Source organism: Variovorax sp. OK212 (genome assembly GCF_900112425.1).
GTDB lineage: Bacteria > Pseudomonadota > Gammaproteobacteria > Burkholderiales > Burkholderiaceae_C > Variovorax.
Genome location: NZ_FOLP01000003.1, coordinates 446,324 through 503,994, shown reverse-complemented (window position 1 = coordinate 503,994; position 57,671 = coordinate 446,324). Strand labels below are relative to the sequence as shown.

The following is a 57,671-nucleotide window of genomic DNA, read 5'->3' as shown; positions in this document are numbered from 1 at the left end:
GGCTGGGAATGAGCGTGAGCGCGCAGAGCAGGGCGCCCACCAGCGCGTAGCCGACCGTGAAGGCCATCGGCTTGAACAGCTTGCCCTCGGCGCGCTCGAAGGCGAAGAGCGGAAAGTACGCCGTGATGATGATCAGCGTGGCGAAGAAGATCGGCCCCGACACATGGCTCACGGTTTCGAGGATGTTGCCCTCGGTGAGCGTGGCCTCGGGCTCTTCCTCGCGCCGCCGCAGGATGGCCTCCATCACCACGATGGCGCCGTCCACGATGATGCCGAAGTCGATCGCGCCCAGCGAGAACAGGTTGGCCGGCATGCGGGTGAAGTGCATCACGATGAACACCGTGACCAGCGACATCGGGATGGCCACCGCCGCCACCACCGCGCTGCGCGGGCTGCCCAGGAAAAGAATGAGCACGAAGCACACCAGCGCCATGCCTTCGAGCACCGTGTGCGTCACCTTGTCGACCGTGAGCTTCACCAGGTCGTCGCGGTCGATGTAGGGCACGATCTTCACGCCCAGGGGCGCCAGCTCCGCCTGCAGCGCGTCGATCTTCTTGTGCACGCCTTCGAGCACGCGCGAGGGGTTCTCGTACTTGAGCATCAGCACGATGCCCTCGACGGTGTCGGGGTTGGTGTCCTTGCCCAGGATGCCGCCGCGTTCCTGGTGGCCGAACTGCAGCCGCCCCAGGTCGCGCACCAGCACCGGCGAGCCGCCGTTCTGCGCCACCACCACCGTGCCCAGGTCGTCCAGCGTGTGGATCTGCCCGATGCCGCGCACCACGTAGCTCTGGTCGCCGCGCGCGATGCGCCCGCCGCCCGCGTTGGCGCTGTTGGTGTTGATGGCCGTCACCACGTCGTTGAGCACCAGGCCGTACTTCTGCAGCCGCGCCGGGTCCAGCTCCAGCTGGAACTCCTTGGTGAAGCCGCCGAAGTTGTTGATGTCGACCACGCCCGCGACCTGCTTGAGCGCGGGAATCACCTTCCAGCGCTGAAGCTCCGACAGCGCCATCAGGTTCTTCGTGTCCGACTCCAGCGTGTAGCGGTAGATCTCGCCGGCCGGCCCCGCGACCGGGCCCAGGCCCGGCTGCGCGCCCGAAGGCAGGCTGACCTGCCCGATGCGCTCGGTCACGCGCTGGCGCGCGAAGTAGTCGTCGGTGCCGTCCTTGAAGCTCAGGTTGATCAGCGACAGCCCGAAGGTGCTGCTCGAGCGGATCGACGCCAGCCCCGGCGTGTTGCTCAGCGCGCGCTCCAGCGGCGTGGTGATCTGCTGCTCGATTTCCTCCGCGGCCAGGCCGTTGACCTGCGTGGTGACCTGCACCGTCACGTCGCCGAGGTCGGGGTAGGCCTCCACCGTCATCTGCGTCCACGACCAGGCGCCGAACAGCACCAGCGCGATCGACATCGCCCAGGCCAGGTGCCTGCGGCGAAAGAACTGGGTGATGATGAGATTAATCATTCAGCAGCACACCGCCACGCACCACCACGCGCTCGCCCGCGGCCAGGCCGCTGCGGATGCGCACGCTGTCGCCGTCCTCGCGGCCCAGCTCGACCCGGCGGCGCACGAAGGTCCAGGGTTCGGCCTCGACGAACACGCTCACGCTGTCGTTGTTCATCAGCAGCGCCGACGCCGGCACCTGTGCCTGCGCCGCCTGTGGCACGCCGAGCACGGCGGTGGCGTACATGTTGGGCTTGAACAGCCCGTCGGGGTTGGCGAACACGATGCGCGCGCGGGCGCGGCGCGTGTCGGCGTCGAGCACCGCGCTCACGAAGCCCACCTTGCCGCTGAAGCTGCGCCCCGGGTAGGCCGCCAGCGTGACCACCGCGTTCTGCCCCGGCGCCACCGCGCCCACCACGTTCTCGGGCACGTTCACCGTGACCCACACCGCGTCGAGGTTCGACACCGTCATCAGCGCCGCGTTGGCGTCGTTGAAGTTGGCGCCCGCGGCGGCGTTCAGGGCCGTCACGGTGCCGGTGACGGGCGCGACGATCTTCAGCACCTGCCCGGCCTGCCCGGCCTGCCCGCCGGTGCCGTCCGCCCCCAGGCTGCGCAGGCGCGCCTCGCTGCGGCGCAGTTCGGCGCTCTGCTGCGCCACGCTGCTCTGGGCCGCTTCCACGTCCTTGGCCGCATTGGAGCCGGCCTCGTTCACGCCGCGTGCGCGCACCAGCGCGCGCTGCGCCAGTTCGAGCGCGTCGCGCGCCTTCTGCGCGTCGGACACGGCCTGCGCGAGGTCGGGCGAGCTCATCGTGGCCAGCACCTGCCCGCGTTTCACGCTGTCGCCCAGGCGCACCTTCAGCTCCAGCAGCTTGCCGGTCAGCGGCGGCAGGATGTTGACGGTGTTTGCCGGGTTGGCTTCCACCGTGGCGGGCAGGCTCACCTCGTGCGGCGAGTTCTGCTCGCCGACCGTGGCCACCAGCAAGCGGTCGCGCAGCGGCGAGCCGGAGGGCACGCTCAGGCGGTTGCCCTGGCGCACGAGCATCGGCGCGGGGGCGGTGGCTGCTGCGTCGGCTGCGGGGGTGGCGGCATGGGCCGTGTTGTCGAACGAGTCGAAACACAGGGCCGCGCAGGTCAGCACCCCGAAAAAGATGCGGGCATTGGTGACTTGGTACAGGGATTTCTTCTTCATCTCGGGCGTCCGGCTCGGGCCTCGTTCGAGCGGGCGCGCCGCGCACGGGGTGCCGCCCCATGCCCTCGATTCGCTCCCGCTTCCTGCGCAGGAGGGTAGGAAAAACCGGCTGAAGAAGCCCTCAAGAAAGCCTGAAGTTTTCTTCAGGATCCGTGCCCGACGGCCAGCGGTCAGGAAGGCGCGGCATGATCCGCCCCCATGAGAATCCTGTTGATCGAAGACGACCGCAAGGCGGCGCGCCTGCTCGCGCGCGGGCTGCAGGAGGAGGGCTTCGTCGTCGACACGGTGCACACCGCGGAAGAGGGCGACGAAGAAGCCTTCGTGATCGCCTACGACCTGATCGTGCTCGACTGGATGCTGCCCGGCAAGGACGGCCTGACCCTGTGCCGCGACCTGCGCCAGCGCGGCTGCAAGACGCCCGTGCTGATGCTCACCGCGCGCGACGCGCTGAGCGACCGCGTGGCCGGCCTGAACACCGGCGCCGACGACTACCTGACCAAGCCCTTCGCCTTCGACGAACTGCTGGCGCGCGTGCGCGCCTTGCTGCGGCGCTCGGAGATCATGCGGCCCGTGGTGCTGTCGCTGGCCGACCTGAGCCTGGACCCGATGAGCCAGCGCGTGTTGCGCGGCGGCATGGTGCTGGAGCTGACGCACAAGGAGTTCGCCATCCTGCAGATCCTGCTGCGCCACGTGGGCGAGGTGGTGAGCCGCTCGCGCCTGGCCGAGCAGGTGTGGAAGGACGACCTGATCGCCATCGACAACCTGATCGACGTGCACATCAGCAACCTGCGCCGCAAGGTCGACGCGCCGCCGGCCGCGCCGTTGATCCACACGGTGCGCGGGCGCGGCTTCCGGCTGGCGCTGGCCGGCGACACCTCGAGCGCGCATGCTTAGTTTTCGCAAGCGGCTGGCGCTGGCCCACGTCGGCGTGATCGTGGTGGTGATGGCCATCGCGGCCTTCGGCGCGTACCTGGTGTTCTCGGGCAGCGTGCACCGCGAACTCGACGCCGCGCTGCTGGCGCTGGCCGAAACCGAGATGGGCATGCTGCTGTCCGCCGGAGACGGCGACACCGTGATCGTGCACGAGGCCCCGCCCGGCCCCGGCGCGCCGTCGTTCGTGCGGCTCGACCGGCTGGTGCAGATCGTCGATGCCGACGGCCGCGTGCTGGCGCGCAGTGCCAACCTCGGCGAGGCGCAGCTGCCCATTCCGCCGGTGCTGCGAGAGCAGCTTGCCGCGGGCGAGACCGTGTTCGAGACGCTCAACGGCTTCGGCGAGGAGCCGACGCGCATGGTGTCGGTGCCCGTGCCGGGCCGCCACGCGCTGCTGGCGGTGCAGGTGGCGGGCTCGCTCGACGACGTGAACCGCACCGTGGCCATGGCCAGCGTGCTGTTCCTCATTCTTGGCGGGGCGCTGCTGCTGGCGCTGGGCGCGGCGGGCGCGCTGATCACGCGGCGGGCGTTCGGCGCCATCGACGACGTGGTGCAGCAGGCGCACCGCATCGGCGACGCCAACCTGGGCGAACGGCTGCCGCACCCGGGAACGAACGACGAGATCGGGCGGCTCGTGGACACGCTCAACGCGATGCTGGCGCGCATCGAGCACGGCATGGAGGCGCAGCGGCGGTTCACGTCCGATGCCTCGCACGAGCTGCGTTCGCCGTTGTCGCGGCTGCGCACCGAACTCGAGCTGGCGTTGCGCAGGCCGCGCGAGCCCGCGGCCTATGTGGAGACGCTGCATTCGTCGCTCGAAGAAGTCGAGTCGCTCACGCTGCTGGTCGAGGAACTGCTGGTGCTCGCGCGGCTCGATGCAGGGCAGGAACGCGATGCGGTGGAGACCGTGTCCTTGAACCTGCTCGCGGAAGAAGCGGTGCGGCGCGTGGAGCCGATGGCTCGCGAGCGGCGGCTGCAGCTGCTGCTGGAACCCGCGCCACCCGTGGCCGCGCGCGTGGCCCGTGGCGCGGCGAGCCTGGCGCTGGCCAACCTGCTGGACAACGCGCTGAAGTTCTCGCCGGCCGGCACCACGGTGCACGTTCGCCTGCGCGCGGACGCCCAGGCGAACGAAGCCGTCATCAGCGTGTCGGACCGCGGGCCCGGCATTCGCGGCGACGAGCTGCCGCACCTGTTCGAGCGCTTCTACCGCGGCGCGACGGCACGCTCGAACGAGAAGACACCAGGCCTCGGGTTGGGCCTGGCGCTGTCGCAGGCCATCGTGCATGCGCATGGCGGACGCATCGAGGCGGCGAACGAAAGCGGTGGCGGTGCGCGCTTCGACATGCGCTTTCCATTGGCGCGTTGAGTCTGCTCAGCCGAGCCCGATGTCCGGGGCGAATGCACAGGCCGCTGGTGCTCGCCGGTCAACCACGGCTCTGATAACGCTCACGCCGACGGGGTGCCTTGCGCAGCGAAATAAAGGAGGAGGGCGAAGCCCGGGGGACATTCGCGGAGCAAGGTACCCGTCGGCGTGAGCGCGCCCTGAAAAAAACACCCAAGACCCAGCGCCGGGCAAACCCTGACCATCCTTCGCATGCCCCACTTCGAGAATGCCCCAGTCCGTTCTGCAACAACAAAGAGGGGTTCTCGCCACATGTCTCACGCCACGCTGTCCCGCCGCAGGTTCACGCTCGCCACCGCCGCAGCCAGCCTTGCCTTGCCCTCCTTTGCGCAGACCGCATGGCCCAGCAAGCCGATTCGCATCGTCGTGCCCTACACGCCCGGGGGCTTCACCGACCAGATGGCGCGGCTGGTGCAGATCGGCTTGCAGACACGGCTGGGCCAGCCCGTGCTGATCGACAACAAGCCCGGTGCCAACAGCCTGATCGGCGTCGACGCCATCGCCAAGGCACCGCCGGACGGCAGCACCTTCGGCGTCGTCATCGCGGCCTACGCGGCCAACACCACGCTGTACCCCAAGCTGCCGTACGACCCGCGCAAGGACCTCACCGGCGTGTCGTTGATGGGCGTGTCGCCGCTGCTGGCGGCGGTGAATGTCGATGCGCCGTTCAAGACCGCGCGCGACCTGATCGACTTCGCGCGCGCCAACCCCGGCAAGGTGAGCTTCGGTTCGTCGGGCAACGGCTCGGCCGCGCACCTCACCACCGAGCTGTGGAAGTCGCTCACGCAGACCTACATGATCCACATTCCGTACCGCGGCGCGGTCCCGGCGCTGACCGATTTGATGGGCGGGCAGATCCAGCTGTTCTTCGATGCGCCCACCGGCCTCATCAACCAGGCCAAGGCCGGCAAGGTGCGGCTGATCGGCGTGGCAGGCGACAAGCGGCTGGCCGCGGCACCCGAGGTGCCCACGTTCATCGAACAGGGGTTCGCGGGCTTCACCGGCAGCACCTGGGCCGGCATGCTGGCGCCGGCGGGCACGCCGCGCGACATCGTCAAGCGCATGTCGGAAGAGGTGGCGCGCATCGTCAGGAGCGACGATACGCGCGCCAAGCTCGATGCCATGGGCACCATTCCGGCAGGCAGCACGCCGGAGGAGTTCGACGCCTTCATCACGGCGGAGACGGCCAAGTGGGGCAAGGTGATCCGCACGGCCGGGGTAAAGGCGGAATAGGCGGAATAGGCGGAATAGATCGCCTGCGGCCGGCCCGGCCGGCCAGGCTGGCACGGCCGGTGCTTGGCATGGGGCATGAAGCACTTCATCGTCGAAATCAACTACCTCGTGACGCTGGACCGGATCCAGCCCTGCGTGCCCGCCCACCGCGCCTACCTTCAACAGGGCTATGACGCCGGCCTGCTGCTGTGCTCCGGCCCGAAGGTGCCGGCGACCGGCGGCTTCATGCTGGCACGCGCCGCGTCGCTCGAGGCGCTGCAGGCCTTCTTTGCGGAAGACCCGTTCAGCACGGAAAAGCTCGCCAGCTTCAAGTTCAGCGAATTCAACCCGGTCAAGCGCCAGGGCTGGGCCGAGGCCTGGTTCAGCGAACCCTGACAGAAGAAGGGCCCCTTGGGCTCAAGATTCCGGCGGCGCTGCCGATAAGCCGGAAGTACCCAACTTCCTGCTGTCGACCGCCTTCCATGAAACTGCGAACCCGAATCCTTCTCCTGTGTGCCGCCGCCCTGATCGGCATGGTCGTGCTTGCCTCCGTCTCGCTGTCGACGCTGCGCCAATCGATGATGAAGGAGCGCACCGCGCAACTCTCCACGCTGGTGGTGCTGGCCAATGCCTCGCTCGAGCGCCTGTACGAGCAGGAGAAGGCGGGCGAGCTCACCCGCGAGCAGGCGCAGAAAGAGGCGAAGAAACTCATCGGCAGCCTGCGCAAGGACGAGCTCTACTTCTTCGTTCGCGGCTACACGAATGACGTGAACTACGTGCACCCGAACCCCAAGCGCGTGGGCATCGTGGACGCCAAGGGCGGCAAGGAAGCCGGCGAGCGCTACCGCGCCGCGCTGGCGGGCCACACCGTGGCCACGCTCACGGCCTACGGCACGCGCCCCGGCGCCAAGCAGGAAGTGCAGAAGCTCTATGCCATCGTCAAGTTCGAGCCATGGGACTGGATCGTCGGCTTCGGCGACTACATCGACGACATCGACACCGCCTTCTGGCGCAACACGGTGATCCTGCTGGCGATCGGCGGCGCGCTGATGGTGGTGGTGGGCGGCATGGCCTGGGCCATGGCGCGCAACCTGTACCGCCAGCTGGGCGGCGAGCCCGGCTATGCCGCCGAGGTGGTGCGCCGCATCGGCGCGGGCGACCTGGGCATGCAGGTGCAACTGCAGCCGGGCGACAGCGCCAGCCTGCTGCACGCCATGCAGCAGATGCAGCAAAGCCTGGCCGGCACGGTGAGCGAGATTCGCGGCTCCACCGACACCATCGCCACCGCCAGCGGCCAGATCGCCTCGGGCAACCTCGACCTGTCTTCACGCACCGAGGAACAGGCCAGCTCGCTGGAGCAGACCGCCGCGTCGATGGAAGAACTCACTTCCACCGTGAAGCAGAACGCCGACAACGCGCGCCAGGCCAACCAGCTGGCCGTGTCGGCCTCGGCAGTGGCGGTGCGCGGCGGCAACGTGGTCGGCCAGGTGGTGGACACCATGGGCTCGATCAATGCGTCGTCGAAGAAGATCGTCGACATCATCGGCGTGATCGATGGCATCGCCTTCCAGACCAACATCCTGGCGCTGAACGCGGCCGTGGAAGCCGCGCGTGCGGGCGAGCAGGGCCGGGGCTTTGCGGTGGTGGCCTCGGAAGTGCGCAACCTCGCGCAGCGCTCGGCGGGCGCGGCCAAGGAGATCAAGCTGCTGATCGACGACTCGGTGGACAAGGTCGGCGCCGGCAGCGACCAGGTGGCCGAGGCGGGCCGCACGATGAAAGAGATCGTCGCCAGCGTGCGCCGCGTGACGGACATCATGGGCGAGATCATGGCCGCGAGCCAGGAACAGACCTCGGGCATCGAGCAGATCAACCAGGCCATCTCGCAGATGGACCAGGCCACGCAGCAGAACGCCGCGCTGGTGGAGCAGGCCGCGGCGGCGGCCGGCTCGCTGCAGGAACAGGCGGGCAGTCTGGTTCAGGCGGTGAGCGTGTTCAAGGTCTGACAGAAGCAGAAGCGCCGGGACCAGGCCCCCGCGCGGTTCAAGCCGCCAGCACCAGCACCTTGAACTGGCTCGGCACGATCCGCATGCCGATGATGTTGCAGCGGTTCTGCACCGCCAGGCTGGTCATGCGCGTGCACGGCGTGCCTTTCAGCAGCACGGTGAAGGCGCCGGTGATGTGGCGCGACGGCCCCATCACGGTCTGCGACACCACGCCCATCAGCACGCCCGCGTTGTCGCCGTTGGTGATGGGCGTGACGGTGGCCATGTTGTGTGCCGGCGTGCCGCCGTACAGGATGTTCCAGGCATTGGGAATGGCCGTGGGGCCCAGCGCGAAGTTGGGGTAGGGAATGGGAATGGCGGGTGGCGTCTTGCAGACGTCGGGAAACGCGAGGTCCACGCCCATCATCTGGCTGTTGGCGAACATGCGGCTGGGTTCCTTCCTGGTTGCGTCGGGCCGGGTTCAGCCCATGTGGATCTGGTCGGCATCGACCTTGACCAGCGCCTTGCTGGTCACGAGCGTGTTCTTCGCGTGCAGGCGCAGCGTCTCGCGCGCCTGGTAGTCGATCTGGCCGGCGCGCACCTGATCGACCTCTTCGGTCAACCGGAAGCTGGAGCGCGTGAGCACGCTGAGGCGGTCGAGCACGGTTTCGCAGGTGCGCCCGATGAAGCGCGCGACCAGCGTGGTGACGCGCACTTCGCCGCCGCGGTAGGCCATGTCGTCGACCTCGAGCCTGGCCTTCTGCGCGTGCAAAGTCAGTTCCGGCGACGCCAGGGCGATCTGCGTCTGCGCCTGCAGCGCAATGCCGCCGTGGCGCGAGCGCAGCGTGACGTCGCCGTCCACCACCAGCTCCGACCGGCTGGCATCGGCCTGCGTGATGACGGCGATCAGGTAGACATGGTCGCGCTGCGGTCCGGCCACGAGCACCGTGTCGCCCACGCCCGGTGCGAGCAGGCAGCTCGCGGCGCGCGGGCTGTGCCAGCGGTCGCCGCCGGCCTGGGCCTCGACGAGGCAGCGGCCGTCGTCCAGCACCTGCACGACATGGCCCAGTGCGCTGCCGGTCCAGGGCGGGGAGGGCGTCGAGGAGGGCGGCAAGGGCTTGTGCAGCAAGGCCTGCATCTCGTCATGGCTCTCGCCGGCGCACGCCTGGGTGTGCACGGCGTGCGGTTGCTCGCGAATGGCGCGGTGGGTCATGAGCCTGGCTCCTCGGGCAGGGGGATAGACATGCGAGGTGTGCGCAGCGGGCGGCCGTAGGCGTCGCGCCCCGCGCGTTGCGGCCGGCTGGTGCGCGCGGCGGCCACGCGCTCGGCCTCGAACAGCGCGGGGTCGTTGTCGAGCACGCCGAGGCGGTCGCTCCAGCGCGTGCCGTCCTGCATGGCGCGGTGCAGCTGCGTGCGCTGGAAGGTGGCGCCGCGCATGTCGGCGTCGGCCAGGTCGGCATAGGAGAAATCGGCGTACACGAGGTCGCTGCGCGCGAACGAGGTGCGGTTGCAGCGCGCGCGATGAAAGATGCACTGCGTCAGCTGCGCGCCGGACAGGTCGGCATCGGCCAGGTGCGCATCGACCCACAGGCTCTGCGCGAAGTGCCCGCCGCGGCAGTCGGCCTGGCGCAGGTCGGCCTCCGGAAAAAGGCATTGCGGCGCGTGCACGCCGGTGAGCACCGCGCGCTCGAGCGTCGCGCCCTTGAAGTTGCACTGGCTCAGCCGTGCGCGGTCGAAGTTGCAGCCCGTGAGGTCCGCGTCGATGAACTGACACAGGTGAAAGGCCTGCGCCGAGAAGTCCTGCCCGGCCAGGTCGGCCTCGCTGAAGATCACGTTGTGAAAGCTCGCGCCCTGGAAGCCGGTGCCGCGCAGTGCGGCGCGGTAGAACACGGTGGTGTGCAGCGCCACGTCGTCGAAGCGCGCGTCCTCGAGCGCGCATTCGCCGAACACGGCCTTGGTGAGGTCCGCGCCGCCGAAATGCACCCGGCCCAGTTCGCTTTGATGAAAGGCCGCAAGGTCGAGTTGCGCGCCGTTCAGCTGCGCGTCCTGCAATTGCGATGCGCTGAAGACGGTGCGCGTCATCGCCGCCTGCCGCAGGCTGGCGCGCGGCAGGGCGCACTTGTGGAAGGCCGCGCGCTGCAGGTCGGCGCCGTCGAATGCCGCGTCGTCGAAGCGGCAGCTGTCGAGCATCGATTCGGTCAGCCGCGCGCCGCGCAGGCTCGCGCCCGAGAAGTCGCATTCGCCGAAGACACCGCCGCTCAGGTCGAGGCCGTCGAAGCGCATGCCCTTGAAGTCCTGGCCCTTGATGTGCTCGCCGCCGCGAATCTTCTGCGCCAGTTCGTCCGGCCTCATTGCACCGGGTCCGCCGCGCGGCGCGGGACGGTCTTGGCCTGCTCGAGGTAGGCGCCGCGCGTTTCGGTGACGGTGTCGATCAGCGCCTGCGACACGTCGGCGCGGAACAGGTTGGCCTCGCGCAGGTCGGTGCCGACCAGCGTGGCCTTCTGGAGGCTGGCGTGCATGAGGTTGGCGCCGCGCAGCGAGGCATGGGTGAAATCGGCGCGGATGAACAGGCTTTCAGGCGCGTCGATGGCGCTCAGGTTGGCGCCGACCAGGCTGCAGGCCGACAGGTCGCAGGTGTCCAGCGTGGCCCGGGCGAAGCGCGCGCCGTTCAGCGGCATGTCGCGCAGGCTGCACTGGACGAGCGTGGCGTCCTCGAAGCCGGCGGTGCGCAGGCTGCTGGTGCCCACGAAGCAGGTGGTGAGCAGCGTGGCGCCGCTGAACACGATGCCTTCGTCGCCCGGCGTGTGGACCCAGGCGCTGGCTTCGAGGCTGGCCTGCGAGAAGTCCAGCCGCGAGACCACGCACGAGATCAGGCCGAACTTGTGCAGCGTGGCCGCGTGGAAGCTGCAGTCGTGCAGCCGGCTTTGCTCGAGCAGCGTGACGTAGTCGAAACGCGCGCCGTCGAAGCAGCAGCGCTCGAAGTGCATGCCCATCAGGTTCAGGTGCTCGAGGCGGGCCTGCGTGAAGTCGCAGTCGTCGAAGCGCGTCTTCTCGATCACCGTTTCATGGAACCGCGCGCGGGCGAACGAGGTGCGCGCGCAGTGCGCCAGGCTCAGGTTGGCGCGGTGCAGCACGCAGCCCGCGAGCGAGGCGCCCTCGAGCTTCGCGCGCACCAGCACGGCCTCGGTGGCGTCGGCGTCGTCGAGCAGGGCGCCGGCGAGGTTGGCGCTTTCGAGCAGCGTGCGGTGCAGGCGGGCGCCGCGCAGGTCCATGCCCGAGAGGTCGGCGCCCGTCAGGTCCATGTCCGACAGGTCGCGGGTGCCGGCCATGGCCTGCTGCACGCGCTGGCGCGCCGCACCGGCCCGCTCGCTGCCCATGGCGTCGGCGGCGCACTGGTGCTGGGCCGCAAGGCGATACATGTCGATCAGGCCGCGGCGGCCTTTTTCGGCGGTGTGTTCGAGTTCCATCTGTTGTGCCGGCGGCATCGGTGCGGTGCGCGTGGCGCCGGCGATGCCGAGCAGGCCCCGCATCACGCCCTGCGCGTCGAAGGTGGGAGGGCCCTTGGCCTGGGTGCGTGTGGCGTCGTTCACGAGCTCGCCGGTGTCGAAGCCCACCTTGCGCGACTCGCCGGCGTTGGCTTGGGCCAGCTGCGCGAGCTCGCGGCGGCCGTCTTCGAGCTTGCGCTGCTGCTCGCGCTCGTAGACCTTGGTCTGCGCGATGAACTCGGGCAGCTCGGCCAGGGTCGGCATCCGGGTGAAGGGCGCGGGCACCGCGCGCTCCTTGAAATGGCGCGGCTTGTGGCCGATGTCCGAAGCCTGCCCGGCGAGCTCTTCGCGCAGCGTGCGGCCGCGCTCGCGCATGTTGCGCACGAGCGGGGATTCTTCGTCGTCCATCTGGTCCAGCCACGGGCCGATGGTGCCGTCCGGCAGCAGTTCGTCGTCGCGGAACATGTAGAGCGCGCCGGTCTCGGGGTCGCTGCGGCGCTGCAGGATCGCGAAGTAGTGTTCGAGCGGGCGCGGCGCGTCGGACGCAGCTTCGATGGCCGGCATCACGTGCGTGACGTCGGCGGCATCGTCTTGCGCGATGGCGGTCTCGCCGTGGAAGATCAGCGCGACCTGCGCCAGGTGCGGGAAGAACCATGCGGTGGTCAGCCGCAGGTCGACCTCCTCGAAGCGCTCGGGCTCGGCGCGGCCCGACGCCGTCTTGCGGGCGATGAAGCCGCGCGCGCGCCAGTCCGGCAGGCGGCCGCGCTGCACCGGCTGCGAGGGGTGCATGTTCCAGATCTCGTATGGCGTGCCGCCCGGGATGCGGTCGCTGTCAGCCCAGCGCTGCTCGGGCGCCGCGGCGTTGAACAGGCGCCAGTCCATGTCCTGCGCGAAGCCGGGGTACAGGTGCTCGCGCCAATGGCTGTCGTAGTGCCGGCCGATGAGCTGCATGCGCGCGGGCCAGCTCACGTCGATGGCGCCCAGGCAGGCCGGCGCCGCGTGCCGCGACGGATGGTCGATGCGGCGGTGCGGGTGCTCGACGTTGGGCAGCGGGTGCACCTGTGTGCCGTCGGCGGCGGGCACCGGCGCGTGGCCCATGCCCAGCGGGTTGTCCGCGAAGCCCGGGCCGCCGTAGGCGCGGCTCCAGTCGAGCCGCATCGCATCGAAGGGCTGCGGCGCGGTGGCGCGGCCGTCGAGCCAGTAGCGGTCGCCGAACACGATGAACTGCCGGGCCAGCGCGCCCACGCGCAGCTCGACAGCGCAGGCCGTCTTGTCCTGCTGGTGGCGGGTGTAGGCGTGGCCGGTGGCGAGAAACTCCGCGCAGGGCTTGGGCATGCCCAGGTCGAGCACGCCGGTGGGGCCGAGCTCTTCGGACACGGTCCTCCAGAACTCGGTCTCGGGCAGCAGCACGCCGCCTGGACTTTCACCTGCGCCGCCGGCGTCTTCCGTCGACAGCATGCCCATGACCGTCAGGCCCAGCCGCTGGTGGCCGGCGCGCAGGAACGGGCGCGTGATCACGCTCAGCCGCAAGGGTTTGACTGTTTTCACGAGGGCGGGGCGCTCAGGCGGTGGCGCGCGGAATCTCGAGCGGCGTGCGCGTGCGGTCGACCGCCAGCACCGCCGCGTTGCCCGGGTCGCGCAGCAGGTGCACGCGGGTGCCGGCCACCGCGAACTGCGGCACCAGGCCCTCGTCGATCAGCGTGCGCACCACGGCGGGCCGCGAGCCGCCTTCGCCGTCGAACACCTTCAGCGCGAGTTCGCAGGCGTACACCGTCTGCCCCTGGCTGCCGCCGCGCGACAGCTCGTGCTCGGAGCGCTTGAGCGACTCGACCTCGGCCTGGGTCGGGATGCCGCTCTGGGCCAGGCGCTGCCACGTCCTGGCTTCGGCCGAATAGACGCGGTTCTCGCGCGAAGCCACGATCACCACCGACAGCGCGACCACCAGGATCGACCCCATCAGCACCGCGAACACGATCCACATCAGGATTTCCATCGATCTCTTTTCCTGCTCAGGCCACCAGCGTCAGCACCTTGAACTTGGCCGCCAGCCCGCCGGTGGCGATGAGCATGCCCTTGTTCGCAATGGCCATCCCCTTGGTGCTGACTTCGAGCGGCTTGTTCTTCAGCGAGAACACGGCCGTGTCGATCTTCACCGTGGCAATCTGCGCATTGAGCGCGGCGTAGTACTGCAGCCGCGCGCCCCACACGTCCAGCGACGTGCCCACCAGGCTGATGCGAAAGCCCACCCCGCCCGCACGGAACAGCCGCCAGTCGCTGCTCTTGGCGTAGTTGTTGTTGTACGTGACGGAGTTGTTGGTGTAGTCGTTGGTGATGTTGTTGTAGGTGTTCGACGTCGTGTTGTAGACGTTGGTGTTGATGACGTGCTGCGTCGTGTTGTGGATGTGGTTGGTGGTGTTGAACGTGACGTCCGGCGAGGTGTGCACCGTGGGCCCGGTCACCGTGGTGGTCGAGGGGCCGTTGACCAGCACGTCGTTCGAGGTGTTGATGGTGTCGTTGCGCCCGTCGCTGACGAAGCGGATTTCCTGGCCGTCGATGGTGCCGTGGAAACCGCCCGTGATCGCCAGCTTCACGCCGCCGGTGATGGTGTCGTCGAGCCCGCCGCTGAGCATGCGCGTCTTGCCGCCCGAAATGGTCTGCTTCACGCCGCCGGTCACGGTCTCGGTGAAGCCGCCGGTCACGTCGCGGGTGTCGCCGCCGGTGATGCTTTCCTTGGCGCCGGCCGTGATGTCGCGCGTCTCGCCGTCCTGGTAGGTGGCCGACTCGTGGCCCTTGATGAGCGTGGTGCGGGTGCCGTCGGTGGTGTGCGTCTCGTCGGCCTCCACCTCCACGTCGAGGTTGCGCTCGGCGTGCAACAGGATCTGCTCGGCGCCCGCGCGGTCCTCGAAGCGCAGCATGTTGGCCTGGTTGGCCGCGCCGCCGGTGCTGGAGCGCGTGAGGATGCCGCTGGCGGTGGCGTTGGCCGGCAGTTCCCACGGCGGCATCTGGTCGCTGTTGTAGACGCGGCCGGTGATGATGGGGCGGTCGGGCTCGCCGCCGATGAAGTCGACGATCACCTCCTGGCCCACGCGCGGCATGTGCATGGTGCCGTAGTTGGCGCCGGCCCAGTTGCTCGACACGCGCACCCAGCACGAGCTGTTCTCGTCCGACTGGCCGTAGCGGTCCCAGCGGAACTGCAGCTTCACGCGGCCGAAGCGGTCGGTCCAGATCTCCTCGGGGCCGACCACCGTGGCGGTCTGCGGGCCGTTGGTGCGCGGGCGCGGCGTCTTGCGCGCGGGGCGAAAGGGCACGCTCGACGGCAGCACGGTGAAGTCGAATTCGCACACCGACTCGCTGCTGCCGCCGGTGGAGTACTCGGGCTCCTGCAGGTCGTAGCGCGTTTCGGTGACCAGGTACTCGCGGTTGTCCGATTCGCGCGGGCAGTGCGTCATCTGGAACAGGTAGCCGGGCGCCATGCCGACGACGTTGGTGTGGCCCGCGGCCAGCTCGTGCGCGCCCTGCAGCTCCTGCAGGCGGATGCGCGCGTAGCTGTCGCCCTGCTGGTGCTCGGTGTAGCCGCCGAGCCATTCGTAGACCTCGTAGGTCGAGTGCTCGTGCGGCTTGGGGTCCTGCTGCACGCTTTGCAGCGAGGCGCGCGACTTCTTGAAGTCGAAGTCGTCGAGCATCACGCGGCCCGAGGTGATCTGCTCGCTCACGCGCCACTGGTCGATGCAGGGCTCCAGCGCGTTCAGCACGCGGTCGCGCGGGCGGTAGGGAATGCTGGCGTGGCCGGGCAGGGGGGTGTAGCTGCCGCTGTCGTCGGCCAGCACCAGCAGGTGCGTGCCGTTGCCGTGCTCGAAGTGGTAGGCAATGCCTTCGTGCTCCATGAGCCGGCTCACGAAGGCGAAGTCGCTTTCCTGGTACTGCACGCAGTACTCCCAGGTCGGGTAGCTGCCGGTGAGGCGCTTTTCGAACTGGAAGCCGTACTTGCCCAGCACCTCGTCGAGGACTTCGGGCACGCTCTTGTTCTGGAAGATGCGGCAGTCGGTGGTGCGCGTGAGGTACCACAGCCACGGCTGCACCAGTGCGCGGTAGATGTAGTGGCGCCCGGTTTCGTTGGCGCGGCCCACCAGCTCGAAGCGCACCACGGTGCCGTTGAGGAAGCGCGCGCCGGCTTCGTCGGCCAGCTCCAGCGTGAGCGAGGTGCCGAGCAGCTGCTTCAGTTCGAGGCTGAAGCTGGTGCTGACCATGTCCACCTCGAACTCGAAGAGTTGCGAGAGCCCTTCGCGTCCCCGCATCGCGCGGAACTTGAGCTGCTCGGTGCTCAGGACGGTGTGGACTTGGACGGTACGTGGCATGCGGAACTTCCCTGACCTCTGGGACTTTCGCGGGTGCGAAGCCTTCTGGGGCCAGTCTAGAAATTCCTCATGTCATACCAATGACGCGAAGCCTGTAGAAAAAGCGCTTACACAGAAGGTGCAAGGCCTTCGCGCCGGTTCACATCGAGGCTTCGAGCATGACCTTGTAGTCGTCGCGCGTGGCCAGGCGCGGGTTGGTCTTGTGGCAGTGGTCGGCCATGGCGCCGTCGATGATCCTGTCGAACATGGCGGGCGTCACGCCCACCTCGGCCAGGCCCGTGGGCAGGCCCAGGCGCGCGTTCATGTCGCGGATGGCATCGCCCAGGTCGCCGGCCGAATCGAGGTGCATGGCCTGCGCCATGCGCTGCAGGCGCTGTTCCTTCTGCACCGATTCGGCACCCGCGTTGAAGTGGATCACCGCGGGCAGGAAGAGGGCGTTGAGCGTGCCGTGGTGCAGGCGCGGATCGACCCCGCCCAGGCTGTGGCTCAGCGAGTGCACGCAGCCCAGGCCCTTCTGGAAGGCCATGGCGCCCTGCATCGAGGCGCTCATGAGGTTCAGGCGCGCCTCGCGGTCGCTGCCGTCTTTGGTCGCGCGCTCGATGTGGCCCCAGGCACGCTCCAGGCCGTCGAGGCCGATGCCGTCGGCCGGCGGGTTGAACGCGGCCGACATGAAGGTTTCCATGCAGTGCGCAATGGCGTCCATGCCGGTGGCGGCCGTGAGTTTGGGCGGCAGGCCGAGCGTGAGTTCGGGGTCGCAGATGGCGGCCTTGGGCATCAGGAACCAGCTGTGGAAGCCCAGCTTGCGGTGGTCGTCCACGATGACGATGGCGCCGCGCGCCACCTCGCTGCCGGTGCCGCTGGTGGTGGGCACCGCAATCAGCGGCACCGCGCGTTCGGTGATCCTGGGCGAGCCGCCTTCGATGGTGGCGTAGGTCTTCAGCGGGCCTTCGTGCGTGGCCGCGATGGCCACGCCCTTGGCGCAGTCGATGGCCGAACCGCCGCCCACCGCGATGAGCCCGTCGCAGCGCCCGCTGCGGTACAGCTCGACGGCCGCGCGCACCGCGGCTTCGGTCGGGTTGGAGGGGGTCTGGTCGAACACCGACACCTCGAGATCCGCGATGGCGTCGAGCGCCTTCTGCAGCACGCCGGCCGCGCGCACGCCGGCGTCGGTCACGATCAGCGGGCGGTTGATGCCGATGCGCGCGCACTCGCTGGACAGCAGCTGGATGGCGCCGAATTCGAACTGGATCTGGGTGAGGTATTGGATGAGTGCCATGGGTGTGGGAGTGCTCGGGGCAGTACGATTGCCGACCAGCCAAATCTAACAAGAGCGATCAGTCTTGCACACGAAAGAAACCCTTGCCGGTGTCGCGCCCGGAACACCCCACGCCGCACGGCTGACCGCGAAGATGGCCAGCGTCGTCGAGCGCATGGCGCGCGCCGGCCACCCGCCGCTGGACCGCATGACACCCGAGGAGGCCAAGGCCTCCTACGAGAAGGGCGCCGGCGTGCTCGAGGTGCCCAAGCCCGAGCTTGCCCGCATCGAGGACTTCGACATTGCCGCGCGCGACGGCCACGCCCTGGCGGCGCGGCTGTATGCGCCGTCTGCCGCGGTGCTGCCGGTGCTGGTGTACTTTCACGGCGGCGGCTTCACGGTGGGCAACATCCGCACGCACGACACGCTGTGCCGCGTGCTGAGCAGCAGGAGCGGTTGCGCGGTGGTGTCGGTGGACTACCGGCTCGCGCCCGCGCACAAGTTTCCGACCGCGTCGAACGACGCGTGGGACGCTTTCGAATTCATCGCGAAAGAGGGCGCGAGCATGGGCCTCGACCCGTCCAGGCTGGCGGTGGGCGGCGACAGCGCGGGTGGCACGCTCGCGGCCGTGTGCGCCGTTCTGGCGCGCGACGCGGGCCTGCCGCTGGCGCTGCAGATGCTCATCTACCCCGGCACCACGGCGCACCAGGACACGGCCTCGCACCTGCGCCATGCCGACGGGCCGCTGCTGACGAAGTCGATGATCGATTTCTTCTTCGCGCAGTACGTTCGCACACCGGCCGACCGTGACGACTGGCGCTTTGCGCCGCTGCTGGCCGACGACGTCGACGGCGTGGCGCCCGCGTGGATCTGCCTGGCCGAATGCGACCCGGTGGTCGACGAAGGCATTGCCTATGCCGACAAGCTGCGCGCGGCGGGCGTGCCGGTCGACCTGGAGATCTACCGCGGCGTGATCCACGAGTTCATCAAGATGGGCCGCGCGATTCCCGAGGCGCTGCAGGCGCAGGCCGATGCGGCCAAGGCGCTGCGCGAGGCCTTGCAGCCTTGAGCGCGGTCGCCCACGCCTACCGCTACGCGCACGCCTCGGCCACGCTGGCCGAGGCCGCAGGGCCGCGGCTGAGCCTGGCCACGTCGAGCCCGCAGGCCGACGGCGGCGCGGCGCATCCGTACTTCTTCGAGGGGCGGCTGCTGCAGCCCCGGCTGTGCGCGGAGATGCTGAGTGCCGTGCATCTGGTGGTCGGCTCGCGCTTCTTCACGCCGGCCAACAGCGTGGCGCGCGCCATTGCGCTGGCCGACCCGGTGGTCACGGCCGGTGGCGAGCTGCTGCGCTTCGAGGGGTTCTCGGCGTGCTGCAGCTGCTATGTGCGCGTCGACCTGCTGCCTGCGTCGTACGACGGGCAGGTGGTCGGCAAGGGCACCACCAACGTCGACTTCAATGCGCCGATGCGCGCCGCGCTGGCACGGCTGCGCGACGCCGACGGGCTCTCGCTGTCGGTCGGGCGCGACGCGCTCGCGCTGCAATCGGGCGGCCACGAGGTGGTCGAGCGCAAGGTGGCGCTGCCGCTGCGCTGGCTGCGCGGCATGGTCGAGGTGCAGTCTTACCTGGCCGGCATGCGGCACCGCTTCGAGCTCAAGGGGCTGGAGGCGCTGCGCTTCTTCCGCACGCTGCCCAAGGCCTCGACCAGCCGCACGCCGCTGTGGGTGGTGCCGTCGCCCAAGGGGCCCTTCACCACCACGCGCCCGCACCCGCAAGGCGTGCGCGTGACCGACACCAGCCGGCTGCGCGTGCTCGAGGCGCTGCTGCCCAAGGCGCAGAGCCTCGCGGTGCATGCCGACGAGGCACAGCAGGCCAGCGCCTGGGTGCTCAACTTTCCGGGCGCGCGGCTCACGCTGGCGCTGAGCGCCGAACCGTGGCGCGGCTTTTCGGGCGAAGGGCAGGCGCTGCGTGCACTGATGCGCATGGACGACGAGCGCGCCGTGGCCCAGGTGCGCGCGCAGCTGAACTGGCAGGCCGTGATCGACACCGCCGAACTGGCGGCCAAGCTGGGCGTGGCCGCGTCGAGCGTGGAGGACAGCCTGCGCATCCTCGGCGCGTCGGGCTTGGTGGGATTCGATCTGGCCGCAAGGAGCGAAGGGGCCGAGGGACGCTACTTTCACCGCGTGCTGCCGTTCGACCTGTCGTCGGTCGAGGACATGCACCCGCGGCTGGCCGATGCGCGCGAGCTCATGGCGCGCGGCGCCGTGCACATCGCCAAGGCCAGTCCGATCGATGCGCAGGTGACCAGCGGCGGCACCGTGCACAGCGTGCGCGAGACCGACGGCGAACTGCGCTGCACCTGCCCCTGGTTCGCCAAATACCAGGGCGAGCGCGGGCCCTGCAAACACGTGCTGGCGGTGGAAGCCACGGCCGCATCCACCAACGCGACAGAAGGCGATCGATGAGCAATGAAGAGGAACTGCCGGCGTTCGTGCCGGCCGATGCGCTGGAGCGCGCGGTGCACCAGGGGGATTTCGATGCGACGCTGGCCCTGCTGACGGCCATGCCGGCCGCGCAGCGCAAGGCGTGCGGTGAGTCGCTGGAGCGGATGGGCCGGATGATGCGGTCCAGCCATTGGCAAGGCAGCCCGTATGCGCGGCAGTGGGGCGGCGAGGCGCGCACGGCACAGTACCGCGCCTTGCAGGCCGCCGCCGTGTGCATGGCGCCTAGCGACTTTCTCGACCATGCCCATCCGAAGTTGGCACTCGACCGCGACACGGTGGCGGCGCTGTGCAAGCAGTTCGGCGTCGACCCCGCAGCCTGGCGCAGCGCGCTGCAGCAGGCGGCCGAAGCGGCGGTCAAGGCCTTTCCGGGGCACATCCTCCCGCTGCAGGACCTGGTGGCCGCGGGACTGATCGACCGGCCGCAAGGAGACGACTACCTCATCGGCCTGATGGCCCTGCCGCGCGCCTTGCGCCGCACAGACACCATCGGCGAGAAGTTCGACAGCGACCCCGGCCTGTACCAGGCGGCGCTGCGGCTGTTCGACGTGGAGGGCACCGGCGAGCACAACCTGTCGGCGGTCGACAAGTACAACCATTCGCCGCAGAACGCGTGGTCGCACATCTTCATTGCCGGTATTGCGCGCGGCGAATTCACGCGGGCGCAGTTGCTCGACAAGACCCTCGGGACGCTGGAGCGCGACTGGCCGCAGTTCCGCGCGGGCTGGTTCTCGCGTTTCCATGAAACGCTGGCGCCCACGGCGGACGAGATGGCGCCCTTTGCGCCGCGCTACCTCGGCCTGTGCCAGAGCCGCATTCCGCCCACGGTGGCGCTGGCGCTCGGCGCGCTGAAAGCGCTTCACGCGGCGGGGAATGTCGACGGCGCATCGCTGCTGGGCGCATTGCAGCCCGCGTTCTATGCGAGCGCCAAGTCGCAGGTCGATGCGGCGCTGAAGCTGGCCGAAGCGGCCGTCAAGCGCGAGCCCGCACTGGCGCATGAGGCCTCGGCCGTGGCCTTGCACGGGCTGGTGCACGAGGCGGCCGACCTGCAGAAGAAGATCATCGAGCGGCTCAAGGCCTGGGGCATGGACGACGCGGCGCGCACGGAACTGGCGGCGCACGCGCAGGGCGTGGCGACCGTCAACCGGCCGGCGCTGCTGGCCTTGGTGGGCGAGGCGGCAGTGGACGCGCCCGCGGACGTCGCGAATGCGGCGGATGCCGCGGTGGTCGACCCCGCGTCGGTGGGCGCCGGGCCGCTCGATCCGCTCGATGCGAGCCGGGCGCTGTTGCCGATCAGCGATGCGGCCGACCTGATCGACCGCATCGCCTTCGTGCTGGAGAACCCCAAGGACATCGACGCGCTGGAGCGCGTGCTCGGGGCGCTGGTGCGCATGGCGCCGCTGCCGCAGCCCTTGCTCAAGCAGTTCGCACCGGTGATGAAGCGTGCGCGCAAGCTGGCGCAAGCCGAGGTGCAAGGCCGGCTCGCCCACCTGCTGGCCTTCGTCGTCGCGGGTGAGCGCACCGGCGAGGCGGAAGAAGAAAAAGAACAAAAAGAAAAAAGAGAAGAAAAGAAGCCGGAGGCCGGCGAATTCCTCGAGCTTCGGGTGAGGGACCTGATCGACCAGGCCGCACAGGGCTGGGGCCTGGCGCCGCTGGCGTCGGCCACGCACGGGCGCGGCTTCATCGACCCGGCGGTCTTCATCGAGCGCATCGCGGCGTACCAGGCGCGTGGCGTGCTGCCGCCTTTGGGCGAACAGGTGCGTGGCGTGCTGCGGCTGGCACCGCCGGGTGAACGCTCGGCGGCGTTGCTCGACAAGGCACGGCGACTGGCCGACGCGCCACTGGTGCGTGCGCTACGCCATGCGCTAGGGGAAGACGGCATCGCCATCGCCGCCAAGAACGGTGACGAGCAGGCGCTGTTCGCCGCGGCCGCCCGCATCCGCCACCCCGGCGGGGACGATGCGCATGTGCTGGCCGCACTGGGCGAGCTGGGGCCTGACGGTGCGATCGCCGCGCGCTACAGCTGGTCGGTGACGGCCCGCAGCTCGACCTACGACGGCAAGACCTGCGTGCACCACGACCTGGTGCTGGCCGCCGCGCAGGTGCCCCCGAGCACGCCCAAGACCTTGGTGGCCGTGCGGCGTGCCGGCGTGAAGAGCGCTTTCGACGAGGCGCTGCTGCGCCACATGGCCACGGTGCTGCCGTCGTCGCTCGAAGCCTTCTTTGCGGACGGCAGCCGCCAGGTCGGCAACAACCTCGACTGGTGGGAAGTCGAATGGCAAGACCGCGCCTACCTCGCGCTGCTGCTCGACCCGACCGTTTCCGTGACCGCCGCGCAGCCCATGGCCGTGCTGCTGCTGGCGTTGGCGCTGGCCGGCAAGGAGCCCGGCCAGACCGCGATGGCCGTGGACGCCCTGGTGCAGTCCTTCACCGAAGGGCGGCTCGACGTGCCGGCGCTGGGCGCGCAACTGCGCGCGCTGCTGGCCTCGCCGATCGTGATGGCCAAGCGTTATGCCAGGAGCCTGCAGGCGGCGGTGCGCGCCGACGCACGGCTGGCCGCGCCGGTGTTCGACCTGCTCTGCGACATGCTGGCCGCCGATGTCGACAATCCGCCGAAGGACCTGGCCGCGCTGATGGAACTGCTGCTCGAGATCGCCTTGAGTTCCCAGCGTGCGCTGCCCGCGCCGGCGCGGGAGCTGCTGTCGGCGCTCAAGCTCGGCGGCAAGGGCCGTGCGGCGCAAAAGAACCTGCTGGCCCTGGGCTGAACCTGTTTCGATTCCTGCGATTTCTCAATTTTCCGGAGACAAGAATGCAACGTAGCGATTTCCGTTTTTTCCATCGGCTGCGCGTGCGCTGGGCCGAAGTCGACATGCAGAAGATCGTGTTCAACGCGCACTACCTGATGTACTTCGACACCGCCATCTCGGACTACTGGCGCGCGCTGGCGCTGCCGTACGAAGAGGCAATGCATGCGCTGGGCGGCGACCTGTACGTGCGCAAGGCAACGATCGATTTCCGCGCCTCGGCGCGCATGGACGACATGCTCGACGTGGGCATGCGCTGCGCGCGCATCGGCAATTCGTCGATGGTGTTCGAGGGCGGGCTGTTCCGGCAGGACCAGTTCCTGGTCGGCTGCGAGCTGGTCTATGTGTTTGCCGATCCGGCCACGCAGACGTCGAAGGCGGTGCCCCAGGTGCTGCGCGACGTGCTGACCGGCTACGAAGCCGGCGAGCCGATGCGCACCGTGGAAACGGGCGACTGGGCCGCGCTGGGCGAGGGCGCCGGTGCCCTGCGGCGCGCGGTGTTCATCGAGGAGCAGAACATTCCCGAGTCGCTGGAGTGGGACGAGAACGACGCGGTGGTGCTGCACGCCGTGGCGCGCAACCGGCTGGGCCAGGTCATCGCGACCGGACGCCTGCTGCACGCCGAAGACGGCGTGTCCCACATCGGCCGCATGGCGGTGCACCGCAACCTGCGCAGCGGCGGGCACGGCGCGGCGGTGGTGCGCGTGCTCGAGGAGGCCGCGAAGGCGCGCGGCGACCGCGAAGTGGCGCTGAACGCGCAGCGCAGCGCCGAGCGCTTCTATGCGCGGCTGGGCTATGCGGTGCACGGCGAGGGCTTCGAGGAAGCCGGCATCCCGCACATCGAGATGCGCCGGCCGTTGCAGCCGTAACGCGAAGAACTCAGTAGCGCGGCGGCGGGTCGGGCACGTAGCCCGGCTCCGAGCCCGGGAACGGCGACGGGCCGGCCGGACGCGGCCAGCGCGGCGGCGGCGAAACCGGGATCACGCCCGCGGCCACGAGGTTCTCGCGGCTGTCGTAGCGGATGCGCACGACCTCGTCGGGCGAAGACTGCGCGCGGTCGAAGGTGGTCTTGCCGATGTACGAGGTCTCGCGGCGGCCATGCGCGGTGCCCAGGCTCGGGCTCGGTGCGGACTGGCGGGCCATGCTGCCCGAAGGGGACGCGGCGGATTCGGCCGCCATGCCGTTGTCGGCCGGGCTGGCCGGGGCCGCCTTGGCGCGCGCATCGCCCATCGACGACGACTCGCTGCGGCGTTCGCGCTCGCCGTATTCGTCGCGGCGCGGGTACGGCGTGATGGGCGGCGGTGGCGGCTCGGGCATGCGCTCGCGGAACATGGCGACGCCGATCACGCCCACGTCGTCGGGGCGGCCGGTGCGGCTCGCGTAGGAGTTGCCGGCGGCGGCGAACTCGAAGGCCGCAATCTGCGAATCGCTCTTGCGCCAGCCCGTGATGTCGCTGCGCTCGCGCGCGCCGAACACATAGCCGTTCTGGCCGACGCCGGCGGTTTCGCCGGTGACGACGTTCACGCCGTCCACCGACATCACGGCCATGATGCGTTCGCCCATCGCGTTGCGTGCGCGAATGGAATAGCGCGTGCCGGGGCGGCCCGCCACCCAGTATTCGCCGCGGTGGCGGTAGACCGGCAGCTCGGCGCCGGTGCTGCGGTCGACCACGCTGATCTGCATCAGCGAGCCGACGCGCCCGGACGGCTGGCTTTGCGCCCAGGCCGGCACGGCCAGCGAAGAGGCCATGGCGCCCAGGGCCAGGGCGGTTGAAAAGAATCTGCGCTTCATGGTGTCTTCCTTGCCGGGAGTTGATCGGTGAAGGCTTCTACGGCGCAGCAACGGCAGCAGGGTTAAACGACACGCAAAAAAATGGCGCTATCTGTTCGATAGCGCCAAACGCCCGATGAGCGGGCGTCTTGGGGGCAACGGTTTCAGCTCAGATGTCTTCGAGCAGCGCGTAGGGCAGCGGCTCGACGGTGAGGGCCGGCCCGTCGGCCGCGCCGGCATGCAGCCCGCCGGCCTCGAGCGCGGAAATCTGCATCGAGATGAGGGCGGCCCAGCCGCCACCGGGCGCGGAGGCGGCCTGCGCCACGGTGCCCACGGGTTGCTCGGCATCGTTGGCGGCAAAGACTTCCTGGCCGGCGCAGACGGGTGCGTCGGCCTGCACGAGGTAGGTGCGGCGCTTGAGCGTGCCGCGGAACTGGCTGCGCGCCACCACTTCCTGGCCGGGGTAGCAGCCCTTCTTGAAGTTCACGCCGCCGACCGACTCGAAGTTGATCATCTGCGGCACGAAGGCGTCGATGACGGGCGTGGTCAGCGTGACGATGCCGCTGCGCACCTCGCTCCATTGCCACAGGCCCGCGTCGAGCGCCGTGCCCACGGGGGCGGGCTGGTCGGCGGGGGCGATCCACAGCGCGCGGGGCACGCCGTCGGCCGGGTAGAGCGACACCACGCTCACGTCGCTGCCTGCGGCCGTGCGCTTGCCGGGCGCGGTGGCGGCGTCGAGGCCGTTGGCGGTGAGGGCGGTGCCGGCCAGGCCGTACAGCGCGAACTGCTCGGTGGCGTCGGTCAGCTTGACCTTGGCGCGCAGCACATACATCTGCAGCCGCTTGAGCGTCGCGGCCAGGATGTCGCGGCTGCAGACCAGAAGAATCAGCTCGGGTTGCGGCTTGATGCCGATGAAACTTGCGATCACACGGCCCTTGGCGGTGCACAGCGCGGCAAGCCGGGCGTCGGTGTCGCCCATCAGCGAGAAGTCCTGCGTGAGCTGCCCGTGCAGGAAGCTCGCGGCATCGGGGCCCTCGGCACGAATCACGCCGAGGTGGCCGGACGGGGCGGACAGGGAGGGCGCGGTGACGCCATTGAGAACGACAGTGGTCATCGCTGAATTATCATGGCCGGGCCTGTTCCTTCGGGGCGGCAGGGACTCCGTCCTTGCCGCCCCCGGGGCCACCGTTTTTTCACCGTCCGCGGCGTTTTCCCTTTCCGTTCTTCCCTCGTTTCCCTACATCGGACCCGTGCGCAGCTTCTTCCTCACGCTCTTCCTGCTCGCCGCCCTGGTTGCGCTCGCGCTCGGCGCCGGCGGTCTCTGGTGGGTGCACCAGCCGCTCAAGCTGCCCGCACCCAGCGTCGACCTGTCGGTCGAGCCCGGCACCACGCCGCGCGGCATCGCCCAGGCCGTGGCCGACACCGGTGTCGACGTTCAGCCGCAGCTGCTCTACCTGTGGTTCCGCGTCTCGGGGCAAGACCGCCAGATGCGCGCCGGCAGCTACGAGCTGGAACGCGGCGTCACGCCCAAGATGCTGCTCAACGTGCTGGTGCGTGGCGAGGAAGCCACGCGCAGCCTGGTGCTGGTCGAGGGCTGGAACATCCGCCAGGTGCGCGCCGCGCTCGCCAAGGCCGACCAGCTCAAGCCCGACAGCGTGGGCATGACCGACGACGCGCTGATGGCCAAGCTCGGCAAGCCCGGGCTGCACCCGGAAGGGCGCTTCTTCCCGGACACCTACACCTATTCGAAGGGCTCGACCGACGTGGCGCTGCTGCAGCGCGCGATGCGGGCCATGGACAAGAAGCTGGAGGCCGCCTGGGCCGCCCGCGCCTCCGACTTGCCGCTGAAATCGGCCGATGAGGCGCTTATCTTGGCCAGCATTGTCGAAAAGGAGACAGGCAAGGCCAACGATCGCGCGGAAATCGCGTCCGTGTTCACCAATCGCCTGCGCATCGGCATGCCGCTGCAGACCGACCCGACGGTGATCTACGGGATGGGCACGGCCTTCGACGGCAACCTGCGCAAGAAAGACCTGCAGGCCGACACGCCCTGGAACACCTACACGCGCGGCGGCCTGCCGCCCACGCCCATTTCCATGCCCGGCAAGGCCGCGCTGCTGGCGGCGGTGCAGCCGGCGCAAAGCAAATCGCTGTACTTTGTGTCGCGCGGCGACGGCACCAGCCAGTTCAGCAGCTCGCTCGACGACCACAACCGCGCGGTCAACCGTTTCCAGCGCGGCGGTGGAGACACCAAACCCAAGGCGACCCAATGAGTGACAACGGTTTGTTCCTGACGCTGGAAGGCATCGACGGCGCCGGCAAGTCGAGCCACCTCGACGCGCTGGAGGCGCTGTTCCAGGCCCAGGGCCGCACGGTGGTTCGCACGCGCGAACCCGGCGGCACGGCGTTGGCCGAGACGCTGCGCGGGCTGATTCTCGAGCAACCGATGGACCCGCTGACCGAATCGCTGCTGGTGTTCGCGGCGCGGCGCGACCATGTGGTGCAGGTCATCGAGCCGGCGCTGGCGCGTGGTGACGTGGTGCTGTGCGACCGCTTCACCGATGCGACCTTCGCCTACCAGGGCGCGGGGCGCGGTTTCGACGACGCCGTGCTGTCGACCCTGGAGCAATGGGTTCAGGCGGGGAGGGCGGGGCGCCCTGCTTCGCAACTGCTGCAGCCTGACGTCACGCTGTGGTTCGACCTGGCGCCCGAGATCGCGGCGCAACGGCTGGCCGGCGCGCGCGTGCCCGACAAGTTCGAGGCGCAGCCGGTCGAGTTCTTCCGGCGCGTTGCCCAGGGCTACGCGGACCGCGCGGCGGCCGATGCGCGGCGCTTCGTGCGCATCGATGCGAGCCAGGCACGCGACCAGGTCTGGCAGCAGGTCGAGGCGGCACTGGTGGCGCGCGGCGTCTTCGCAGGAGCTGCCCGATGAGCGCTTCGACCTTGTCGCCCTGGCTGCACCAGCCGCTCGCCGAACTGCTGCGCCAGCGCGGCCATGCGTGGCTGCTGCAGGGGCCGTCGGGCATCGGCCAGTACGAACTGGCACTGGCGCTGGCCTCCGCCTGGCTGTGCGAGCAGCCGACGGCCGAAGGCACGGCCTGCGGCCATTGCGCGAGCTGCCACGCCATCGAGGTTCGCACCCATGCCGACCTGTGCGTGCTGATGCCCGAGGTCGCCATGCAGGAACTCGGCTGGCCGCTCGACGAAAAGGCCCAGTCCGACATCGACGACAAGAAGCGCAAGGCCAGCCGCGAGATCCGCGTCGAGGCGATGCGCGACGCGGTCGGCTTCGCCCAGCGCACCAGCGCGCGCGGCCGCGGCAAGGTGGTGCTGGTGTACCCGGCCGAGCGCATGAACACGATCACCGCGAACGCGCTGCTGAAGACGCTCGAGGAGCCGGTCGGCGACGTGCGTTTCGTGCTGGCCAGCGAGGCCGCGTGGCAACTGCTGCCGACCATCCGCAGCCGTTGCCTGGGTTTCACGCTGCCGTGGCCCGAAACCGCCGAGGCCGAGGCCTGGCTGGCCGCGCAGGGCGTGCCCGCCGCCGATGCCGCGGCCTTGCTGCGCGCCGCGGGCGGCCGGCCGAGCGATGCCTTGCGGCTCGCGCACTCGGGCCAGTCGCCCAAGGCATGGGCCTTGCTGCCCAAGGCCATGACGCGCGGCGAGGTGGGCGCCCTGTCGGACCACGCGCCGGCCCAGGCGGTCAGCGCGCTGCAGAAGCTCTGCCATGACCTGATGGCGGTCGGCAACGGTGCCGAACCCCGGTTTTTCGAGGCCAACGACCTGCCGGCGGCCCCGTCGCGGCTGGCGCTGGCGCGCTGGTCGAAGTCGCTCGCGAGTGCCGCGAGAACCGCCGAACACCCGTTCAACGCGGGCCTGATGCTGGAAGCGCTTGTGAGCGAAGCGCGAACCACCCTAAACTCTGCCGCTCGTCGCCCATGAACCAACCCGCCGCCCCTTCACCTGCCGCCGCCACACCGGCCCGGCCCAGCGTCATCCAGCTCGCCATCAAGGAAAAGGGCGCGCTGTACGCGGCGTACATCCCGCTGTTCGCCGAAGGCGGCATCTTCATTCCGACCTCGCGCGAGTACCGGCTCGGCGACGACGTCTACGTGCTGCTCACGCTGCCCGAAGACCCGCAGCGCTACCCGGTGGCCGGCAAGGTCGCCTGGATCACCCCGGCGCGCGCGGCGGGCAACCGGGCGCCGGGCGTCGGCATCCGCTTTCCGTCGGATGAAAAATCGCGCCAGCTGAAGGCGCGCATCGAGGCCGCATTGGGCGGCTCGATGGCTTCCGACCGGCCCACGCAAACCATCTGAGTTTTCCGCCGTCCTGGTGACGCGGAACTCTGCGGACGGCGCCATCTCCCACAGGAGCGAGCGTCGCAGCTCGCCATTTCCGATGTTCACAGACTCCCACTGCCACCTCACGTTTCCCGAATTCGCGGACCAGATGCCGCAGATCCGCGCCGCCATGGCCGCCGCGCAGGTCGACCGGGCCCTTTGCATCTGCACCAAGCTCGAGGAGTTCGACGACGTGCAGGCGCTGGCCGCCAGCTACGACAACTTCTGGGCCAGCGTGGGCGTGCACCCCGACAACGAGGACATCGCCGAACCGAGCGTTGAAGAACTCGTACGGCTTGCCGCTCGGCCCCGCGTGGTGGCCATCGGTGAAACCGGCCTCGACTACTACCAGATGGAAGAACGCAAGGGCGGGCGCAGCATCTCCGACATGGAGTGGCAGCGCGACCGCTTCCGGGTGCACATTCGCGCGGCGCAGCAGACGCGCAAGCCGCTGATCATCCATACGCGCGAGGCGTCGGCGGACACGCTGGCGATCCTGAGGGAGGAGGGCGAAGACGCCTCCCCTGGCGCGGCCGGCGGCGTTTTCCATTGCTTCACCGAGACCGCCGAGGTGGCGCGCGCGGCGCTCGACCTGGGTTTCTACATCTCGTTTTCGGGCATCCTGACCTTCAAGAAGGCCCAGGACCTGCGCGACGTGGCCGCTTTCGTGCCGCTGGACCGCATGCTGATCGAGACCGACAGCCCGTACCTGGCGCCCGTGCCGTACCGCGGCAAGACCAACAACCCGTCCTATGTGCCGTTCGTGGCACAGCAGATCGCCGAACTCAGGAAGATGCCCGTGGAAGCCATTGCCAAGGCCACGAGCGACAACTTCGAAACGCTGTTCAGGGAAGTCAAATCATGAAAAATTACTTTAAGAAATCGATATATCTTGTTGTCATGGCTGCATCTTTTGCAGCGCATGCGGGCTCGTTCGAAGACTTTTTCCGTGCCGTGCGCGGCGACAACGCGAGCGGCGTGCGCACGTTGCTGCAGCGTGGTTTCGATCCGAACACGCGCGACGAACACGGCCAGACCGGCCTGCTGATCGCGCTGCGCGAGCCGTCGCCGAAGGTCATCCAGGTGCTGATGGAGTCGCCGCAGACCAACGTCGACATCGCCAACGCCAAGGACGAAACACCACTGATGCTGGCGGCGATCAAGGGCCAGCAGGAGCTGGTCAACCAGTTGCTGAAGCGCGATGCGGCCGTCAACAAGACCGGCTGGACGCCGCTGCATTACGCGGCGACCAGCGGGCAACTGACCATCATGAAGGTGCTGCTCGACAACTACGCCTTTATCGACGCGCAATCGCCCAACGGCTCGACGCCGCTGATGATGGCCGCGATGTATGGATCGGGCGAAGCCGTGAAGCTGCTGCTGGCCGAAGGTGCGGACACGACGATGAAGAACCAGCTGGGCATGACGGCCGTGGACTTCGCGAACAAGGCGAACCGGCCGGAAGCGGCATCGTTGATCACGGCGGCCGCGGCTTCGAGGGCGAATGCGCCCAAGGCTGTGCCGAAGGATGGCAAGTGGTGAGTCCGGGGTTCCTGCTGGAACTCTGGATAAATCACACAATGGTGATTATGTTAAATCAAGGATTGCCGAGCCGAAGGCAATGACCGAAACCGGCCTTCCCCATGGAAGGCCGTGTTGTTTCAGGCGATGCTCCGCGCCACCACGCCCAGGTCGCGCCAGGCTTCCGGGTGGCAGCTGAAGATCAGGATCTGGTGGCGCGTCGCTGCGTCGTACAGCACGCGCTTCATCTGGCCCAGTCGTTCTTCGTCGGTGTGCACCAGTGCATCGTCCAGGATCAGCAGCGTCGGCTTGTTGGCTTCCTTCAGCAAGTCGGCGTAGGCCAGCCGCGCCACGACGCCCATCTGTTCCCGCGCGCCCACGCTCAGCTCCTCGAACGCGCCGCTTTGAACGCCGCGCACGCCTTGCCGCGTGATGCGCCCCGGTGACAGGTCATCGCCGACCTCGACCTGCGCGCCCGGGAAAAGAATCTGCAGGTAGTGGTCCAGATGTTTCTGCAAAGGCGCTCGCAGCCGGCGCGCCAGTGCCGAGCGTTTTTCCCGCAGCAGCTTCAGCAAGTGGTCCAGCGCCTTGGCACGCCGATCGAGCTCCGTGCATCGCCGGGCGGCGTGTTCGAGTTCGCGTTGCTTCTCCGACGCGGTTTCTTCCTGGCCCAGCGCGCCCTTGGTCTCGAGTTCGACTTCGAGCCGCGTGATCTCGTTGGCCCGCTGGCTGTGCGCAGATTCGGCCTGCCGCGCGCTGCGTTCGAGCCGCTCGACGTCCTGCGCAAGCACCGGCAGGTTGACCGTCTGCAGCTGCTGCGCGAGTTCGCCGACCTTTTGCTCGATGGCCGACTGCTGCGCCAGCGCATCGGTAAGTGCCTCGCTGGCTTCGCGCTTGCGGCCGGCGCGCATCGGGTCGGCCAGCGTCGCCTGCACCGCGGCGAGTTCGTCCTCGGCGGCCTTGACCTGTTCGCGTGCGTGGCCGACCTGCACCTTCGCGTCGTTGAGGGCCGAGGAGGCCGCTTCCAGCGCCCCGCGTGCAGCGCCCTCCTCCGATTCGGCCTGCGCAGTCGATGGCACGGCCGCGCCGGCCGCTGGAGCCATCGCCTGCAGGACTTCCTTCGCCTCGGCCAGCCGGGCTTCGCGCAACGCCACGTCCGCGGCCAGCGCGCCAAGACCCTTGGGTGCCAGCGCCGACAGCACGGCCTCCGCCGCACTGGCTTCGCCTTTGCGCAGCGCATGCAGCCGCACACGTTCCTCGACGGCGGCCACGTTGTCCGCGCGCAGCGCTTGCAGCAGCGCAGCCAGTTCGTCACGGGCCCGGTCGCGTTCGACGCCCAGGCTCTCGAGGTCGGCGCCGCCCGGCAGCACCGTGATGCGGCCGACGCCTTCGATCTCGATCTCGGTCCGCGCAATGACGGTCTGCCGCGCCGAGCCCGTAACGTCCGCGCCGCCCACCCGAACCCGCGCCCCGGGTTGCAGTTCGAAGGCCAGCGCGGTCGACACCGCATCGAGCCGCGCCTGCGCCGTGCGCAGCATGTCGGCGCCACGCTGCAGCCGCTTGAGCTCGCCGTCGGGCACGGCCAGCGATTGCGCGTCGGCCTGCAGGCGTGCGACTTTCTCCTGTTCGCCCTTGGCTTTCGCCAGGTTCTGCGCCAATGCAGAAAGCTGCTCGGCCAGGCTTTCGACGGTCTTTTCCTGCGCGATCCGCGACGCGGCCTGACGCGCCAGCCGCAAGATGTCGCGGGCTAGCGCATCCGCCTGCGCCGCGGCCGCATGGCGCGGCTCCCAGGCTTGCAGCTCGCCCAGCGCCTTTTCCCGCCCGTCCTTCACCGCCAGCAGGTTCTTCTCGCGCTGCACGACCGTGGCCTCTTCGCGCTCCATCGCCTGGAGCTGCGTGCGCCAGGAGCCGACCTGCGCCACGACCTGCTTGAGCGCCGCGTCCTGCGCGGCCTTCCGTTCGGCCAGCCCCTTGCCGTCGCTCAGCCGCTGCTGCGCCGCGACAAGCTGCTCGCGCAGCGCCACCCAAGGCCGCGCCGCGTCGTCGCGCTGATGCTCGCGCCGCAGCCCCGAAAGCCGGTCGACGCCCGACCGATACGCCTCGATGTCGGCATGCAGCCGCGCCAGCTCGGCGTCGAGTTCCGTCCGCAGCTTGAGCGCATCCGCAAAGGCGCCGCGCGGCGCGCCGCTCGCCGGCGTGAGCAACTCATTGCGTTCGCTCTCGACCGCCTTCAGCACCGCATCGCCCTGGCTCGACGCCAACTCGCCGAGCGATTCACCGAGCGCATTGCGCAGATGGTCGCTGGCAAAGCCGACGGCGTTCGAAATGTCGTGCGAGGTGCCCTGCTTGATCCACAGCAGCCCCGGAATGCCCATGTGCTCCGGCGTGCTCGCGCCCTTGCCCGGAAAGCGAAAACCCAGCAGCGCCGCCAGGTGGTCTTCGGCCACGGCGCCATCCATCGCCTTGCCGTCGATGACGAGCTCGCAGCGCTTCTTGCCGAGGAAGGCCTTGGTGAGCTTGACGGGCTTGCCGTCGAGTTCGAAATCGAGCTCTACCGTGGGCGTGACCGTGCTTTCGCCCCATGGCCTCAGATGCTCGACCGCGCTCGAGCGATGCCGCTCGAAGAACGCGGCGCGAATCGCCTCCGCGATGGTCGACTTGCCCGACTCGTTGGGCGCCGCGAACAGGTTCAGCCCGTCCGTGAAGCCGCCGATTTCGAGCGGTGCGCGGAACAGCTTGAAGTTCTCGATGCGAAGACGCTGCAGCTTCATGCGCCGGCTCCCGTGCGCGAACCTTGCGCGTCGAGGATGCGGGCCAGCGTCAGCAGCGCGTCGCGGGCCAGTTCCGCATCGGCATCGGCTTGCTGCACGCGCAGTTCCTGCAAGGCCTCGCCGACGAAGCCATCGGCATGCAGCGCCTGGATGTCCTCTTCGGTCGGCTCCAGCCGCAGTGCCTCGCCGTCCCACACCAGCGCGCGGGCGCGGGCCCGCGCGGCTTCGAGTGCCGCGCCCAGCTTGCGATGCGCGCCCAGGTCGCAGCTGCCGTGCGCGCGCAGTTGCAGCACGTCGTTGCCGTCGATTCGATCGAGCCGTTCCACCAGCTCATCGACGTCGGACAGCACGGAAAGCCGCGGCTCCAGTTGCTGCCACGCGAACTGCCCCGTGCGGACAGTCTCGACTTCAGGCAGCGCGCCGGCGCCCGCAATGGACACCAGCAACGCCTGCCCCGATTCGTTGGCCCGGAAGCGATCGGTCTCGGGCGTGCCCGCGTACCAGGTGCGCTCGTCGATCTGCCGCGTGCCGTGCCAGTCGCCCAGCGCCAGGTAATCCAGCCTCGCCTCCCCTGCCCGCCCCGCCGCAATCGGATTGGCCGAGTCGATGTCTTCCGACAGGATGCCCTGCACGCACCCGTGCGCCAGGCCGATGCGCGGCAAGCCGGCGTCGTCGGGGGCCGCGGCAAACCAGTCGGTGAGGTCGCCGTAGGTGTGGCGCTGCGTCAGCGGCGCCGGCAGCAGCACGAACTTGCCCGCGACGGTGTGCGGCTTCGGCGCGAGGCAGCAGACCACGTTCGGCGCGATCGCGCCCAGGCGTTCGGCCCGGCTCCATACCGATTCGCTCAAGGCCGAATCGTGGTTGCCCGGAATCAGCAGCCACGGGCCGGCAAAGCCCTGCATCGCGTTGAACATGCGCCGGATGGTCTTGTCGGACACGGTCTGCAGGTCGAACACATCGCCCGCGACCAGCACGGCATCGACCTTGCGTTCGGCCGCAATGCCGGCCAGCCGCTCGACCACCTTGAAGCGCGCCTCGAACAGCGCCGCGGCGTCGTCGGGCTCGAACTGCGAGAACACGCGGCCGATCTGCCAGTCCGCGGTGTGGAGCAAAGAAATCATGCGTGGCCCTCCCTTTGCCTCTCGCGTCTTCTGCACGTCATCTCAAAACAGCGAGCATCTTAGAGGGCTCGCAGTATCGGGAAGCGCGGATCTCCCGATATCCTCGACGGCGCCCATGACCTCCCGCCTCCACTTCGACCTCACCACCGTCCAGCTGTTCATCGCGACCGCCGAGCTCGGCGGGGTCACGCGCGGCGCCGAGCGCCTGCACATGGCGCCGGCCGCGGCCTCGCGCCGCATTCTCGAACTGGAATCGCAATTCGGCGTGGCCCTGTTCGAGCGCCGCCCGCACGGCATGGTGCTCACCGACGCCGGCCGGGCCATGCTGGCGCACGCCCGCAGCATCACGCACACCGTGCTGCGCATGCAGGACGACGCGGCCTCCTACCTCGGCGGCGAGCAGGGCGTGGTGCGGGTGGCGGCGCCGAAGTCGGCGGTGATCCAGTTCATGCCTTCGGACATCGAGCGCTGCGCCGCGGCCTGCCCCGGCGTGCGCATCGACCTGCAGGAAATGAACAGCCAGGTGGTGCAGCAGGCGTTGCGCCGCGGCGTGGTGGACATCGGCATCTACGAGGCCAGCCTCGGCGCCATCGACCTGCCCACGCTGCCCTACCGCAGCGACGAGCTGGTGGCGGTCACCGCGCGCGCCCATGCGCTGGCCGGCAGCAGGCACGTGACGCTGGACGACGTGCTGGCCTGCGACCTCATTGCGCTGGGCGAAGGCTCTGCCATCTCGATCATGCTGGAGCGCCTGGCCGACGAGGCCGGGCAACTGCTGCGCATGCGCATGCGCGTGGGCGGCTTCGACAGCATTGCCGCGCTGGTGGCGCAGAACCTGGGCATCGGCGTGATGCCCGCCGCCATTGCGCGCCACGTGGCCGGCGGCGCCCGGTTCGCGCGGCTGCCGATTCGCGGCGACTGGGCGCGCCGGCAGTTCGTGCTGTGCCATCGCGCACCGGAAACGCTCTCGCGCGCGGCCGCCGGCGTGGCCCGGGTGCTCGCGGATACGCAAACCGCGAATCCTGCTTCGCCCAAATAGCGATGGCGCCCGGTGCGGGCATTGCGCACCATCCGTCGGACTCAAACAACGACGGAGACAACCGATGCAACGCAGAAGCTTCACCCTGGCGGCGACGAGCGCCCTTGCCGCCCTGGCCACGCCAGCCTTCGTGCGCGCCGCCAACGAATCCGGCGCATCCAGCGCACCCACCGGCCCCGTGAAGATCGTGGTGGGCTTCGCGCCCGGCGGCGGCACCGACGTGCTGGCGCGTGTCATCGGCCAGAAGCTGGGCGTGCTGTGGAACACCACCGTCATCGTCGAGAACAAGCCCGGCGCCACCGGCGTGATTGCGGCCGACTACGTGACCAAGCAACCGCCCGACGGCACCACGCTGCTGATGGCGCACGTCAACAGCCATGCCATCGCGCCCGCGCTGCTGCAGGGCGTGAGGTACGACCCGCGCAAGGACTTCACGCCGCTCGCGCTGGTGGGCGTCACGCCGAACATGCTCACCTGCAGCCCCGAGCAGAAGGTGCGCACGCTGCCCGACATCGTGGCGCTGTGCCGCCAGCGGCCGGGTCGCGTGTCCTTCGGTTCGTCGGGCATCGGCTCGGCGCAGCACCTGGCCTTCGAGATGTTCAAGCTGCAGGCCAAGGTCGACGCGGTGCACGTGCCCTACAAGGGCTCGAGCGCGCTGATCGTCGACCTGCTCGGCGGCCAGATCGACTTCGCCTTCGACACCATGACGGCCGCCACGCCTTTCGTGAAGCAGGGCAAGGTCATCGCCATTGCGCAGACGCGGCTGCAGCGCGCGCGCAGCCACCCCACCGTGCCCACGCTGGCGGAGTCGGGCTTTCCGGGGCTGGACGCGGCCTCGTGGTACGGCCTGGTGGGTCCGCGCGGCATGCCGGCGCCGCTGGTGCAACGCATGAGCGAGGACATCAACCGCGTGCTGGCCATGCCCGACATCGCGCAGCGGCTCGACGAGTTCGGCGCCGAAGACGCCGGCGGCAGTCCGCAGAAGTTCGCCGCCTTCATCGTCTCCGAACACGCGAAGTGGGCCAAGGTGGTCAAGGACGCGGGCGTGCGCGCGGACGCCTGAAGCCATTTTTTTGAATTCCCCTCCCGAAAGATCGAACAGATGAGCGACAGCGACACCCCCTCCTCCCGCCCCCTGCCGCTGGCCGGCGTTCGCGTGCTCGACGTGAGCCAGGTCATGGCCGGCCCCTATGCCTGCATGCTGCTGGCCGACCTGGGCGCGGACGTCGTCAAGGTCGAGCCGCCGCAAGGCGGCGACCAGACGCGCGGCGCCATGGGCTTCAAGCTCAAGGGCTCGGACAGCATGGGCTTCCTCAACATGAACCGCAACAAGCGCAGCATCACGCTCGACCTGAAATCGGAGAGCGGCCGCCAGGTGCTCTACCGCATGGTGAAGGAGGCCGACATCCTGGTGGAGAACTACCGCCCCGGCGTCATGAAACGGCTGGGCACCGACTACGAGACGCTGAGCGCCATCAACCCGAAGCTGGTGTACGTGAGCATCTCGGGCTTCGGCCAGACCGGGCCATGGGCGGCGCGCCCGGGCTTCGACCTGATGGCGCAGGCCATGTCCGGGATCATGAGCGTCACCGGCTACCCCGACGGCCCACCGGTGAAGGCCGGGGTGCCGGTGGCCGACATCGGCTGCGCGCTGTTCGCCACCTACGGCATGCTCGCCGCGTACATCGGTGCCAAGGCCACGGGGCGCGGCCAGTACGTCGACGCCTCGCTGTTCGACTCGGCGCTGGCGTTCTCCGTCTGGGACATCTCCGAGTACTGGGGCACCGGCCGCGAGCCCGAGCCGCTGGGCACGGCCAACCGCATGAGCGCGCCCTACCAGGCCATGAAGGCGGCCGACGGGCACTTCGTGATGGGCGCAACCAACCAGAAGCTGTGGCAGACGCTGTGCAAGGTCATCGAGCGGCTCGACCTGCTCGACGAAGAGCGTTTTTCCACCGTGTCGCTGCGCCTGGCCAACCGCCTCGCGCTGGTCGAGTCGCTGGAGCGCAGCTTCGCGCAGGACACCAGCGAGAACTGGATCGAGCGGCTCCTGGCCGTCGGCATTCCGGCCGGCCCGATCCTCACCTACCCGCAGGCCTTCGAGAGCGCGCACGGCAAGCACCGCCAGATGCGCATCGAGATCGATCACCCCGTCGAGGGCAAGGTGCCGAACATCGGCTTCGCAGTGAAGATGGGCGGCACGCCGCAGCAGGTTCGCCGCCCGCCGCCGCTGCTCGGCGAGCACACGGCCGAGGTGCTGGCGGAGTTCGGCATTGCGGCGCAGGAACAGCGCGAGCTGGCTGCGGCGGGAGCGTTCGGCGCATGAGCGGCGAAGGACGCAATTCACCGGCACGCGGCGAGGGAGGCACTTCGCCGGCGAACGGCGAGGGACACGTTTCACTCACCGTCGCGGGCCCCATCGCCACGCTGACCTTCGATCGCCCCGCCGCGCGCAACGCGATGACCTGGGCGATGTACGAGCAGCTGGCGGCGCACTGCGAGGCGCTCGCCTCGCGCGCCGCCGAGGTGCGCGTGGTGGTGATGCGCGGCGCGGGCGGCCAGGCCTTCGTTGCGGGCACCGACATCGCGCAGTTCAAGCCCTTCGAAGGCGGCGATGACGGCGTGGCCTACGAGCGGCGCATCGACGCGGGCATCGGCCTCGTCGAGCAACTGCCGATGCCCACGCTGGCGGTCGTCGACGGCTGGGCCGTGGGCGGCGGGCTGGCCATTGCGACGGCCTGCGACTTTCGCATCGGCACGCCGGGTGCGCGTTTCGGCGTGCCGATTGCGCGCACGCTGGGCAACACGCTGTCGTCGCTGAACTTCGCGCGGCTGCGCGCCGCGTGGGGGCTGCAGCCGGTGCGGCGCATGCTGCTGCTCGCGCAGATCATCGGCGCGGACGAAGCGCTCGCCTGCGGCTTCCTCGAACAGGTCTGCGCGGCAGAAGAACTCGATGCGGCGGTGAGCGCGCTGTGCGCGCGGCTGGGAGCGCTGGCACCGGTGACGCAGGCCGCTGCCAAGGAGGCGCTGCGCCGCGGCACGGCCCAGGGCGCGCCCGACACCGATGACCTGGTGCGGCGGTGCTACGGCAGCAGGGATTTCAGGGAAGGCGTCGACGCCTTCGAGGCCGGGCGCCCGCCTGCGTGGCAGGGGCGCTGAGCGCCTAGGCTTTCGGAACGAAGCCCGACGCGCACTCTTCGACCAGGGCAGCCGATTGCGTCACCTGTTCGGCGATCTGGTCGCGCATCGGCTTCCAGTCGCGGCTGAACTGCGCCAGCAGAAACCATTGCGTCGCCAGCGCCAATGCGATGCCGACCGCAACCAACATCCAATCCATGAGTTCCATGAACGCCCCTTCCTGAGAACAGGGGGCGAGTCTGCGCATTTCGAGGGCGCGGCGATATCACCAATTCGGGGGATGCCTTTCGCCAGATAGAGCGCCGATCGGCCGAGAAAGTCAGCGCGCGGTCAGGTACTGGCGCGGGTCGACCGCGTTGCCGCGGTAGCGGATCTCGAAGTGCAGCTTGCTGCGCCCGCTGTCGCCGCCGCCAAGGTCGGCGATCTTCTGGCCGCGCTCCACGCGCTGCCCCTGCTTGACCTGCACCGTGTGCAGATTGGTGTAGACCGACATGTACGAGCCGCCGTGGTCGATCATGACCACGCTGCCGTAGCCGCGCAGCATCTCGGTCACGGCCACCTTGCCCGCGCCCATCGACACCACCGGGTCGCCCGGATTGGCCGCGATGTCGACGCCCTTGTTGCTGCCGCCGTTGAAGCCCGCGATCACCTGGCCCGGCGCGGGCCAGCCCCAGTCGCTGCGGCGCGATGCGGGCGGCGTGGCCGGCTCGGGGTCGCGGGCCTCGCGGTTCCTCGGCGGCCTTGCGCGCTCGGCGCTTGCGCTCCGGGGCGGCGGCGAAGCATCGGGTGGCGCCGAGGCCGTTGCGCCGCCCGGCGGCGCAATGCGAAGCACCTGCCCCGCCTCGAGCTTGTCGGGGTCCTGCAGGTTGCTCCAGCGGGCGATGTCGCCGGTCGAGCGGCCGGTCTTCGATGCGATGCGGTAGAGCGTGTCGCCGGGCTGCACCACGTACTCGCCGGGGCCTGCCACGGGCATCTTCGGCGAGGTCGAGCACGCCGCCACCATCACTGCCGCCACGAGCGCGATGCACGCGCGCCAACCTCTGCCTGCCCTGCCTTCTGGGCCTGCTCGGCCTGTCCTGACTGTCACAACCACTGCGGGAGTCCTTCCTGGATTACCTGATGGCGCGTCCCCGTCGCCGGGGCGCGTTCGAATAATCCGCAGAGGCTACCAGCAGTCGCCGGCCCGCCGAAACCTCACATCATCGCGGCGGCTCCTTCTTGCGGCCCGCGCCGGGCGATGCACATCAGCGACAGCGCGCTGGCGGGCGCCGCCGGGTCGCGGCCCGACAGCGCGTTGCCCATGCGGTACTTCCATTGCGCCGGGCCGACGTGGCCTCGCAGCGCATCGGCGCCGATCTGGTGGTTGTGCGGATGCACGCTGACCTCGAAGCCCAGCGGTTCCAGCGTGTGCTGGAAGAACTCCTTCGTCACGCCGTCGCCGGGCCGGTGGTGAATCTCGGTGCGCAGGCCCCACGACTGCTGGCTGCCCGACTTGTGGAAGCCGTGCCGCGTCATGCGGTAGACCCACAGCCGCGCATCCCAGAGGAATTTGGCCAGGCCCTTGTAGTCCCAGGCCGTGAGCTGCGGGTCGTGGTCGGTGATGAGCACGCCGTAGGGCTTCACCAGCCGCGCGCCCTCCCGCAGCACCGCGTCCATGTCGTCGCAGTGGTGCAGCGAGGCATTGATCACCACGATGTCGGCCACGCCCGAGTTGAACGGCGTGTGCGCCGCGTCGGCCAGCACCGCCGTGTAGCCGAGCCGCGAAGCCAGCTCCAGCGACCCCGCGGCCACGTCGACACCCACCAGCAGCTCGGGCTTGCCGCCCAGCGTGGCGAACACATTGCCGGGGCCACAGCCCAGGTCGATGACGACCTTGCCGGTCCAGTCCCCGCCCGCGGCGAGCCACCGGCTTCGGAAGTGCGCGTCGCGGTGGCAGAAGTCCAGGTACTCCTGGGCCCACCCGGCATTGCCGAAATACGTGGCATTGGCCTCCAGTCCTTTCGAGATATTCGGTATTTCCGCCTCGAAGTAGAGATCACGGGGCCTGAGAACTACACCTGGTAATAGGATGTCGCTTAACATTTTTAGCCCTCATGAAGATTGATTCTCGATTGCTTTGAATGAATTCGGAGTTTTGGCTATTTTTAGGTTTTGTACAGCGATTTTTTATTCAGTTACAGAACCGGCGAATTGATAACAGCACCAAATCCGGTCAATGTTTCCTGATGCGAGCGCCGCAGCGGTGCGTTTTACGCATCGCTCCCCAGTGAAATGTATGCACCGATCCGGTTATCCGCGCGAACCATCTGGTGCGCTGGTTTTCCCGCGGTCTCCCCTGTGCATCTCCCCATGAGTACCCCGGTTCGGGAGCGCATTCCGGTGCCTCTGGACAGCTGGCGCAGCCCCTCGGAACCTCCAAACCACGCATCAGTTACCTCGAACTGGACAGTTCGGGTAGTACGTTTTCGAAATAACCTTGTCTGAATGTAACCTAGGCCTTAAGACCACACTTTGGCCGTCTCAAACCTCCTAGGATCGAGTCAAGAAAAAGAAAGAAGACCGTTTCAGAACGCCAATTGATTGGGCGATATCTTCGCGCATTCAATTAATTCCATCGTATTGCGTATCCGGGTATTTACATGGAAATTCAAACTGTTTTGCCGTCGCGCGTTTCAGCCCCCGACCTGCTCCTGGGAGACCTGTTCGTGCCGCGCGCCCACCCGGATTCGCCGAACGCCCGGCACACGAGCAACCTGCCCAAGGGGCTCGCCGCCGCCCCCCACCTGCTGCCCGACACCCCCTTCGCCGGCGCGTGGCTGCTGCTGCAGTCGCGCTGGCTCGGAACCCTCTGGCCGACGTTGGAAGAAGCCTCGCTCAGCCCGAACGCATCTCATGGCCGCACGCAGCGCCTGTCGACCACCGCCGCCTACGACGCGACCCGGGCCGCCGGTGACTGGCTCGCGGAACTGGACCAGGCCCGCCGCGTGTCGGCGGAAGCGCCGCTGTCCACGCAGCGCCCCGACGTGCTCTGGCTGCGCCAGGACATCGACACCGCCTACGGCGCCGACGCCGCCCTGCGCCTGCGCTTCGACGCCCCCAGCGCATGCCTGCATATAGACAGTGCGGTCAGCCTGCTGGACGCCGCCGCGCTCGACACGCTGCTCGCAGCCATCGCCGACACCGCCGCCGACCTGCTCGCGCGCCCCGATGCCGCGCTCGGCGACATCCGCACCCTGCCCCGCGCCGACAGCGACACCCAGCTCGCCGCATGGAACACCGCCGTGTCGCCGCTGGACCGTTCGCTCACCGTCACCGGCCTGTTCCGCCGGCAGGCGCAGGCTGCGCCGGAAGCCACCGCCGTCGCCGAAGGCGAACTGCGCATGAGCTACGCGGAGCTCGACCAGCGCTCCGACGAACTCGCACACCGCCTGCAGCGCCTGGGCGTTCGCGGCGGCGACAGCGTCGGCCTGCTGCTCGACCGCTCGATGGCCGCCGTCGTCGCGATGCTCGGCATCCTGAAAGCGGGCGCCGCCTACGTGCCGGTGCCGACCGATTTCCCGTCGGAGCGCATCGCCTACATGCTCGGCGAAACGCATGCGCACCACGTGCTGACCGAGCAGGCGCACCACCATCTCGTGCCGCCGAAACACGCGGTATTGCTGCTCGACGAATATGCCGACAAGGCAGATCGCAGTTCTTGGAATCCGCCGTCCGTCGACGGCGAATCGGTCGCCTATGTGATGTACACCTCGGGCTCCACGGGCACGCCCAAGGGCATCGAGATCTGCCACCGGTCGATCCTGCGGCTCGTGGCCGGCGTGGACTATGTCGAACTCGCCGCGGGCCGCGCGGTGCTGCATGCGGCGCCGCTCGCCTTCGACGCGGCCACGCTCGAGGTCTGGGGCCCGCTGCTCAACGGCGGCTGCTGCGTGATCCACGACGAGCGCGTGCCCACCGGCGCCGGCCTGGCCCGCACCATCGCGCGCCACGACGTGCACACCGCATGGCTCACGGCCGCGCTGTTCAACGCCGTGGTCGACGACGACCCGGCCCACCTGGCCGGCCTGCGCCACCTGTTCACCGGCGGCGAGGCGCTGTCGGTGCCGCATGTGCGGCGCGCGCAGGCGGCACTGCCGAAGCTCACGCTCAGCAACGGCTACGGCCCGACCGAGTGCACCACCTTCGCGGCCACGCACCGCATTCCTTCTCCCCTGCCCGACGACCTGCGTTCGGTGCCGCTGGGCCGCCCCATCAAGGACACCGTGCTGCGCGTGCTGAGCCCGTCGATGGCGCTGCTGCCGGCCGGTTTCGTCGGCGAGCTCTGCATCGGCGGCCACGGCCTGGCGCGCGGCTACCTGCGCCAACCCGCGCTGAGCGCCGAACGCTTCGTGCCCGACCCCTTCGGCGGTCCGGACGACCGGCTCTACCGCACCGGCGACCTCGCGCGCTGGCTGCCCGACGGCACGCTCGAGTTCATCGGACGGCGCGACGGCCAGGTGAAGATCCACGGCCATCGCATCGAGACCGGCGAGGTCGAGGCCGCCATCCTGGCGCACCCTGCGGTGCAGTCGTGCGCCGTGCTCGCGCGGCCCGACGCCAGCGGCCAGCTGCGCCTGGTGGCGTACCTCGTCGCACGCACGCAGCAGGTCGCGTGGGACGCCCTGCGCGCGCACCTTGCCACGCGCCTGCCCGCCGCCCTGGTGCCGACCGCGCAGGTGTGGCTCGCCCAGCTGCCGGTCACGCCCAACGGCAAGCTCGACCGCAAGGCCCTGCCCGAACCGGCCGGCGAACGCCCCGAACTGGCCCAGCCTTTCGAGGAAGCGCACGACGCCCTCGAGCAGCAGGTGTGCGACGCCTTCGCGCATGCGCTGCGCATCGACAAGGTCGGGCGCAACGACAACTTCTTTGACCTCGGCGGCGACTCGCTGCTGGTGCTGCAGGTGCTCGCCGAGCTGCAGCGCGGCACCGGGCTGCAGCTGTCGACCAATCTTTTTTTCCGCAATCCCACGCCAAAAGCAATGGGTGCGCGGATGCAGCCGGCGGGCGATCTGCCCGCCACGGCCGCTGCGACCGGTACGCAAGCACGACCGGTCGCGGCGGCCCCTTCTTCGCCAAGGTCCGGCATCGATGACGATGCCGTGGCCCTGGTCGGCACCGCCGGCCGCTTTCCGGGCGCCGCCGATGTCGAGCAGTTCTGGCGCAACCTCGTCGCCGGGCGCGACACCATCACCTTCTTCGACGACGCCACGCTCGACGCGGGCGTCAGCCAGGCGCTGCGCAGCGACCCGTCGTACGTGCGCGCACGCGGCGTGATCGACGGCATCGAAGACTTCGACGCCGCCTTCTTCGGCATCGGCCCGAAAGAGGCGCAGCTCATGGACCCGCAGCAGCGCGTGTTCCTGGAGATCTGCTGGGAGTGCCTCGAACGCGCGGGCTACGTGCCCGACGCCGCGCCGGGCCCGGTCGGCGTGTACGCCGGCATGTACAACGCCACCTACTTCCAGCGCCATGTGAGCACCCGGCCCGACCTGGTGGAGCCCGTGGGCGAGTTCCAGGTGATGCTGGCCAACGAGAAGGACTACATCACCACGCGCGTGGCCAACCGGCTCAACCTGACCGGCCCCGCCGTCAGCGTGCACACGGCCTGCTCGACCTCGCTGGTGGCCGTGGCCCACGCCTTCCATGCGCTGCGCACGGGCCAGTGCTACATGGCGCTGGCCGGCGGCGCCTCGGTCACCTGCCCGCCGCGCAGCGGCTATCTCTACAACGAGGGCTCGATGCTCTCGCCCGACGGCCACACGCGCAGCTTCGACGCGCAAGCCCAGGGCACCGTGTTCAGCGACGGCGCGGCCGTGGTGCTGCTCAAGCGCCTGGCCGACGCGCAGGCCGACGGCGACACCATCTACGCCGTGCTGCGCAGCGCCGCGGTGAACAACGACGGCGGCGCCAAGGCCAGCTTCACGGCGCCCAGCGTCGACGGCCAGGCCGCGGTGATCCGCGCCGCGCTGGCGGCGGCCGGCGTCGACGCGCGCAGCATCTCCTACGTGGAAGCGCACGGCACGGCCACGCCCATGGGCGACCCCATCGAGGTCGAGGCGCTGGCCGTGGCCTATGCCGAGCACACCGACGCGCTCGACTACTGCACGCTCGGCTCGCTCAAGAGCAACGTGGGCCACATGGTCACCGCCGCGGGCGCGGCCGGGCTCATCAAGACGGCACTGGCGCTGCACCACGAAGTGATTCCGCCGACAGTGCACTTCAGCTCGCCGAACCCGTCGATCGACTTCGCGCGCACGCCGTTCCACGTCAACAGCGAACTGCAACCCTGGCCGCGCGCCGACCTGCCGCGCCGCGCGGGTGTGAGTTCGTTCGGCGTGGGCGGCACCAACGCGCATGTCATCGTCGAGGAGGCACCGCCTCGGCCGGCCTCGCCCCTCGCGGCCGGCGAACAGGTGCTGTCGCTGTCGGGCCGCTCGGAGGCTGCGTTGGCCGTGGCCTGCGAGCAGCTCGCCGCGCACCTCGACGCGCAAGCCGGCCTGCCGCTGGCCGACGTGGCCCACACGCTGGCCGTGGGCCGCAAGGCGCACGCCTTCCGCCGCGTGGTGGTCGCCGGCAGCGCGGCCGATGCCTCGGCCGCGCTGCGCAATGCCGACTCGCCCTGGCGCGCCAGCGGCCGCACAGCCGCACGCGCACCGCAGATGGTGCTGATGTTCCCCGGCCAGGGCGCGCAGTACGCGGGCATGGGCAAGCACATGCACGCCGCCGACCCGGTGTTCGCCGCCGCCTTCGACGACTGCATGGCCGCCTTCGAAGGCGCGGTCGACTTCGACCTGCGCGCGCGCATGCTCTCGGACGACCCGCAATCGCTGGCGCCCACCGCCGCCACGCAGCCGGCCATCTTCGCGCTCGAATACGCGCTGGCCCGCCGCGTGCTGTCGCTCGGTGCGCGCCCGCAGGCGCTGATCGGCCACAGCGTGGGCGAGTTCGTGGCGGCCGTGCTGGCCGGCGTGATGCGTCTCGAAGACGCCGCCAGGCTCGTCGCCCGGCGCGGCGCGCTCATGCAGGCCCAGCCGGCCGGCGCCATGCTGTCGGTGCGCCTGGGTGCGGCCGAGCTGCTGGACAGGCTCGACCGCTTCGGTCCGCAGCTGTCGCTGGCCGCCGAGAACGGCCCCACCGCCTGCGTGGCCGCCGGCCCCTTCGACGCCATTGCCGCGCTGCAGGCCGCGCTCGAGGCCGACGGCATTCCGGCGCGCGCGCTGCAGACCTCGCACGCCTTCCACTCCGCCATGATGGACGGCGCCGTCGCGCCCTTCGAGGCGCTGGTGCGGCAGGTCGAACTGCACGCACCGTACACGCCCATCTTCTCGACCATGACCGGCCGCCTGCTCGAAGGCGCCGAGGCCACCAGCGCCACCTACTGGGCCCAGCACCTGCGCGGCACCGTGCACTTCTCGCCGGCCGTGCGCTGCGCGATGGCGCAGGTGGCCAACCCGCTGTTCGTCGAAGCCGGCCCCCGCAACATGCTCTCGACGCTGGTGCGCCAGCACGGCGCAACCGCTGTGGTGCCGCTGCTGCAGGGCGACCCCGCCGACGAGGCCCGCACCCTGCACCTGGCGCTGGGCCGCCTCTGGACCTGCGGCGCCGACGTCGAGCTCTCGCGGCTCGTGTCGCGCACCGGCGCGCAACGCGTGCAGCTGCCCACCACGCCGTTCGAGCGCAAGCGCTTCTGGGTCGACATCGCCACCGTCCCCCCCATCGCCACCGAGACCGCGCCCGTCGCAGCCCCGGCCCCTTCACCTGTCTTCCTTGTTTCACCTACCGCCCTGGAGCCGACCGTGACCGCTGCAACGCCCTCGCCTCTTCCTCCCCCCGCCTCCAACGTGGATGCGCGCCTGCGCACCTTGTTCGAGGACATCTCCGGCCTCGACATGGCGCAGGCGGAAGGACACGCCGCCTTCGGCGAGCTGGGACTGGACTCGCTCACGCTCACGCAGGCCGCCACGCAGATCAAGAAGCACTTCAAGGTCAACCTCAGCTTCCGCCAGCTGATGGAGAACTACCGCAGCTTCGACGCGCTGTCGGGCTTCCTGCGGGAAAGCCTGCCGCCTGAAGCCACGCCGGTTGCAGCACCTGCCGCCGCGCCGGTGACCGCGGCGGCCATGCCCGCACCCGTGCAGGCCGTCGCCGCCTACCAGCCCGTGGCCATGCCCATGCCGGTGTATGCGCCGATGCAAGCCGGCATCGGCGGCGGCGACCCGCTTCCGCAGCTCATTTCGCAGCAGATGGAATTGATGCGCCAGCAGCTGGCCCTGCTGTCGGGCGCCGCGCAGGCCGCGCCGCTCATGACGCTGCAGGCCATGCCTGTCGCGCAGGTCGCACAGGTCACGCAAGCCGCGCAACCGGTGGCTGAACCCACCGCACCAGCCGCAACCGCGGTCTCCGCCACGCCCGCTGCCGACGAACCCGCCACCCATCAGCCCGTGCGCTACGACGTGGCCAAGGCCTTCGGCGCCATCGCCCGCATCCACACGCAGCGCACCGCCGAGCCCAGCGGCCGGCAGAAGGCGCGGCTCGCGGCCTTCATGCGGCGCTACGTGGAACGCACGCAGAAAAGCAAGCAGTTCACCGAGTCCAACCGCCCCCACATGGCCGACCCGCGCGTGGTCAACGGCTTCCGCCCGATCACCAAGGAGATCACCTACCAGATCGTCATCGAGCGCTCCAAGGGCTCGAAGATGTGGGACCTCGACGGCAACGAGTACGTCGACGTGCTCAACGGCTTCGGCATGAACATGTTCGGCTGGCAGCCCGACTTCGTGCAGGACGCCGTGCGCAAGCAGCTCGACGAAGGCTACGAGATCGGCCCGCAGCATCCGCTGGCGGCCGAGGTCACGGCGCTGATCTGCGAGCTCACCGGCAGCGACCGCGCCGGCCTGTGCAACACCGGCTCCGAGGCCGTGATGGCCGCGTTGCGCATCGCGCGCACCGTCACCGGCCGCAGCACGGTGGTGGTGTTCACCGGCTCCTACCACGGCACCTTCGACGAAGTTCTGGTGCGCGCCGGCAAGTCGGGCAAGGGCCTGTCGGCCGCGCCGGGCGTCATGAGCGGCATGTTCGGCGACATCCGCGTGCTCGACTACGGCACGCCCGAGGCGCTGGCCTTCATCCGCGAGAACGCCGACGACCTGGCCGCCGTGCTGGCCGAGCCGGTGCAAAGCCGCCGGCCCGACTTCCAGCCGCGCGAGTTCCTGCACGAAGTGCGCGACATCACCGCCAAGAGCGGCTGCTGCCTGATCTTCGACGAGGTCATCACGGGCTTTCGTACCGCGCTGGGCGGCGCGCAGGAGCTGTTCGGCGTGCGCGCCGACCTGGCCACCTACGGCAAGGTGATCGGCGGCGGCTTTCCGGTGGGCGTGATCGCCGGCAAGCGCGAGTTCATGGACGCGCTCGACGGCGGCCCCTGGCAGTACGGCGACGACTCGATCCCGGGCGTGGGCGTGACCTACTTCGCCGGCACCTTCGTGCGCCACCCGCTGGCGCTGGCCGCGGCCAAGGCCTCGCTCACCCACCTGAAGGAAGCCGGGCCCGCGCTGCAGGCCGGCCTCACGGGCAACACCTCGGCCATGGCCGCGGAACTCTCGGGCTGGTGCAAGGAGGTGGGCGCGCCCATCGAGATCCGCCACTTCGCCTCGCTGTGGCGCGTGAGCTGGCTCGAGGACCACCCGCTGCAGGACCTGCTGTTCGCCATGATGCGCAGCCGCGGCATCCACATCCTGGACAACTTCCCCTGCTTCCTCACGAGCGCGCACAGCGCCGAGGACATCGCCTTCATCCAGCGCGCCTTCAAGGAGTCGGTCGCCGAGATGCAGGAATCCGGCTTCCTGCCGCGCCGCGCCGCGGTCGTCACCGGCTTCGACCTGCGCAAGCCCGCCGAAGAAGGCTCGGTGCTGGCGCGCGACGTCGACGGCCAGCCCTTCTGGTACGTGCCCGACACGGCCAGCCCCAGTCATCACCTCATCAATGGAAAGGCCGCAGCATGAACGCCGTTCTCAAGCCCACCGCCAGCGGTGGCGCCATCGAATGCATCGTTGCGACGACGCAATCGCAACGTGAAGTCTGGCTCGGCGCAACGCTGAGCACCGAGGCCTCCCTGGCCTACAACGAATCGGTGCTGCTGCGCATGCGCGGCACGCTGGACAGCGAAGCCCTGGCGCAGTCGATGGCGCTGCTGCTCGAACGCCACCAGGCCCTGCGCGCCACCATCTCGCCCGACGGCACCTGCATGCTGGTGAGCCAGCCCGGCGACAACCACCTGCTGCAGCAAGACCTGAGCGGCCTCGAACCCGAAGCCCGCACGCGGGCCCTGCGCGCCGCCCACAACGAAGCCGTGTGCACGCCCTTTTCGCTCGAGCACGGCCCGCTGTTCCGCGCGGTGCTGTACCGCCTGGGCGAGGCCGAGCACGAGCTCGTGATGTCGGCGCACCACGTGGTCTGCGACGGCTGGTCGTGGGCCGTCATCACCGAGCAGCTGGGCCACCTGTATGCCGAGCAGACCGGCGTGGGCCTGAAGCTCAAGCCCGCGCCGCTCTTCGCCGACTTTGCCGCGCAGGAAGCCGACGACGCCGCGCACCCCGACATGCAGGCGCACGTCGACTACTGGCTGGGCCGCTTCTCGGGCAGCACGCTGCCGGTGCTCGACCTGCCGCTGGACCGCCCGCGCCCGGCCACGCGCACCTTCAACTCGCTGCGCGCCGAGCGGCTGCTCGACAAACGCCTGGTGAGCGCCGTGCGCACCACCAGCACCAAGGCCGGCGTGAGCCTGTTCACCGGCCTGCTCAGCGGCTTCGTGGCCACGCTGCACCGCCTCACGGGGCAGGAAGACATCGTGGTCGGCATTCCGGCGTCGGGCCAGCTCGCGCACGACATGCCCGGCCTGGTCGGCCACTGCGTGAACCTGCTGCCGCTGCGCCTGGCCGCCAACACCGGCATGCGCTTCGACGCGCTGATGGACGAATGCAATACCGCCGTGCTCGACGCCTTCGACCACCAGGCGCTGACCTACGGCGCGCTGCTGGGGCAACTCTCGCTCGAGCGTGACCCGAGCCGGCTGCCGCTGGTGAGCGTGGCCTTCAACGTCGACCCCGACGTGGCCAGCAGCGCGCAGGCCTTCACCGGCATCGACGTGGTGCAGGACACCATCGCGCGCCAGTACGAGAACTTCGAGCTCTTCCTCAACCTGCGCCCGCTCGACGGCGGCCTGGTGATCGAGGCGCAATACAACACCGACCTGTTCGACGACGTCAGCGTGCAGCGCTGGCTCGACATGTTCGAGTGCGTGCTGCAGTCGGCCACGCACAAGCCGGACGAAACCGTCGGCCGCCTCGACGTGCTGTCGGGCGACGGCGCGCGTGCGCTGCTCGCGCTGCAGCCGGCGCGCGTGCCGCTGGTCGGCGCGCCGCTGGCGCATGCCGGCTTCCTGGCGCGCGTGCCGCAGCAGCCCCACCACCCGGCCGTGCGCGACGGCGCGCGCAGCTGCAGCTACAGCGAACTCGACGCGCTCTCCAACCGGATGGCGCATGCCCTGCGCGCGCGCGGCGTCGCGCGCGGCCAGCGCGTGGGCCTGTGCCTGAACCGCAGCCTGGAAATGGTGGTCTCGATGCTGGGCATCCTGAAAGCGGGCGCCTCGTACGTGCCGCTGGACCCGGCCTTCCCGCAGGCCCGCCTGGACCACTACGCCAGCGACGCCAAGCTCAGCCTGATGCTGACCACGTCGGACATCGCGGCCACCCCGCGCGACTGGCGCGCCGACGCCGGCCAGCGCATCTTCGAGATCGACCGCGACACCGCCTGGCGCCAACTCTCCGCAGAAGCCCTGCCGCCAAGCGCCGACGACGCCGGCCCCGACGACGCCTCCTACGTCATCTACACCTCGGGCTCCACCGGCCTGCCCAAGGGCGTCATCGCGCACCACCGCGGCGTGGCTCACCTGCTGCAGTGGATGCAGCGCGAGTCGGGCATCAGCCCGGCCGACCGCATCGCGGCCGTCACCACGCTGTCCTTCGACATGGCCGTGCCCGACCTGCTGCTGCCGCTGGCGGCCGGCGCCGAGCTGGTGATGGTGCAGCGCGACGTGGCCATGGACGGCAACCGCCTGTCGCGGATGCTCGACGAAGAGCAGATCACCCTGCTGCAGGCCACGCCCGGCATGTGGCAGGTGCTGCTCGACGCGCAATGGCAAGGCGCCCCGGGCTTTCGCGGCTGGACCGGCGGCGAGGCGTTGCGCCCCAGCCTGGCGCTCGCGCTGTGCGAGCGCATGGAAGGCCTGTGGAACGGCTACGGCCCGACCGAGACCACCGTGTACTCCACCGCCTGGCACGTGCGCCCCGAGGAAATCGCCTCGCGCGGCGTGTCCATCGGCAAGCCCGTGGACAACACCGAGATCTGGATCCTCGACGCCGACCTGCAGCCCTGCCCCGTCGGTGTTCCCGGTGAAATCTGCATCGCCGGCGAAGGCGTGTCGCTCGGCTACCTCGACCGCGCCGAGCTGACGGCCGAGCGCTTCGTCACCGTGCGCATCTTCGGCGTGCCCAAGACCGTGTACCGCTCGGGCGACCGCGGCCGCTGGCGCAACGACGGCCTGCTCGACCACCTCGGCCGGCTCGACTTCCAGGTGAAGGTGCGCGGCTACCGCATCGAGCCCGGCGAGATCGAGGTGCGCTGCTGCGAGGTGCCCGGCGTCTCGCGCAGCGTGGTCGTGGCCCGCGAGGACAACCCCGGCGACGTGCGCCTGGTCGCCTACCTGGGGCTGACCCCGGGCGCCACCTTCGACCTCGACGCGCTCATGGTGCACCTGCGCAAGCACCTGCCGGCCTTCATGCTGCCGCAGCACGTGGTGACGCTCGACGCGCTGCCCACCATGCAGAACGGCAAGGTCGACCGCATCTCGCTGCCGCCGCCGCAAGCCGCGGCACGCGACGAGGTGCGCCGCGGCGCCGGCCCGCGCAACGACCACGAGCGCAAGGTGCACGCGGCCATGGAGAAGGTGTTGAGCCTGCCGGGCCTGGACATGCACGACGACTTCTTCACCATGGGCGGCCATTCGCTGCTGGCCGCGCGCCTGACCACCCTGCTGAGCCGGGAGTTCCAGGTGACGCTGCCGCTGCGCACCCTGTTCGAGGCGCCCACGGCCGAGAAGCTGGCCGCGGCCATCCAGGCGCTGCAGGGCGCGGGCGTCGGCCTGCAGGCGCCCATTGCGCTGCGCGCCGAGCGCCGCGCCGCGCCGCTCACCCTGGCGCAGGAGCGCATCCGCTTCATGGAAGAGCTGCACCCGGGCCGCTCGGTCTACAACGCACCGTCGGCGCAGCGCCTGCTGGGCAAGCTCGACGCGGCGCGCTTCGAAGGCGTGCTGCGCGAAATGATCCGCCGCCAGCCCTCGCTGCGCACCCGCATCGGCAGCGATCCGCAGACCGGCGAGCCACTGCAACTGATCGCGGAGTCTGTGGAATTCGCGCTGCCGCAGGTCGACCTGCGCGGCCTGCCGGCCGACCAGCGCGACGCCGAACTGGCCGAGCGCATGCAGGAGCTCGCGGACCGGCCCATCGACATCCACAAGGCGCCGATGGCCAACGCCACGCTGTTCCAGATCGACGACAACGAGCATGTCTTCCTGTTCGTGCCGCACCACCTGATCTGGGACGGCTGGTCTTTCGACCTGCTGCAGAACGAGCTGGGCGCGCTCTACGACGCGGCCGAGCGCGGCCGCCCGCACAACCTGCCCGCCCTCGCCACCACCCACGGCGACTACGCCGAGTGGCTGCAGAAGTGGATGACCGAGCCCGCCTGCGAGGAGCAGCTGGAATTCTGGCGCCGCCGGCTCGAAGGCGCCAGGGCGGCCCGCCCGCCGCGCACCGACATGCCGCGCCGCGCGGGCAAGAGCGGCCAGGGCGGCGCGCACTGGATCAACATCGACCTGCAGAGCACGCAGCGCCTGCGCGAGATCGCACGCGACATGGACGTGACGCTCAGCATGCTGACCTTCGGCGTCTACGCGCTGACCATGGCCCGCGTGATCGGCAGCGACTTCATCGTGCTCGCCAACCCGGTGCGCGGGCGCCAGCAGGCCGAGACCGAAGACATCATGGGCTTCTTCAACAACGTGCTGCCGGTGTCGCTGGCGGTCGACCTGAAGCAGACGCTGCCCGAGTTCATGCACTACGTGAAGCAGGAACTGCTGTCGATGATGAACAACCAGCAGGTGCCGTTCGAGCGCCTGATGGCCGAGCCGGGCTACGCGAGCCAGATCAAGACCTCGGGCCCGTACCAGTCGATGTTCTCGTTCCAGGACGCCCGCGAACGCGCCCGCTCGGTGGGCAGCCTGCAGACCCGCCAGATGCACGTGATGCAGCACGGCGCCACCGACGACATCGGCGTGTGGCTGATGGACAAGCCGCACGGCCTGGAAGGCGCGCTGATCTACAACGCCGACGTGTACCTGCGCGAGACCGGTGCGCAGCTGCGCGAGCGCTACCTCGAGGTGCTGCGCCGCGTCGCCGAAGACCCGAACGCCACGCTGGCCGACATCGCGAGCACCGAGGACTCCACCAGCGCCGCCTACCTGCGCAAGCTCGCGGCCGAGGAGCCCGGCAAGGGGGCCCCGGCGGCCGCCGCCGGCGAGGAGCGCAAGGCGCGGCAGGCCCTGCTCAACCCGGAGCATGCGCAGCTCGCCCAGATCTGGGCCGGCGTGATCGGCATCGACGTGGAGGACATCCGCGCCAGCGACAACTTCTTCGACCTGGGCGGCGACTCGCTGCTGGTGCTGCGCGCCGTGCAGCAGGCCGCGCAGATGCTGGGCCATCGCGTGGAGCCGCGGCGCTACCTGTTCGAGAACCTCGGGCAGATCGCATCGTCGCCGCGCACCGTGCCCGAGGGCGTGCCCTCGGACCTGGTCGAGCTGGCCGCCGGCACCGCCGCCAACGCGCAGCGCGGCGGCCTGCTCAGCCGCGCCTTCGGCGGCTGGCTGCGCAAGGGGTGAACATGAACAGCTCTGCCTACGCCCTGTCCATCGACGCGCCGGTGTGCCGGTACGTCGACCTGGACAGCTTCACCGACCTCCTGCCCGCGCAGGTCCTGTCGGACGAAGAGTGCGCGCGCGCCGCGAACTTCCGGTTCCCCGCCGACCGGCAGCGCTACGTGGCCTCGCACATCGCGCTGCGCCAGGCGCTGGCCGAGTACACCGGCCTGCACCACGCCGCGCTGCAGCTGGCCACGGGTTCCTTCGGCAAGCCGTCGCTGTCGGGCCACACGCGCACGCAGTTCTCGCTGAGCCACAGCCACGGCCTGGCGCTCATCGCCATCGGCGGGCGCGGCCCGCTGGGCGCGGACGTCGAGCTGCTGCGCGCGGTGCCCGACGCGGCCGTGCTCGCGGCCGAGCACTTCACGCGGCGCGAACAGGAGGCGCTGGCCGCCCTGCCCGCGCAGGAACGCGACAAGGCCTTCCTGACCTGCTGGACACGCAAGGAGGCCTGCCTGAAAGCCATCGGCGTGGGCCTGCTGCTGTCGCCGCAGAGCTTCGAGGTGGGTTTGGTGCCGGACTGCCGCAGTGTCGAGCTGTCGGTGGCCGGGCGCATCCTGTGGCTGGTGCTCGGGCCGGCGCCCGCGCGCATGGACTGCGTGGGCTCGCTGGCCGAATGGCGCCAGACCGAGGCCCGCGCCGGCCACGCGAGCCGCCTGGCGGAGGCCCACGCATGAGCTCCACGCCCCTCATGTTCGGCCCGGCGTCGCGCCAGGTCTTCGGCGTGTTCCATGCCGCCGACCAGGACCGCGCCGACGACACGGCCGTGCTCATCTGCCCGCCCTTCGGGCAGGAGGGCCTGCGCACGCACCGCTTCTTCAAGGTGCTGGCCGAGCGCCTGTCGCGCACCGGCATCGCCACGCTGCGCTTCGACTTCTACGGCTCGGGCGACTCGCCGGGCGACGAGAGCGAAGGCGAGTTCGACGGCTGGCGCCGCGACCTGTGCTGCGCGCACGAAGAGCTGCGCCGGCGCGCGCCGAGTGCTTCCATCGTGTGGATCGGCGCACGCCTGGGCGCCACGCTGGCCGTGCTGGCCGCGCGCAGCGGTCGCTGCGACCCGGTGCGGCTGGTGCTGTGGGAGCCGGTGATCGACGGCAGGCGCTATGCCCGCGTGCTGCGCGAGGACCACGTGAGCGCCATCGACACCACCTTCTGCATTCCCGACGTGGCCTGGCGCCGCAGCCTGGTGCAGCAGCCCGACGCCCTGCCCGAGGAAGCGCTGGGCACCGTGCTCTCGCCGGCGCTGCGTGCGCAGCTGGCGGCGCTGGTGCCCGAGTCGCTGCCGCTCACCGCGCTGCACGACACGCTGGTGCTGGCCAGCCCCGACGACGAGCGCACCGCGCAGTGGGCCTCCGACCAGCAGTCGCGCCACATGCCGGTTCGCCTGGGCTACTTCAAGCACCAGCTCGACTGGACCTCCGACCCCTACCCCAACAGCGCGATGGTCCCGGCCGATGCGCTCAACCGCCTCCAAGGTGCGATCCATGAATGACACGACACAGACCCCCGTGCGTTTCGGCCCCGGCGACGCACTGATGGGCATGCTCACGGCCCCCGCGCAGCAGGCGCCGGCCGGCGTGGCCTGCCTCATGTTCAACATGGGCGCCAACCACCGCGTGGGGCCGCGCCGCATCAACGTGAAGCTGGCGCACATGCTGGCCGCGCGCGGCGTGAGCAGCCTGCGCTTCGACCTGGGCGGCGTCGGCGACAGCGACGCGCTCGACACCTCGCCCGACCTGCAGACCCGCGCCGTGCATAGCCTGCAGGCCGCCATGGACCTGGGCGAACGCATGCTGGGCGCGCGGCAGTTCACCGTGGTGGGCATGTGCTCGGGCGTGGAGCACACCATGGCCGCGGCCGCGGCCGATCCGCGCGTGGTGGCCGTCTCGCTGTTCGACGGCTTCGCCTTCCCCGAGCGGCGCGCACGCTGGGAGCGCAACGTGCGCCGCGCGCTCGCCGCGCCCGCGCACCCGTCGTTCCCGGGCAAGGCCAAGCGCTGGCTGCAGCGCCACTTCCTGCGCAGCCACTCGACCACGCCGATGCCGGGCTTCTTCGCCGAAAAGCGCGCGCCCGAGGACAACGCGGTCTGGTTCGGCGCCACGCTGCGGCAGCTGGTCGAACGCAAGGTCGCGGTGCAGCTGCTGTATTCGGGCTCGCTGCACGTGTGCGACCGCGGCCGCGACCAGCTCGGCGCCTTCGGCCGCCAGCCCTTCACGCAGGACCTGCAGTACGAGTTCATGGCCGAGGTCGACCACACCGTGTGCACGGAAAGGGGCCAGCAGCTCTTCCTGCAATCGGTCGGCGACTGGGTGACCGACCGCTGCTTCGGCGCCAGCACCGAACGCCGCAGCCAGGCCCGCCCGCTCGCGAGCGCCGAACACGCCATGCCCACCACCTGGGCCGCGCCCTGAAGCGCAGCCCTGTTGCCCATCCTCAACCGGTCCTCTCACTCACCTCACCCACGTCACCCACCGTCAAAACGGCCATCAAGGAGATCACCATGGAACGCCACGATCCAGCGCCGCAGTCACGCGGCTCGCGCCCCTTCCCCGCCAGGGCAGCGGCAGCAGAGGCCCAGATGGAGCGCCGGTTGCGATGGGCGGGCCTGGCGCTGCTGCTGTCGCTCGGCCTGGTCGCGCTGTCGGGCTGCGCGCCCGGCTTCGGCGGCGTGGGGCCGCTGGGCTTCACCAGCACCACGGGTGACAGCACGGCCTCGGCCGAGAACAACAAGATCATTCCGATCACGCCCGACCTGATCCGCGCGCAGGCCGCGCAGAAACCCAAGACCGTGTCCGACGGCGTGAAGCGCCTGTTCGCCACCGCGCCGGTGTACACCATCGGGCCGGGAGACGTGGTCGGCATCATCGTGTACGACCACCCCGAGCTGCTGCCCAACGCCGGCGCGGTGATCGCGCAGCAGTCCGACCCGACCGGCGTGAGCGTGGCGCCGGGGTTCATCGTCGGCGCCAACGGCGAGATCAGCTTTCCGTACATCGGGCGCGTCAAGTTGCAGGGCCTGACCGAAAGCGGCGCGTCCGAGCTCGTGGCCGGGCGCATCCAGAAGTTCATCAAGGACCCGCAGGTCACGGTGCGCATCCAGTCGTTCCGCAGCCAGCGCGCCTACGTGCAGGGCGAAGTGCGCACGCCGGGGCTGCAGATCTTCACCGACGTGCCGATGACGTTGTCGGAGGCCATCAGCCGCGCCGGCAGCTTCACCACGGCCGGCGACCGCGCCCGCATCACGCTCACCCGCGGCGGCGTCTCGACGGTGGTCGACATTCCCGCGCTGCAGGCCATGGGCCTGGACGCCAACAGCATTCCGCTGCGCAACGGCGACGTGGTGAACATCGGCACCCGCGAGGACAGCCGGGTCTACGTGATGGGCGAAGTGCGGGCCCCGTCGTCGCTGCAGATGCGCATGAACGGCCGCCTGAGCCTGAACGAGGCGCTCGGCGACGCCGGCGGCCCCGACCTGCTCGCCTCCGACCCCGGCCAGATCTACGTGGTGCGCAACTCGCCCGACAACCTGGACGTGCAGCAGATCTTCAACCTCAACGCGAAGAACCCGGTGGCGCTCGCGCTGGCCGACCGCTTCGAGCTGATGCCGCGCGACGTGGTCTATGTCGACCATGTGCCGCTGGTCACCTGGAACCGCGTGATCAGCCTGATCCTGCCGGCCGCCCAGGTCGTCAACCTCGGCCGCGACACCGCGCGCCGGTGAGTTCTCCACCCCGCAACACGAAAAGGTGAACCTCATGAACGCGCGTTGGCAACCTTCGCTCCCGGCACCCGCGGCCGCCCCCGTCACGGTGCTCGAGACGACCGCCTGGCCAAGGGAATCCCGGTTCCGGGAATACCTGGACATCCTGATCGACAGCCGCTGGCTGATCGCCACCATCGCGGTGCTGGCGCTGCTGGTGGGGGTGGGCTATGCCCTGTTCGGTCCGCGCGTCTACGAGGCCAACATCCTGATCCAGGTCGAGGACTCGGACCGCACCAGCGGCAACTTTCCGGGCGACGCCAACGGCGCCGGCGGCATCAGCGTGAAGACGCCGACCACCGGCGAGACCGAGATCCTGCGCTCGCGCATGGTGCTCGGCCAGGCGATGGAGAACACACGGCTGTACATCAGCGCCAAGCCGCACTACATCCCGGTGGTGGGCGAGTTCCTCGCGCGGCACGCGAGCCAGCTGTCCACGCCCGGCGTCTTCGGCATGGGCAACTACGTCTCGGGCACCGAGCGCATCGCCGTCGCGCAGATGGACGTGCCCTCGGCCTTCGAAGGCAAGAAGTTCACGCTGCTGGCGGGCGACGGCGGCAACTACACGCTGACCAACGCCGACCTGGAAA

General features: G+C 69.8%; 42 protein-coding genes (2 of these 42 running past the window's edge). 26 read left to right on the top strand and 16 right to left on the bottom strand.

What is annotated here, in order from left to right; translation table 11 throughout:
* Both BM004_RS12820 and BM004_RS12815 read right to left on the bottom strand, forming a co-directional pair.
* Nucleotides 1–1,456 carry the 5' end (the start) of an efflux RND transporter permease subunit gene (locus BM004_RS12820; RefSeq protein ID WP_093213729.1) on the bottom strand. Its footprint begins 1,640 nt before the window's first position, so only the first 1,456 of its 3,096 coding nucleotides appear in the window; the start codon lies at nt 1,454–1,456; its stop codon lies off the left edge, out of view.
* A complete protein-coding gene (locus BM004_RS12815) occupies nt 1,449–2,624 on the bottom strand; it encodes an efflux RND transporter periplasmic adaptor subunit (protein ID WP_093213727.1) in 1,176 nt (391 codons plus the stop codon). The genes BM004_RS12820 and BM004_RS12815 overlap by 8 nt, the downstream gene beginning before the upstream one ends.
* Before the next feature lie 198 nt (nt 2,625–2,822).
* Here BM004_RS12815 and BM004_RS12810 point away from each other — a divergent pair, with 198 nt between their 5' ends.
* From BM004_RS12810 to BM004_RS12790, 5 genes are all read left to right on the top strand, one after another.
* The gene (locus BM004_RS12810; protein WP_093213725.1) at nt 2,823–3,518 is read left to right on the top strand and encodes a response regulator transcription factor; all 696 of its coding nucleotides are present in this window, start codon (nt 2,823–2,825) and stop codon (nt 3,516–3,518) included.
* Nucleotides 3,511–4,920, top strand: a complete 1,410-nt coding sequence (locus BM004_RS12805; RefSeq protein ID WP_093213722.1) for a sensor histidine kinase — start codon at nt 3,511–3,513, stop codon at nt 4,918–4,920. The genes BM004_RS12810 and BM004_RS12805 overlap by 8 nt, the downstream gene beginning before the upstream one ends.
* Nucleotides 4,921–5,208: 288 nt before the next feature.
* Nucleotides 5,209–6,189, top strand: coding sequence for a tripartite tricarboxylate transporter substrate binding protein (locus BM004_RS12800; RefSeq protein WP_093213720.1), 981 nt, complete (start codon nt 5,209–5,211; stop codon nt 6,187–6,189).
* Between the two features lie 75 nt (nt 6,190–6,264).
* Nucleotides 6,265–6,564 carry a YciI family protein gene (locus BM004_RS12795; protein WP_093213717.1) on the top strand — a complete coding sequence of 100 codons (300 nt, stop codon included), beginning with the start codon at nt 6,265–6,267 and terminating at the stop codon, nt 6,562–6,564.
* 86 nt (nt 6,565–6,650) lie between these two features.
* Nucleotides 6,651–8,171: a methyl-accepting chemotaxis protein gene (locus BM004_RS12790; RefSeq protein WP_093213715.1), complete on the top strand. Its 1,521-nt coding sequence runs from the start codon at nt 6,651–6,653 to the stop codon at nt 8,169–8,171.
* A gap of 37 nt (nt 8,172–8,208) precedes the next feature.
* Here BM004_RS12790 and BM004_RS12785 read toward each other — a convergent pair whose 3' ends face one another.
* The 7 genes from BM004_RS12785 to BM004_RS12755 form a co-directional block, all read right to left on the bottom strand.
* Nucleotides 8,209–8,595, bottom strand: coding sequence for a DUF4150 domain-containing protein (locus tag BM004_RS12785; RefSeq protein ID WP_093213713.1), 387 nt, complete (start codon nt 8,593–8,595; stop codon nt 8,209–8,211).
* A 36-nt stretch (nt 8,596–8,631) separates the two neighbouring features.
* Nucleotides 8,632–9,363 (bottom strand): DUF3540 domain-containing protein, encoded by a 732-nt coding sequence (locus tag BM004_RS12780; protein WP_093213711.1) that lies wholly within the window; start codon nt 9,361–9,363, stop codon nt 8,632–8,634.
* Nucleotides 9,360–10,502 carry a pentapeptide repeat-containing protein gene (locus BM004_RS12775; RefSeq protein ID WP_093213708.1) on the bottom strand — a complete coding sequence of 381 codons (1,143 nt, stop codon included), beginning with the start codon at nt 10,500–10,502 and terminating at the stop codon, nt 9,360–9,362. Before BM004_RS12775 ends, BM004_RS12780 begins: the two co-directional genes overlap by 4 nt.
* Nucleotides 10,499–13,183 carry a DUF2169 family type VI secretion system accessory protein gene (locus BM004_RS12770; protein WP_093213706.1) on the bottom strand — a complete coding sequence of 895 codons (2,685 nt, stop codon included), beginning with the start codon at nt 13,181–13,183 and terminating at the stop codon, nt 10,499–10,501. The genes BM004_RS12775 and BM004_RS12770 overlap by 4 nt, the downstream gene beginning before the upstream one ends.
* A 13-nt stretch (nt 13,184–13,196) precedes the next feature.
* Complete coding sequence (locus tag BM004_RS12765; RefSeq protein ID WP_093121844.1) at nt 13,197–13,628, bottom strand: hypothetical protein; 432 nt, start codon at nt 13,626–13,628, stop codon at nt 13,197–13,199.
* A gap of 16 nt (nt 13,629–13,644) precedes the next feature.
* A complete protein-coding gene (locus BM004_RS12760; protein WP_093213703.1) occupies nt 13,645–15,990 on the bottom strand; it encodes a type VI secretion system Vgr family protein in 2,346 nt (781 codons plus the stop codon).
* A 139-nt stretch (nt 15,991–16,129) separates the two neighbouring features.
* Nucleotides 16,130–17,266, bottom strand: a complete 1,137-nt coding sequence (locus BM004_RS12755; RefSeq protein ID WP_093213701.1) for an iron-containing alcohol dehydrogenase — start codon at nt 17,264–17,266, stop codon at nt 16,130–16,132.
* Between the two features lie 133 nt (nt 17,267–17,399).
* Here BM004_RS12755 and BM004_RS12750 point away from each other — a divergent pair, with 133 nt between their 5' ends.
* The 4 genes from BM004_RS12750 to BM004_RS12735 are packed head-to-tail and all read left to right on the top strand — an operon-like array spanning nt 17,400 to nt 23,417.
* Nucleotides 17,400–18,314: an alpha/beta hydrolase gene (locus BM004_RS12750; protein ID WP_256219894.1), complete on the top strand. Its 915-nt coding sequence runs from the start codon at nt 17,400–17,402 to the stop codon at nt 18,312–18,314.
* The gene (locus BM004_RS12745; protein WP_093213696.1) at nt 18,311–19,708 is read left to right on the top strand and encodes an SWIM zinc finger family protein; all 1,398 of its coding nucleotides are present in this window, start codon (nt 18,311–18,313) and stop codon (nt 19,706–19,708) included. Before BM004_RS12750 ends, BM004_RS12745 begins: the two co-directional genes overlap by 4 nt.
* Entirely contained in the window at nt 19,705–22,509 is a 2,805-nt protein-coding gene (locus BM004_RS12740; protein WP_093213694.1) for a DUF6493 family protein, read from the top strand. Before BM004_RS12745 ends, BM004_RS12740 begins: the two co-directional genes overlap by 4 nt.
* Before the next feature lie 44 nt (nt 22,510–22,553).
* Entirely contained in the window at nt 22,554–23,417 is an 864-nt protein-coding gene (locus BM004_RS12735) for a YbgC/FadM family acyl-CoA thioesterase (protein WP_093213692.1), read from the top strand.
* 10 nt (nt 23,418–23,427) lie between these two features.
* On the opposite strand, the gene BM004_RS12730 is transcribed toward BM004_RS12735, so the two are convergent.
* Nucleotides 23,428–24,339 carry a hypothetical protein gene (locus tag BM004_RS12730; RefSeq protein ID WP_093213690.1) on the bottom strand — a complete coding sequence of 304 codons (912 nt, stop codon included), beginning with the start codon at nt 24,337–24,339 and terminating at the stop codon, nt 23,428–23,430.
* Nucleotides 24,340–24,487: 148 nt separating this feature from the next.
* Entirely contained in the window at nt 24,488–25,432 is a 945-nt protein-coding gene (locus BM004_RS12725; protein ID WP_093213687.1) for a CAF17-like 4Fe-4S cluster assembly/insertion protein YgfZ, read from the bottom strand.
* Between the two features lie 136 nt (nt 25,433–25,568).
* On the opposite strand from BM004_RS12725, the gene mltG reads away from it, so the two are divergent.
* The 6 genes from mltG (at nt 25,569) to BM004_RS12695 (ending at nt 30,203) form a co-directional block, all read left to right on the top strand.
* Nucleotides 25,569–26,591: an endolytic transglycosylase MltG gene (mltG, locus tag BM004_RS12720; protein WP_093121868.1), complete on the top strand. Its 1,023-nt coding sequence runs from the start codon at nt 25,569–25,571 to the stop codon at nt 26,589–26,591.
* Complete coding sequence (tmk, locus tag BM004_RS12715) at nt 26,588–27,250, top strand: dTMP kinase (RefSeq protein WP_093213685.1); 663 nt, start codon at nt 26,588–26,590, stop codon at nt 27,248–27,250. The genes mltG and tmk overlap by 4 nt, the downstream gene beginning before the upstream one ends.
* Nucleotides 27,247–28,260, top strand: a complete 1,014-nt coding sequence (locus BM004_RS12710) for a DNA polymerase III subunit delta' (protein ID WP_093213682.1) — start codon at nt 27,247–27,249, stop codon at nt 28,258–28,260. Before tmk ends, BM004_RS12710 begins: the two co-directional genes overlap by 4 nt.
* Nucleotides 28,257–28,637, top strand: coding sequence for a PilZ domain-containing protein (locus tag BM004_RS12705; RefSeq protein WP_093121875.1), 381 nt, complete (start codon nt 28,257–28,259; stop codon nt 28,635–28,637). The genes BM004_RS12710 and BM004_RS12705 overlap by 4 nt, the downstream gene beginning before the upstream one ends.
* An 82-nt stretch (nt 28,638–28,719) precedes the next feature.
* Nucleotides 28,720–29,526 (top strand): TatD family hydrolase, encoded by an 807-nt coding sequence (locus BM004_RS12700; RefSeq protein ID WP_093213680.1) that lies wholly within the window; start codon nt 28,720–28,722, stop codon nt 29,524–29,526.
* Nucleotides 29,523–30,203 (top strand): ankyrin repeat domain-containing protein, encoded by a 681-nt coding sequence (locus tag BM004_RS12695; RefSeq protein ID WP_093121881.1) that lies wholly within the window; start codon nt 29,523–29,525, stop codon nt 30,201–30,203. Before BM004_RS12700 ends, BM004_RS12695 begins: the two co-directional genes overlap by 4 nt.
* A gap of 119 nt (nt 30,204–30,322) precedes the next feature.
* Here BM004_RS12695 and BM004_RS12690 read toward each other — a convergent pair whose 3' ends face one another.
* Both BM004_RS12690 and BM004_RS12685 read right to left on the bottom strand, forming a co-directional pair.
* Nucleotides 30,323–32,953 (bottom strand): AAA family ATPase, encoded by a 2,631-nt coding sequence (locus BM004_RS12690; RefSeq protein ID WP_093213677.1) that lies wholly within the window; start codon nt 32,951–32,953, stop codon nt 30,323–30,325.
* The gene (locus BM004_RS12685) at nt 32,950–34,074 is read right to left on the bottom strand and encodes a metallophosphoesterase family protein (protein ID WP_093213675.1); all 1,125 of its coding nucleotides are present in this window, start codon (nt 34,072–34,074) and stop codon (nt 32,950–32,952) included. The genes BM004_RS12690 and BM004_RS12685 overlap by 4 nt, the downstream gene beginning before the upstream one ends.
* Before the next feature lie 115 nt (nt 34,075–34,189).
* On the opposite strand from BM004_RS12685, the gene BM004_RS12680 reads away from it, so the two are divergent.
* From BM004_RS12680 to BM004_RS12665, 4 genes are all read left to right on the top strand, one after another.
* Complete coding sequence (locus tag BM004_RS12680) at nt 34,190–35,113, top strand: LysR family transcriptional regulator (RefSeq protein ID WP_093121889.1); 924 nt, start codon at nt 34,190–34,192, stop codon at nt 35,111–35,113.
* 64 nt (nt 35,114–35,177) lie between these two features.
* The gene (locus BM004_RS12675) at nt 35,178–36,176 is read left to right on the top strand and encodes a tripartite tricarboxylate transporter substrate binding protein (protein ID WP_093213672.1); all 999 of its coding nucleotides are present in this window, start codon (nt 35,178–35,180) and stop codon (nt 36,174–36,176) included.
* Between the two features lie 39 nt (nt 36,177–36,215).
* Nucleotides 36,216–37,439: a CaiB/BaiF CoA transferase family protein gene (locus BM004_RS12670; protein ID WP_093213670.1), complete on the top strand. Its 1,224-nt coding sequence runs from the start codon at nt 36,216–36,218 to the stop codon at nt 37,437–37,439.
* The gene (locus tag BM004_RS12665; RefSeq protein ID WP_093213667.1) at nt 37,436–38,272 is read left to right on the top strand and encodes an enoyl-CoA hydratase/isomerase family protein; all 837 of its coding nucleotides are present in this window, start codon (nt 37,436–37,438) and stop codon (nt 38,270–38,272) included. Before BM004_RS12670 ends, BM004_RS12665 begins: the two co-directional genes overlap by 4 nt.
* A gap of 4 nt (nt 38,273–38,276) precedes the next feature.
* Here the strand turns inward: BM004_RS12665 and BM004_RS12660 are convergent, their stop codons facing one another.
* The 3 genes from BM004_RS12660 to BM004_RS12650 form a co-directional block, all read right to left on the bottom strand.
* Entirely contained in the window at nt 38,277–38,459 is a 183-nt protein-coding gene (locus tag BM004_RS12660) for a hypothetical protein (protein ID WP_093121899.1), read from the bottom strand.
* Nucleotides 38,460–38,570: 111 nt separating this feature from the next.
* Nucleotides 38,571–39,266, bottom strand: a complete 696-nt coding sequence (locus BM004_RS12655) for a peptidoglycan DD-metalloendopeptidase family protein (protein ID WP_256219875.1) — start codon at nt 39,264–39,266, stop codon at nt 38,571–38,573.
* 179 nt (nt 39,267–39,445) lie between these two features.
* The gene (locus BM004_RS12650; protein WP_093213662.1) at nt 39,446–40,333 is read right to left on the bottom strand and encodes a class I SAM-dependent methyltransferase; all 888 of its coding nucleotides are present in this window, start codon (nt 40,331–40,333) and stop codon (nt 39,446–39,448) included.
* Nucleotides 40,334–40,956: 623 nt separating this feature from the next.
* Here BM004_RS12650 and BM004_RS12645 point away from each other — a divergent pair.
* The 7 genes from BM004_RS12645 to BM004_RS12615 form a co-directional block, all read left to right on the top strand.
* On the top strand, nt 40,957–48,291 hold the full coding sequence (locus BM004_RS12645) for a polyketide synthase (RefSeq protein WP_256219874.1): 7,335 nt from the start codon (nt 40,957–40,959) through the stop codon (nt 48,289–48,291).
* Nucleotides 48,288–53,282 carry a non-ribosomal peptide synthetase gene (locus BM004_RS12640; RefSeq protein WP_093213656.1) on the top strand — a complete coding sequence of 1,665 codons (4,995 nt, stop codon included), beginning with the start codon at nt 48,288–48,290 and terminating at the stop codon, nt 53,280–53,282. Before BM004_RS12645 ends, BM004_RS12640 begins: the two co-directional genes overlap by 4 nt.
* A gap of 2 nt (nt 53,283–53,284) precedes the next feature.
* Nucleotides 53,285–53,998, top strand: a complete 714-nt coding sequence (locus BM004_RS12635; RefSeq protein ID WP_093121909.1) for a 4'-phosphopantetheinyl transferase family protein — start codon at nt 53,285–53,287, stop codon at nt 53,996–53,998.
* Nucleotides 53,995–54,813 carry a serine aminopeptidase domain-containing protein gene (locus BM004_RS12630; protein ID WP_093213654.1) on the top strand — a complete coding sequence of 273 codons (819 nt, stop codon included), beginning with the start codon at nt 53,995–53,997 and terminating at the stop codon, nt 54,811–54,813. The genes BM004_RS12635 and BM004_RS12630 overlap by 4 nt, the downstream gene beginning before the upstream one ends.
* Nucleotides 54,806–55,732 (top strand): alpha/beta hydrolase family protein, encoded by a 927-nt coding sequence (locus BM004_RS12625; RefSeq protein ID WP_093121913.1) that lies wholly within the window; start codon nt 54,806–54,808, stop codon nt 55,730–55,732. The genes BM004_RS12630 and BM004_RS12625 overlap by 8 nt, the downstream gene beginning before the upstream one ends.
* 89 nt (nt 55,733–55,821) lie before the next feature.
* Complete coding sequence (locus BM004_RS12620) at nt 55,822–57,042, top strand: polysaccharide biosynthesis/export family protein (RefSeq protein ID WP_093213651.1); 1,221 nt, start codon at nt 55,822–55,824, stop codon at nt 57,040–57,042.
* A 34-nt stretch (nt 57,043–57,076) separates the two neighbouring features.
* Nucleotides 57,077–57,671 carry the 5' end (the start) of a polysaccharide biosynthesis tyrosine autokinase gene (locus BM004_RS12615; protein WP_093121918.1) on the top strand. It continues 1,745 nt past the right edge of the window, so the window shows 595 of its 2,340 coding nt (coding positions 1–595); the start codon lies at nt 57,077–57,079; its stop codon lies off the right edge, out of view.

Excerpts from the sequence above, each read along its gene's own strand:
- BM004_RS12815 (WP_093213727.1), bottom strand. The coding sequence starts at position 2,624 with ATGAAGAAGAAATCCCTGTACCAAGTCACCAATGCCCGCATCTTTTTC.
- BM004_RS12810 (WP_093213725.1), top strand. The coding sequence starts at position 2,823 with ATGAGAATCCTGTTGATCGAAGACGACCGCAAGGCGGCGCGCCTGCTC.
- BM004_RS12805 (WP_093213722.1), top strand. The coding sequence starts at position 3,511 with ATGCTTAGTTTTCGCAAGCGGCTGGCGCTGGCCCACGTCGGCGTGATC.
- BM004_RS12800 (WP_093213720.1), top strand. The coding sequence starts at position 5,209 with ATGTCTCACGCCACGCTGTCCCGCCGCAGGTTCACGCTCGCCACCGCC.
- BM004_RS12795 (WP_093213717.1), top strand. The coding sequence starts at position 6,265 with ATGAAGCACTTCATCGTCGAAATCAACTACCTCGTGACGCTGGACCGG.
- BM004_RS12790 (WP_093213715.1), top strand. The coding sequence starts at position 6,651 with ATGAAACTGCGAACCCGAATCCTTCTCCTGTGTGCCGCCGCCCTGATC.
- BM004_RS12785 (WP_093213713.1), bottom strand. The coding sequence starts at position 8,595 with ATGTTCGCCAACAGCCAGATGATGGGCGTGGACCTCGCGTTTCCCGAC.
- BM004_RS12780 (WP_093213711.1), bottom strand. The coding sequence starts at position 9,363 with ATGACCCACCGCGCCATTCGCGAGCAACCGCACGCCGTGCACACCCAG.
- BM004_RS12775 (WP_093213708.1), bottom strand. The coding sequence starts at position 10,502 with ATGAGGCCGGACGAACTGGCGCAGAAGATTCGCGGCGGCGAGCACATC.
- BM004_RS12765 (WP_093121844.1), bottom strand. The coding sequence starts at position 13,628 with ATGGAAATCCTGATGTGGATCGTGTTCGCGGTGCTGATGGGGTCGATC.
- BM004_RS12760 (WP_093213703.1), bottom strand. The coding sequence starts at position 15,990 with ATGCCACGTACCGTCCAAGTCCACACCGTCCTGAGCACCGAGCAGCTC.
- BM004_RS12755 (WP_093213701.1), bottom strand. The coding sequence starts at position 17,266 with ATGGCACTCATCCAATACCTCACCCAGATCCAGTTCGAATTCGGCGCC.
- BM004_RS12750 (WP_256219894.1), top strand. The coding sequence starts at position 17,400 with ATGGCCAGCGTCGTCGAGCGCATGGCGCGCGCCGGCCACCCGCCGCTG.
- BM004_RS12740 (WP_093213694.1), top strand. The coding sequence starts at position 19,705 with ATGAGCAATGAAGAGGAACTGCCGGCGTTCGTGCCGGCCGATGCGCTG.
- BM004_RS12735 (WP_093213692.1), top strand. The coding sequence starts at position 22,554 with ATGCAACGTAGCGATTTCCGTTTTTTCCATCGGCTGCGCGTGCGCTGG.
- BM004_RS12730 (WP_093213690.1), bottom strand. The coding sequence starts at position 24,339 with ATGAAGCGCAGATTCTTTTCAACCGCCCTGGCCCTGGGCGCCATGGCC.
- BM004_RS12725 (WP_093213687.1), bottom strand. The coding sequence starts at position 25,432 with ATGACCACTGTCGTTCTCAATGGCGTCACCGCGCCCTCCCTGTCCGCC.
- tmk (WP_093213685.1), top strand. The coding sequence starts at position 26,588 with ATGAGTGACAACGGTTTGTTCCTGACGCTGGAAGGCATCGACGGCGCC.
- BM004_RS12710 (WP_093213682.1), top strand. The coding sequence starts at position 27,247 with ATGAGCGCTTCGACCTTGTCGCCCTGGCTGCACCAGCCGCTCGCCGAA.
- BM004_RS12705 (WP_093121875.1), top strand. The coding sequence starts at position 28,257 with ATGAACCAACCCGCCGCCCCTTCACCTGCCGCCGCCACACCGGCCCGG.
- BM004_RS12700 (WP_093213680.1), top strand. The coding sequence starts at position 28,720 with ATGTTCACAGACTCCCACTGCCACCTCACGTTTCCCGAATTCGCGGAC.
- BM004_RS12695 (WP_093121881.1), top strand. The coding sequence starts at position 29,523 with ATGAAAAATTACTTTAAGAAATCGATATATCTTGTTGTCATGGCTGCA.
- BM004_RS12690 (WP_093213677.1), bottom strand. The coding sequence starts at position 32,953 with ATGAAGCTGCAGCGTCTTCGCATCGAGAACTTCAAGCTGTTCCGCGCA.
- BM004_RS12685 (WP_093213675.1), bottom strand. The coding sequence starts at position 34,074 with ATGATTTCTTTGCTCCACACCGCGGACTGGCAGATCGGCCGCGTGTTC.
- BM004_RS12680 (WP_093121889.1), top strand. The coding sequence starts at position 34,190 with ATGACCTCCCGCCTCCACTTCGACCTCACCACCGTCCAGCTGTTCATC.
- BM004_RS12675 (WP_093213672.1), top strand. The coding sequence starts at position 35,178 with ATGCAACGCAGAAGCTTCACCCTGGCGGCGACGAGCGCCCTTGCCGCC.
- BM004_RS12670 (WP_093213670.1), top strand. The coding sequence starts at position 36,216 with ATGAGCGACAGCGACACCCCCTCCTCCCGCCCCCTGCCGCTGGCCGGC.
- BM004_RS12665 (WP_093213667.1), top strand. The coding sequence starts at position 37,436 with ATGAGCGGCGAAGGACGCAATTCACCGGCACGCGGCGAGGGAGGCACT.
- BM004_RS12660 (WP_093121899.1), bottom strand. The coding sequence starts at position 38,459 with ATGGAACTCATGGATTGGATGTTGGTTGCGGTCGGCATCGCATTGGCG.
- BM004_RS12650 (WP_093213662.1), bottom strand. The coding sequence starts at position 40,333 with ATGTTAAGCGACATCCTATTACCAGGTGTAGTTCTCAGGCCCCGTGAT.
- BM004_RS12640 (WP_093213656.1), top strand. The coding sequence starts at position 48,288 with ATGAACGCCGTTCTCAAGCCCACCGCCAGCGGTGGCGCCATCGAATGC.
- BM004_RS12635 (WP_093121909.1), top strand. The coding sequence starts at position 53,285 with ATGAACAGCTCTGCCTACGCCCTGTCCATCGACGCGCCGGTGTGCCGG.
- BM004_RS12630 (WP_093213654.1), top strand. The coding sequence starts at position 53,995 with ATGAGCTCCACGCCCCTCATGTTCGGCCCGGCGTCGCGCCAGGTCTTC.
- BM004_RS12625 (WP_093121913.1), top strand. The coding sequence starts at position 54,806 with ATGAATGACACGACACAGACCCCCGTGCGTTTCGGCCCCGGCGACGCA.
- BM004_RS12620 (WP_093213651.1), top strand. The coding sequence starts at position 55,822 with ATGGAACGCCACGATCCAGCGCCGCAGTCACGCGGCTCGCGCCCCTTC.